This window comes from Streptomyces sp. BRA346, from assembly GCF_052851135.1.
On sequence record NZ_JAIWIH010000029.1, the window covers coordinates 1 to 57,671 of the forward strand.

General features: G+C 74.4%; 42 protein-coding genes and 4 pseudogenes (1 of these 46 running past the window's edge). 19 read left to right on the forward strand and 27 right to left on the reverse strand.

All coding sequences use genetic code 11. The features are described 5' to 3' along the window. Nucleotides 1-268: 268 nt before the first annotated feature. From LCH29_RS30025 to LCH29_RS30035, 3 genes and pseudogenes are all read left to right on the forward strand, one after another. Complete coding sequence (locus tag LCH29_RS30025; RefSeq protein ID WP_446464927.1) at nt 269-4,102, forward strand: beta strand repeat-containing protein; 3,834 nt, start codon at nt 269-271, stop codon at nt 4,100-4,102. Continuing rightward, nucleotides 4,084-4,338, forward strand: a complete 255-nt coding sequence (locus LCH29_RS30030) for a hypothetical protein (protein WP_446464840.1) — start codon at nt 4,084-4,086, stop codon at nt 4,336-4,338. The genes LCH29_RS30025 and LCH29_RS30030 overlap by 19 nt, the downstream gene beginning before the upstream one ends. Before the next feature lie 26 nt (nt 4,339-4,364). Beyond that, a pseudogene (locus LCH29_RS30035) lies at nt 4,365-5,153 on the forward strand (Ig-like domain repeat protein); the annotation flags it as partial. 2 nt (nt 5,154-5,155) lie between these two features. Here the strand turns inward: LCH29_RS30035 and LCH29_RS30040 are convergent. Beyond that, nucleotides 5,156-5,380 (reverse strand): hypothetical protein, encoded by a 225-nt coding sequence (locus tag LCH29_RS30040; RefSeq protein ID WP_446464938.1) that lies wholly within the window; start codon nt 5,378-5,380, stop codon nt 5,156-5,158. A 44-nt stretch (nt 5,381-5,424) separates the two neighbouring features. Beyond that, a complete protein-coding gene (locus tag LCH29_RS30045; RefSeq protein WP_446464939.1) occupies nt 5,425-5,559 on the reverse strand; it encodes a hypothetical protein in 135 nt (44 codons plus the stop codon). Between the two features lie 193 nt (nt 5,560-5,752). On the opposite strand from LCH29_RS30045, the gene LCH29_RS30050 reads away from it, so the two are divergent. Beyond that, nucleotides 5,753-6,913, forward strand: coding sequence for an Ig-like domain repeat protein (locus LCH29_RS30050; protein WP_446464928.1), 1,161 nt, complete (start codon nt 5,753-5,755; stop codon nt 6,911-6,913). Between the two features lie 5 nt (nt 6,914-6,918). Here the strand turns inward: LCH29_RS30050 and LCH29_RS30055 are convergent, their stop codons facing one another. From LCH29_RS30055 to LCH29_RS30070, 4 genes are all read right to left on the reverse strand, one after another. Next, nucleotides 6,919-12,159 (reverse strand): hypothetical protein, encoded by a 5,241-nt coding sequence (locus tag LCH29_RS30055; protein WP_446464841.1) that lies wholly within the window; start codon nt 12,157-12,159, stop codon nt 6,919-6,921. A 72-nt stretch (nt 12,160-12,231) separates the two neighbouring features. Further along, nucleotides 12,232-13,125, reverse strand: coding sequence for a hypothetical protein (locus LCH29_RS30060; protein ID WP_446464842.1), 894 nt, complete (start codon nt 13,123-13,125; stop codon nt 12,232-12,234). Between the two features lie 98 nt (nt 13,126-13,223). After that, nucleotides 13,224-14,759: a hypothetical protein gene (locus LCH29_RS30065; RefSeq protein ID WP_446464843.1), complete on the reverse strand. Its 1,536-nt coding sequence runs from the start codon at nt 14,757-14,759 to the stop codon at nt 13,224-13,226. A gap of 142 nt (nt 14,760-14,901) precedes the next feature. Further along, nucleotides 14,902-15,606: a GntR family transcriptional regulator gene (locus tag LCH29_RS30070; RefSeq protein ID WP_446464844.1), complete on the reverse strand. Its 705-nt coding sequence runs from the start codon at nt 15,604-15,606 to the stop codon at nt 14,902-14,904. A gap of 198 nt (nt 15,607-15,804) precedes the next feature. Here LCH29_RS30070 and LCH29_RS30075 point away from each other — a divergent pair, with 198 nt between their 5' ends. The 5 genes from LCH29_RS30075 (at nt 15,805) to LCH29_RS30095 (ending at nt 20,678) form a co-directional block, all read left to right on the forward strand. After that, a complete protein-coding gene (locus tag LCH29_RS30075) occupies nt 15,805-17,118 on the forward strand; it encodes an MFS transporter (protein ID WP_446464845.1) in 1,314 nt (437 codons plus the stop codon). 22 nt (nt 17,119-17,140) lie between these two features. Beyond that, complete coding sequence (locus tag LCH29_RS30080) at nt 17,141-17,929, forward strand: putative hydro-lyase (RefSeq protein ID WP_446464846.1); 789 nt, start codon at nt 17,141-17,143, stop codon at nt 17,927-17,929. A gap of 34 nt (nt 17,930-17,963) precedes the next feature. Then, the gene (locus tag LCH29_RS30085; protein WP_446464847.1) at nt 17,964-18,746 is read left to right on the forward strand and encodes a LamB/YcsF family protein; all 783 of its coding nucleotides are present in this window, start codon (nt 17,964-17,966) and stop codon (nt 18,744-18,746) included. A 385-nt stretch (nt 18,747-19,131) separates the two neighbouring features. Beyond that, the gene (gene pxpB / locus LCH29_RS30090) at nt 19,132-19,758 is read left to right on the forward strand and encodes a 5-oxoprolinase subunit PxpB (RefSeq protein ID WP_446464929.1); all 627 of its coding nucleotides are present in this window, start codon (nt 19,132-19,134) and stop codon (nt 19,756-19,758) included. Beyond that, entirely contained in the window at nt 19,755-20,678 is a 924-nt protein-coding gene (locus tag LCH29_RS30095) for a 5-oxoprolinase subunit C family protein (RefSeq protein ID WP_446464848.1), read from the forward strand. The genes pxpB and LCH29_RS30095 overlap by 4 nt, the downstream gene beginning before the upstream one ends. Here the strand turns inward: LCH29_RS30095 and LCH29_RS30100 are convergent. Together LCH29_RS30100 and LCH29_RS30105 are read right to left on the reverse strand one after the other, a co-directional pair. Continuing rightward, the gene (locus LCH29_RS30100) at nt 20,627-20,866 is read right to left on the reverse strand and encodes a CDGSH iron-sulfur domain-containing protein (protein ID WP_446464849.1); all 240 of its coding nucleotides are present in this window, start codon (nt 20,864-20,866) and stop codon (nt 20,627-20,629) included. The two genes, LCH29_RS30095 and LCH29_RS30100, sit on opposite strands and share 52 nt — an antisense overlap. Further along, nucleotides 20,856-21,536 carry a HemK2/MTQ2 family protein methyltransferase gene (locus LCH29_RS30105; RefSeq protein WP_446464850.1) on the reverse strand — a complete coding sequence of 227 codons (681 nt, stop codon included), beginning with the start codon at nt 21,534-21,536 and terminating at the stop codon, nt 20,856-20,858. Before LCH29_RS30105 ends, LCH29_RS30100 begins: the two co-directional genes overlap by 11 nt. 131 nt (nt 21,537-21,667) lie before the next feature. Here LCH29_RS30105 and LCH29_RS30110 point away from each other — a divergent pair, with 131 nt between their 5' ends. Together LCH29_RS30110 and LCH29_RS30115 are read left to right on the forward strand one after the other, a co-directional pair. Then, nucleotides 21,668-23,251 carry an FAD-dependent oxidoreductase gene (locus LCH29_RS30110; RefSeq protein WP_446464851.1) on the forward strand — a complete coding sequence of 528 codons (1,584 nt, stop codon included), beginning with the start codon at nt 21,668-21,670 and terminating at the stop codon, nt 23,249-23,251. After that, entirely contained in the window at nt 23,248-24,273 is a 1,026-nt protein-coding gene (locus LCH29_RS30115) for an iron-containing redox enzyme family protein (protein WP_446464852.1), read from the forward strand. The genes LCH29_RS30110 and LCH29_RS30115 overlap by 4 nt, the downstream gene beginning before the upstream one ends. A 53-nt stretch (nt 24,274-24,326) precedes the next feature. Here the strand turns inward: LCH29_RS30115 and LCH29_RS30120 are convergent. The 6 genes and pseudogenes from LCH29_RS30120 to LCH29_RS30145 all read right to left on the reverse strand — a co-directional run. Next, a pseudogene (locus LCH29_RS30120) lies at nt 24,327-24,569 on the reverse strand (WhiB family transcriptional regulator); the annotation flags it as partial. 202 nt (nt 24,570-24,771) lie between these two features. Then, entirely contained in the window at nt 24,772-28,374 is a 3,603-nt protein-coding gene (locus tag LCH29_RS30125; protein ID WP_446464853.1) for a hydantoinase B/oxoprolinase family protein, read from the reverse strand. Beyond that, the gene (locus LCH29_RS30130) at nt 28,371-29,945 is read right to left on the reverse strand and encodes an SGNH/GDSL hydrolase family protein (protein ID WP_446464854.1); all 1,575 of its coding nucleotides are present in this window, start codon (nt 29,943-29,945) and stop codon (nt 28,371-28,373) included. Before LCH29_RS30130 ends, LCH29_RS30125 begins: the two co-directional genes overlap by 4 nt. Continuing rightward, nucleotides 29,942-31,126: a glycosyltransferase gene (locus LCH29_RS30135; RefSeq protein ID WP_446464855.1), complete on the reverse strand. Its 1,185-nt coding sequence runs from the start codon at nt 31,124-31,126 to the stop codon at nt 29,942-29,944. Before LCH29_RS30135 ends, LCH29_RS30130 begins: the two co-directional genes overlap by 4 nt. Further along, nucleotides 31,123-32,265: a glycosyltransferase family 4 protein gene (locus LCH29_RS30140; RefSeq protein WP_446464856.1), complete on the reverse strand. Its 1,143-nt coding sequence runs from the start codon at nt 32,263-32,265 to the stop codon at nt 31,123-31,125. The genes LCH29_RS30135 and LCH29_RS30140 overlap by 4 nt, the downstream gene beginning before the upstream one ends. 198 nt (nt 32,266-32,463) lie before the next feature. Continuing rightward, nucleotides 32,464-33,888, reverse strand: a complete 1,425-nt coding sequence (locus tag LCH29_RS30145) for a HEAT repeat domain-containing protein (protein WP_446464857.1) — start codon at nt 33,886-33,888, stop codon at nt 32,464-32,466. Between the two features lie 321 nt (nt 33,889-34,209). Between LCH29_RS30145 and LCH29_RS30150 the strand changes: the two genes are divergently transcribed. Continuing rightward, nucleotides 34,210-35,706, forward strand: a complete 1,497-nt coding sequence (locus tag LCH29_RS30150) for a PP2C family protein-serine/threonine phosphatase (protein WP_446464858.1) — start codon at nt 34,210-34,212, stop codon at nt 35,704-35,706. Nucleotides 35,707-35,771: 65 nt separating this feature from the next. On the opposite strand, the gene LCH29_RS30155 is transcribed toward LCH29_RS30150, so the two are convergent. Then, nucleotides 35,772-37,286, reverse strand: coding sequence for a DNA-binding protein NsdB (locus LCH29_RS30155; protein ID WP_446464859.1), 1,515 nt, complete (start codon nt 37,284-37,286; stop codon nt 35,772-35,774). 313 nt (nt 37,287-37,599) lie between these two features. Between LCH29_RS30155 and LCH29_RS30160 the strand changes: the two genes are divergently transcribed. After that, nucleotides 37,600-38,703, forward strand: coding sequence for an aminoglycoside phosphotransferase family protein (locus LCH29_RS30160; protein ID WP_446464860.1), 1,104 nt, complete (start codon nt 37,600-37,602; stop codon nt 38,701-38,703). Between the two features lie 321 nt (nt 38,704-39,024). Continuing rightward, on the forward strand, nt 39,025-41,091 hold the full coding sequence (locus tag LCH29_RS30165) for an N-acetylmuramoyl-L-alanine amidase (RefSeq protein WP_446464861.1): 2,067 nt from the start codon (nt 39,025-39,027) through the stop codon (nt 41,089-41,091). A gap of 15 nt (nt 41,092-41,106) precedes the next feature. Here LCH29_RS30165 and LCH29_RS30170 read toward each other — a convergent pair whose 3' ends face one another. The 4 genes and pseudogenes from LCH29_RS30170 to LCH29_RS30185 all read right to left on the reverse strand — a co-directional run bounded on the left by LCH29_RS30170 (nt 41,107) and on the right by LCH29_RS30185 (nt 46,106). Beyond that, nucleotides 41,107-41,985 (reverse strand): glycoside hydrolase family 95-like protein, encoded by an 879-nt coding sequence (locus LCH29_RS30170; protein ID WP_446464930.1) that lies wholly within the window; start codon nt 41,983-41,985, stop codon nt 41,107-41,109. Further along, nucleotides 41,880-42,554: pseudogene (locus LCH29_RS30175) on the reverse strand (glycoside hydrolase family 95 protein); the annotation flags it as partial. The pseudogene LCH29_RS30175 and the gene LCH29_RS30170, both read right to left, overlap by 106 nt. Before the next feature lie 13 nt (nt 42,555-42,567). Next, a complete protein-coding gene (locus tag LCH29_RS30180; protein ID WP_446464862.1) occupies nt 42,568-43,068 on the reverse strand; it encodes a hypothetical protein in 501 nt (166 codons plus the stop codon). A 107-nt stretch (nt 43,069-43,175) separates the two neighbouring features. Further along, a complete protein-coding gene (locus LCH29_RS30185; RefSeq protein ID WP_446464931.1) occupies nt 43,176-46,106 on the reverse strand; it encodes an ATP-binding protein in 2,931 nt (976 codons plus the stop codon). A 247-nt stretch (nt 46,107-46,353) separates the two neighbouring features. On the opposite strand from LCH29_RS30185, the gene LCH29_RS30190 reads away from it, so the two are divergent. Then, entirely contained in the window at nt 46,354-47,439 is a 1,086-nt protein-coding gene (locus tag LCH29_RS30190) for an isoafricanol synthase (RefSeq protein WP_446464863.1), read from the forward strand. Between the two features lie 67 nt (nt 47,440-47,506). Further along, the gene (locus LCH29_RS30195; RefSeq protein ID WP_446464864.1) at nt 47,507-48,235 is read left to right on the forward strand and encodes a leucine-rich repeat domain-containing protein; all 729 of its coding nucleotides are present in this window, start codon (nt 47,507-47,509) and stop codon (nt 48,233-48,235) included. Nucleotides 48,236-48,304: 69 nt separating this feature from the next. Here LCH29_RS30195 and LCH29_RS30200 read toward each other — a convergent pair whose 3' ends face one another. From LCH29_RS30200 to LCH29_RS30220, 5 genes are all read right to left on the reverse strand, one after another. Continuing rightward, entirely contained in the window at nt 48,305-48,550 is a 246-nt protein-coding gene (locus LCH29_RS30200) for a DUF397 domain-containing protein (RefSeq protein ID WP_055556519.1), read from the reverse strand. 115 nt (nt 48,551-48,665) lie between these two features. Further along, the gene (locus LCH29_RS30205) at nt 48,666-49,832 is read right to left on the reverse strand and encodes a thiolase domain-containing protein (RefSeq protein ID WP_446464932.1); all 1,167 of its coding nucleotides are present in this window, start codon (nt 49,830-49,832) and stop codon (nt 48,666-48,668) included. A gap of 8 nt (nt 49,833-49,840) precedes the next feature. Beyond that, nucleotides 49,841-50,902: a thiolase domain-containing protein gene (locus tag LCH29_RS30210; RefSeq protein WP_446464865.1), complete on the reverse strand. Its 1,062-nt coding sequence runs from the start codon at nt 50,900-50,902 to the stop codon at nt 49,841-49,843. Further along, entirely contained in the window at nt 50,903-51,862 is a 960-nt protein-coding gene (locus LCH29_RS30215; RefSeq protein WP_446464866.1) for a Zn-ribbon domain-containing OB-fold protein, read from the reverse strand. A gap of 33 nt (nt 51,863-51,895) precedes the next feature. Next, the gene (locus tag LCH29_RS30220) at nt 51,896-52,702 is read right to left on the reverse strand and encodes a crotonase/enoyl-CoA hydratase family protein (RefSeq protein ID WP_446464867.1); all 807 of its coding nucleotides are present in this window, start codon (nt 52,700-52,702) and stop codon (nt 51,896-51,898) included. 165 nt (nt 52,703-52,867) lie between these two features. Between LCH29_RS30220 and LCH29_RS30225 the strand changes: the two genes are divergently transcribed. Continuing rightward, entirely contained in the window at nt 52,868-54,484 is a 1,617-nt protein-coding gene (locus LCH29_RS30225; RefSeq protein ID WP_446464868.1) for an acyl-CoA synthetase, read from the forward strand. Nucleotides 54,485-54,499: 15 nt separating this feature from the next. Here the strand turns inward: LCH29_RS30225 and LCH29_RS30230 are convergent, their stop codons facing one another. Continuing rightward, nucleotides 54,500-54,694, reverse strand: coding sequence for a hypothetical protein (locus LCH29_RS30230; protein ID WP_446464869.1), 195 nt, complete (start codon nt 54,692-54,694; stop codon nt 54,500-54,502). Continuing rightward, nucleotides 54,691-54,888: a hypothetical protein gene (locus LCH29_RS30235; RefSeq protein WP_446464870.1), complete on the reverse strand. Its 198-nt coding sequence runs from the start codon at nt 54,886-54,888 to the stop codon at nt 54,691-54,693. The genes LCH29_RS30230 and LCH29_RS30235 overlap by 4 nt, the downstream gene beginning before the upstream one ends. Nucleotides 54,889-55,190: 302 nt before the next feature. Between LCH29_RS30235 and LCH29_RS30240 the strand changes: the two genes are divergently transcribed. Then, nucleotides 55,191-56,696 (forward strand): tripartite tricarboxylate transporter permease, encoded by a 1,506-nt coding sequence (locus LCH29_RS30240; RefSeq protein WP_446464871.1) that lies wholly within the window; start codon nt 55,191-55,193, stop codon nt 56,694-56,696. On the opposite strand, the pseudogene LCH29_RS30245 reads toward LCH29_RS30240, so the two are convergent. Further along, nucleotides 56,693-57,288: pseudogene (locus LCH29_RS30245) on the reverse strand (chorismate mutase). The gene LCH29_RS30240 and the pseudogene LCH29_RS30245 overlap by 4 nt on opposite strands. 167 nt (nt 57,289-57,455) lie before the next feature. On the opposite strand from LCH29_RS30245, the gene LCH29_RS30250 reads away from it, so the two are divergent. Then, a protein-coding gene (locus tag LCH29_RS30250) for a hypothetical protein (protein ID WP_446464872.1) crosses the window boundary here: on the forward strand, nt 57,456-57,671 show its beginning. The gene runs 1,485 nt beyond the window's last position; 216 of the gene's 1,701 nt are visible here — the first part of the coding sequence; the start codon lies at nt 57,456-57,458; the stop codon falls past the right edge of the window.

Here is a 57,671-nt window from a genome sequence, read left to right on the forward strand (position 1 = left end):
ACCCGGTGCGGGCACCCCCACCGGAACCGTCACCTTCGACTTCGGCGACACCACCCCGCCCGTCACCGCGCCGCTGACCGGCTCCACCGCGACCGCCACCCACACCTACACCGACGCCGCCGCCTACCCCGTCACCGCCACCTACAACGGCGACACCGACTTCACCACNTCCACCGGCACCGACACCCACACCGTCCAGCCCGCCGACACCACCACCGAGGTGGCCGCCGCGCCCGACCCGTCCAGCGTGGGGCAGTCGACGACGTTCGTGGCGCAGGTCGTTCCCGAGGCACCGGCGGCCGGCGCGCCGACGGGAACCGTGACGTTCGCGTTCAGCGACGGCTCCCCGGACGTCACGGCGCCGGTGGTGGGCGGTACGGCGATGGTCGACCACACCAGTCCCGAGGTGGCGGAGAGCCCGCTCACCGTCACCGCCACGTACAGCGGCGACGAGAACTACAACCCCTCGACCGGCACGGGCGGCCACGACATCGTCCAGGGCGTGTCGACGACGGAGGTGACGGCCTCACCGTCGCCCTCGGTGACCGGTCAGACGGTCACGTTCACGGCGGCCGTCGCCGCCGTGCCACCCGCCTCGGGCACCCCGACCGGGACGGCCACCTTCGACTTCGGCGACGGCACCACGCCCGTCACCGTTCCGCTCACCGGTGGCACCGCGGTCACCACCCACGCCTACGACCACGCGTCACTCGCCCCGTACCCGGTCACCGTCACCTACAGCGGTGACGCCAACTTCCTGGCGTCCACCGGCACCGGCTTCCAGAGCGTCGAGCAGGCCACGACCACCACCACCGTCTCCGCCTCCTCCGAACCGTCGGTGACGGGCGAGGTGGTGACGGTCACGGTGACGCCCAACTCGCCCGCGTCCGGCGTCCCGACCGGTTCGGCCACCATCGACTTCGGCGACGGCACCCCGATGGTCACGGTCCAGCTGGTGGCGGGCACCGCGACGGTCACCCACGCGTACGCCGGCGCCTCCGGCAGCCCGTACACCATCACCGCCACGTACAGCGGCGACGCCGACTACGCCCCGTCCGAGGACACCATCGTCCACACCGTCGACCCGGCGTCGACCGTCACCCGGGTGACGTCGTCGGCGAATCCGTCGGCGGTGGGCCAGAGCGTGACGATGTTCGCGCGGGTGTCGCCGGTCCCGCCGGGCGCCGGTGATCCGACCGGCACGGTCACCTTCGACTTCGGCGACGGGTCCGCGCCCGTCGCCGCCCCGGTCTCCGGCGGCCGGGCCGTGGCGACGCACGCCTACTCCAGTACGGCGGGCAGCCCGTACACGGTCACCGCCTCGTACAGCGGTGACGGCGACTTCGCCGCCTCCACCGGGACCACCGCGCAGCAAGTGGAAGCGAGCGTTTCGACGACGTCGACGACGGTGACCTCGGCCCCGGACCCGTCGGTCGTGGGCGAGGAGGTCACGATCTCCGCGACCGTCGCGGCCGTCCCGCCCGCCTCGGGCACCCCGACCGGGACGGTGACGTTCAGGTTCGGTGACGGCACCGCGACCGCCACCGTCCCGCTCACCGGCGGCTCGGCGTCGGTCACCCACACCTACACCGCCGCCAACGCCGGGTACCCGATCACCGTGGTCTACGGCGGCGACAGCAACTTCGCGGGGTCGGCCGGGATCGACACCCAGACGGTCACCCTGGCCCCGTCGACGACGACGGTGGTGGCCGGCCCGGATCCGTCCATGACCGGCCAGCCGGTCACCGTCACCGCGACCGTCGCGCCCGTGGGCGCGGGCGCCGGGACCCCGACCGGCACGGTCACCCTCGACTTCGGCGACGGCACCGACCCGATCCTGGCGCCCCTCGACGGCGGGGTCGCGACCGCCGTCCACGCGTACGCCCACACCACCGGCAGCCCGTACACGATCACCGGCACCTACAACGGGGACGCGAGCTACAGCGGTTCCACCGGCACCGACAGCCAGACCGTGAATCCGGCGGACACCGTCACGAGCCTCTTCTCGTGGCCGGACCCCTCCACGGTCGGCGAGTCCGTGACCAGCATGACGGTGACCGTCACGACCGTCACCCCGGCGACGGGCACTCCCGTCCGCCCGGTCACCTTCGATTTCGGCGACGGCACTTCGACCGTCACCGTCGATACCGTGGGCGGTCTCGCGACGGTCACGCACGCCTACACCGCCACGGGCGGCAGCCCGTACACCATCACCGCCACGTACGACGGTGACGCCGACTTCAGCGCCTCCGAGGCCACCGACACCCACACCGTGCTCCAGGGCTCGACCACCATGGAGGTGACCGGTGCGCCGGACCCCGCCGTGGTGGGCGAGCCGGTGACCGTCACCGCCACCGTCACGGCGGTCCCGCCGGGAGCCGGTGTGCCGACCGGCACGGTCACCCTCGACTTCGGCGACGGCACGGCTCCCTCGACGGTGCCCCTGCTCGGCGGAGCCGTCGTCCTGACCCACACCTACACCAGCAGCGTCGGCAGCCCCTTCGCCATCGTCGCCACCTACAACGGCAGCGCCGACTTCACCGCCTCGGTGGACACCGAACACCAGACCGTGCTGCCCGCCGGGACGACCACCACCGTGGTCGCCGCGCCGGACCCGTCCGTCTCCGGCCAGCCGGTCACCTTCACGGCGACCGTGGCCCCGGTGGCGCCGGGCGGCGGCACCCCGACCGGCACCGTCACCTTCGACTTCGGCGACGGCTCCGCTCCGGCCGCGGTGCCCGTCGTCGACGGGACGGCGACCGCGCAGTACGCGTACCCCGGCACGTCCGGCAGCCCCTATACGGTCACCGCCACGTACGGCGGCGACGTCGACTTCACCGGTTCCGGCGCCACCACCACGCAGACCGTCGCCCAGGCCGCGACCACCGTCACCGTGGTCACCTCACCCGACCCCTCCCTGGTGGGCCAGCCCGCCACCGTCACCGCCACGGTGGCGGCGCAGGCCCCGGGCGGCGGCACCCCGACCGGCACGGTCACCTTCGACTTCGACGACGGGACCGCGCCCGTCACGGCGCCGGTCGCGGCGGGCGTGGCGACGACCACCCACATCTGGGCCGACACCTCGGGAACTCCGTACGCCGTCACCGCCGACTACAGCGGCGACGCCGACTTCACCGCGACCACCGGCACCGACACCCATATCGTCGGCCCGGCCGCGACCACCGTCACCGTGGTGTCCTCGCCGGACCCGTCGGTGGTGGGCCAGCCGGTCACCGTCACCGCCACGGTCGCTGCGGTCGCGCCCGGCGCCGGGAGTCCGCCCGGCACGGTCACCATCGACTTCGGCGACGGAACGCCCGCCGTCACCGCGTCCCTGACGGGCGGCAGCGCCACCGTCACCCACGTCTGGGAGCACACGTCGGGCAGCCCGTACACCGTCACGGCCACCTACGACGGGCACCCGGACTACACCGGCTCCACCGGGACGGACGCCCAGACCGTCGGCCCGGCCGTGACCACCACCGCCCTCAGCGGTCTGCCCGATCCCTCCGTGACGGGCCAGCCGGTGACGTTCATCGCGCAGGTCGTGCCGGACGCCCCGGGCGAGGGCTCGCCGACGGGGGCGGTGACGTTCAACTTCGGCGACGGCACCCCGACGGTCCTCGTACCGGTGAACGACGGCGTGGCGACGACCACGCACGCCTACGCGGACGCGGCGGGCAGCCCCTACACGGTCAGCGCCACCTACGGCGGCGACGGCGACTTCACCGGCTCCGTGGGGACGGAAACCCACACCGTGCAGTCGGCGCCGACGACGACGGTGGTCGGCTCGTCGCCGGATCCCTCGGTGTCGGGCCAGCCGGTGACCGTCACCGCCACGGTGGCGGTGCAGGCCCCGGGCGCGGGCACCCCGACCGGCAGCGTCACCTTCACCTTCGGCGACGGCAGCCCCTCCGTCACCGCCCCGCTGGCCGCGGGCACCGCCACCGTCACCCACATCTGGGCCCCATCACCGCCGACTACGGCGGGGACGCCGGGTTCACCGCCTCCACCGGCACCGACACCCAGACCGTGGCCCCGGCCGCGACCACGACCACCGTGGAGTCGTCGCCGGATCCCTCGGTGTCGGGCCAGCCGGTGACCGTCACCGCCACCGTCGCGCCCGCCGCCCCGGGCGCCGGGACCCCGACCGGCAGCGTCACCTTCACCTTCGGCGACGGCAGCCCCTCCGTCACCGCCCCGCTGGCCGCGGGCACCGCCACCGTCACCCACATCTGGGCCCGTACACCGTCACGGCCGACTACGGCGGGGACGCGGACTTCACCGCCTCCAGCGGCACCGACACCCAGACCGTCGGCCCGGCCGCCACCGAACTGACCCTGGTCTCCTCCCCGGACCCGTCCGTGACCGGGGAGGCGGTCACCTTCACGGCCCGGGTCTCGGCCGCCGCCCCGGGCGCGGGCCGGCCCACCGGGACCGTCACCTTCGACTTCGGCGACGGAAGTCCGACCGTCACGGCTCCGGTGGCCGGCGGGGTGGCGACCATCACCCACGCCTTCGCGGACGCCACCGGCAGCCCCTACACGGTCACCGCCACCTACAGCGGGGACGCCGACTTCGCCCCCGCCGCCGTCACCGACACCCACACGGTGTCGCCCGGCGCGACCACCACGTCCACCACGGTTGCCTCCTCCCCCGATCCCTCGGTGACGGGCCAGCCGGTGACGTTCACCGCGACCGTGACCCCGGCCCCGCCCGGTGCCGGGGTGCCCACGGGCACGGTCACCTTCCGGTTCGGCGACGGTACGGCGGCCATCACGGCGCCCCTCTCCGGCGGGGTGGCCACCGCCACCCACGCCTACGCGAGCGCCGCGGGCAGCCCCTACACCGTCACGGCCGAGTACAGCGGGGACGCCAACTTCAGCTCCTCCACGGGCACGGACACCCAGACGGTCGGGCAGGCGTCGACCACCACGACGGTGGTCTCCGCACCCGATCCGTCGCTGACCGGTCAGCCGGTGGCCTTCACCGCGACCGTGGCGCCCGTCGCGCCCGGCGCCGGGGTGCCGACCGGCACCGTCACCTTCGACTTCGGCGACGGCACCCCGACGACGTCGGTGCCGGTCATCGGCGGCGTGGCCCGGATCACCCATACGTACGGCAGCGCGGGCGGCCCGTACCCGGTGACCGCGACCTACGACGGGGACGCGAGCTTCACCGCGTCGAGCGGCACCGACACCCAGACCGTCAACAAGGCCGCCACCACCACCGCCGTCACCTCCTCACCCGACCCCACCGTGGTCGGCCAGTCCACCACCATCACCGCCACCGTGGCCTCCATCGCCCCGGGAGCCGGAAGCCCGACCGGCACCGTCACCTTCACCTTCGGCGACGGCACCCCCTGGCGACGGTCACGCACACCTACACCGGGGCCTCGGGCAGCCCGTACACCGTCACGGGCACCTACAACGGTGACACCAACTTCACCGCCTCCAGCGGCACCGACACCCAGACCGTCAACAAAGCCGCCACCACCACCGCCGTCACCTCCTCACCCGACCCCACCGTCGTGGGCCAGTCCACCACCATCACCGCCACCGTGGCCTCCATCGCCCCGGGAGCCGGAAGCCCGACCGGCACCGTCACCTTCACCTTCGGCGACGGCACCCCCTACGCCGCCACGTCCGGCACGCCGTACCCGATCACGGCCACCTACAACGGCGACGACAACTTCACCGCCTCCAGCGGCACCGACACCCAGACCATCGGCAAGGCCGCCACCGCCACCGCCGTGACCTCCTCGCCCGACCCGTCCGTGGCGGGCCAGCCGGTCACCGTCACCGCCACGGTCGCGCCCGTGGCACCGGGGGCCGGGACCCCGACGGGCACGGTCACGTTCACCTTCGGGGACGGCACGGGTCCGACGTCCGCGCCCCTGTCCGGCGGCATCGCGACCGTCGCCCATGTCTTCAGCGGGACGTCCGGCAGCCCGTTCGCCATCACGGCCACCTACAACGGCGACACCAACTTCACCGCCTCCAGCGGCACCGACACCCAGACCGTCAACAAAGCCGCCACCACCACGGCAGTGGTCTCCTCACCCGACCCCTCGACCGTNGGCCAGTCCGTGACCCTCACCGCGACGGTCGCGGCGGTCGCCCCCGGGGCCGGGACCCCGACGGGCACGGTCACCTTCACCTTCGGCGACGGCACGAGTTCCGCCACCGCCATCCTGGCGGGCGGTATCGCGACCGTCACCCACCCCTACACCACCAGGACCGGCAGCCCGTACACCGTCACCGCCACCTACAACGGCGACACCAACTTCACCGCCTCCAGCGGCACCGACACCCAGACCCTCACCAAGATCACGACCACCACCACGGTGACCTCGACCCCCGACCCCTCGGTGGTCGGGCAGTCGGTCACCATCAGTGCGACGGTCTCCTCCGCGTCCGGTACGCCGACCGGAATGGTCACCTTCGCCTTCGGCGACGGGACGAGCACGGCCGCGGCTCCGCTGTCCGGCGGCATCGCGACCGTCACCCACACCTACACCACGACCACGGGAAGCCCGTTCACCGTCACCGCCACCTACGGCGGGAACGACAACTACGCGAGCTCCAGCGGCACCGACACCCAGACCGTCAGCAGGGCGGCCACCACCACGACCGCGGTCGCCACCCCGAACCCGGCGATGGTGAGCGACCCGGTGACCGTCACCGCGACCGTGGCCCCCGTCGCGCCCGGCACGGGTACGCCCACCGGAACCGTCACCCTCGCCATCCCGGGGCGCACCCCGCAGACCGTGACGCTCGCGGGCGGCACGGCGTCCGCCGTGTTCAACCCGCTGCCGAAGGGCACGTACACCGTCACCGCCAACTACAACGGCTCCGTCAACCACGCGCCCTCCGCCGGGACCACGACCCTCGTCGTGACGACGCCGGGCTGAGGCCCCTAGGGGGCGTCCGGCCCGGTGGGCCGGTCCGCACCGTCCCCCTCCGGCCGCTTGTACATCCTCGTCGCCGTGATCTGGCCGTGCACCTGCTCCCCCTCGGGGTCCTGTACCGGCAGGCCCGGCCGCAGATGCTCCTCGACGCTGATGTACTTGAGCCCGGCCCGCAGGTCCGCGTCGTTCCGCAGCCGGATCACCAGCGGGAACTCGGCCAGCGCCGTCGTGTCGAACAGCCCCGTCGTATAGAGCAGCTGGACGCCGAGCGCGTCCGCGACCGCGCGCTGGAGCTCCAGCAGATACGTCGCGTTGGCCCGGCCGATCGGGTTGTCGAGGAACAGCGTGCCCGCGTGGCGGTGCTTGTCGCGGCCCCGGTCGTTGCTGCGCAGCGCGGCCATCGTGCAGTACAGGGCGATGGCGGCGGTCAGCAGCTGGCCGCCGGAGAAGACGTCGCCCATCTGCCCCACCGGCACCCGCTCCGCCCGCAGCACCGCGTCCGGCTTCAGGATCTCCACGGCCACCCCGCGCGGCTGGAGCGCCGCCGAGACGCCGCGCAGCAGCAGGGACATGCCGTCCCGGCGCAGATCGGAGTTCTTCTTCACCGCCGAACGCGTCGCCTCGTCGATGACCTCGCCCAGCCGCTCCGTCAGCGTCGCCTGGTCCGGGTCGTCGAACCGGATCCGCAGGAACTCCTGCCCCGACCACTCGCCAAGACCCTCCGGGAGCCGGGAGAGCCGCTGCGCCGAACGGAGCGTGGCCAGGCAGGATTCGACCAGGCCGCGCAGCCGGTCGACGATGGAGTCGCGGTTGCGCTCCAGCTGCTCCAGCTCGTCGGTCAGCACCCGCAGCCGGGGCGCGAACGCGTCGGCCCAGGCGGCGGCGTGCTCGGGCAGCGCGGCCGCGGGCAGTTCGCGGATCTGCTGGCGGGCGGGGGTACGGACCTGCTCGTAGCGGGTGGAGTTGGCGTGCCGCACGAGGACGTCGCTCGCCTCCCGGACCGCCGACTCGGCGCCCGACAGATCGGCCGCGCAGCCGCGCAGCGAGCGGCGGGCCTCGGTGGCCGCCTGCCGGGCCTCGGCGAGGCCGCCCGCGTACGGGTCGGGGCGCTCGCCGTCGTCCTCGGCGCCGGGGCCGTCGCGCAGCAGGTCCCGCAGCAGGGCGGCCGTCTCGTCGAAGCCGCCCGCCGCGTCCTCCGCGGAGCGGTGGGCCCGGAGCAGGTCGGCGTGGGCGGTGCGGGCGGTGTCCAGCGCGTCCGTCCGGGCGGCCAGTTCGCCGTTGGCCGTGCGCAGCAGCTCCTTCGCCTGCTCCGCATCGGCCGGAACCATCTCCTCCGGCAGGGCGGTGTGTGCGTCGCCGTCGGCCGGTGCCAGCCGCTCGGCCTCGCCGCGCAGGCGGCCGAGCTGCTCGCTCGCCGCCGACGCGCGGGTCTCCAGCATCTGGACGAGCGACTCGGCGCGGGCGGCCGCGGCCTGCCGGGACGGCCCGTCCGCGCCGTCGGTGCCCTCCAGCAGCTGGGCGGCGCGGGTGCGGACCTTGTTGGTGAGCCGGTCGAGGGTGGCGAGCGCCGCGCTCTCGTCGCTCTCCGCGCGCGCCTGTTCGGCCCGCAGATCGGCGCCGACGCCGACCTTCTCGTACACCTGGGAGGCCGTGCGGTACGCCTCGCGCAGCGCGGGCAGCGACGCGGACGGCGGCTCGGTGTCGTCGCCCAGGTCGTCGGGCGCCCCCGCGATCTCCGCCCGCTCGGCGCGCAGGGCGCGCGCGGTGCGGTGCGCGTCGTCGGCCGCGCGCTGGGCCGCGCGCCGGTCCTCGTCGGCGGCGCGCGCCCGGTCCACGCAGGCGGCCGCCTGCTCCTCGGCCTCGGCCGCCTCGTCGGCGAGTTCGCGCAGCCGGGTCTGCCAGGTGGCCCGCTCGCGCAGCCGGTACGCGAGCCCCGCCAGCGCGTCCGCCACCCGGCGGGCCCGCTGCGCGGCCTCCTGCCGCTCGTCCCGCACCCGGGCCGCCTCGGTGGCCGCCTCGTCCGCCTCGGCCCGGGCCGTACGGGCCTCCACCAGCTCGTGCTGCGCCACCTCGGCCGCCTCCGCGGCACCCTCGGCGGCGGCCGCCAGCTCGGCGAGCCGCCCGGCAGGGCACCCGTTGCGCCACGACGCCAGCCGGGCCGCCAGCGCCCGGTCCCCGGACAGGCGGGCAGCCAGCGCCCGGATCTCCTCGTCCCGCGCGGCGGCCCGGTCCCGCAGCCCGCGCCGCTCGTCGTCGGCGGCGCGCTCGTCGTGCATCGCCGGGTTCGGCGGGACGAGGAACACCCCGCTCTCCTCGCCCGCCCCGGGCGCGGGCGTCGGCGCGAGCAGCGCGGCGGCCGTCCCGACCGCGACGGCCGAACGCGGCAGCAGCGACGCCTGCCCCAGCACGGCGCGGGCGCGGGCGTGGGTGTCGGGGTCCGTGATGACGACGCCGTCCACGAGCTCGGGCCGGGCCGCGAGCACGGCCGCGTGGTCGGCGGGGTCGACGGCCTGCGCCAGATAGCGCCAGCCGGGCAGGGCGGGGATGCCGTGCTCGCCCAGGTACTCGACGGCGGCCAGCACGTCGGTGCTCGGCGGCAGCAGCCCGCCGTCGCCGAGCGCCGCGAGGATGCGCGAGTCGTCGGCGGCGGCGGTCCGCAGGTCGAACAGCTGCCGCTCGGCGGAGGCCACGCTCTCCTCCAGCAGCTCCCGCAACGCGTCGGCGTTCCGGTCCAGCTCCTCGGCGGTCAGCGGCCCGTCGCCCGCGGGCCGCCGCGGTGGTGCGGGCGCGGCGGCGCCGGACCTCGCGGGCGCGTCACCGTCGCCGACCTCGGGGGCCCAGCAGTCCTGCTCGTCGTCGGACGGGCTTTCCGCCGTGTCCACTGGGTGCGGTGGACCGGATTCCGGCGCCTGCTCGGGCACGGACGCGTCGTTGTCGTCCGCATCGGCTGAGCCCCGGTCGGCACCACCGTCCTCGTCATCCTCGCCGTCGTCGCCGACCCGGGCCGTGACCCGCCCCGGCGGCGGCGAATCGGCCGCGTACACGCGTGCGGCGGCAGGTGTGCCGTCCCCGTCCTCGTCCTCGACGTCCTCGACGTCCTCGACGCGGACCGTCACCTGGCCCCGGGGGCGGGAGTCGGCCGCGTGGGTGTGGCCGGTTGGGGGCGGGTCCTCGTCGGGGGCGTAGGCGTGGTCGGGGTGCGGCGGGCGGTCGGGGTCCACGGCGCACTCGTCGGGGGTGCGGGTGGCGGGGTCCGCGCGGAAGGCGGCGGGGAGTTGGGACAGGCCCAGCATGTCGTCCGCGTCCGGGTCGTCGTCCACCCGGACCGTGACCCAGCCCGTGCGGGACGCCTCGGCCGCCGAGGGGCGGGCGGGGCGGCGGGCGGCGGGGATGGCGGCGGTCGGCTGGGGAAGGCCCAGCAGCTCCAGGAGGCGGGGCTCGGCGCCCAGGGCTTCGGCGGCGCGCCGCTCCGCGTCGTACGCCGACTCCGCCGCCCGCGCCGCGTCGGCCGCGCGGGCGGCGGCCAGCTCGGTGCGGGACTGCTCGGCGGCGGTCGCCCTCGCGTGGTCGGCGGTGCGGCCCGCCGTCTCGCGGGCGGCCTCCCAGGCCGCGGCGGTCGTCTTCTCGGCGTCGCTGGCGGCGAGCGCGGCGCGGGCCGGGTCGGCGTCGGGGGCGGAGTCGTCGAGCCATCCGGCGCGCACGGCCTCGGCGGTCTCCTGCTCGACCTCGGTGAGCCGCTGCCGCAGGTGCTCGGCCTCGCTGCGGGCGCGCTGGGCGGAGGTGGCGGCGGAGGTCGCGTCGCGGTGGGCGGCCTCTCCGGCCTGCTGGAGGGCGGCGGAGCGCTCCTCCTCCTCGTTGGCGTGCCGTTCGCCGTCCTCCGCGGCCGCGTGCAGGGCGCGTACGAGGCCGGCGGCGGCCTTGGCGCGGGCGGCGAGCGCGGGGGCCGCGTCCCGCTCGGCCTCGCGGATGGCGGCGGCCACGCGCGCGGAGCGGTCGGCGGCGGCGCGGTGGCGGAGCACCGTCTCGGCGGCCTGCCAGGCGGAGTGCAGGGTGCGGGCGTCGTTGAGCTCGCGGCGCTGGGCGGCGGCGCCCTTCTCGGCGGCGGCGAGGGCCAGCGAGGCGTGGCGGTAGGCGAGTTCGGCGGCCACCAGGTCGCTGCGTCCGCGCGCGGTCTCCGCCTCGGTGACGGCGTGCGCGGCGGCGGCGACCGCTTGCGCGAGTTCGGCGGCGCGGCCCCGCTCCTCGGCGCCGCGCGCGGAGAGCCGCCGGGCGAGCGTACGGGTGCGGCGCTCGGCCCCCGCGTGCACGCCGCGGGCCTGCTCGCGGCGCTCGGCGGCGTCGGCGATGCGCTGGAGCAGGTCCAGCGAACCGGCCGTGAAGTCGCGCTCTGCGGTCAGCTCGGCGCGGCGGCCGAGCTTGTGCGCGAAGCCGTGGACGAGGTCGGCGAGCCCGTCCGTGTCGCGGGTGTCGGTGACGGCGCGCAGCAGCAGATCGGTGAAGTCGGAGTCGTTCTTGACGGCGAAGAGCCCGGCCGCCTCGCCCTCGTCGGCGTTCATCTCGCGCTGGTAGCGGAAGAGTTCGGGGTCGAGGCCGAGTTCGCCGAGGTGTTCGTTCCAGCGCTCGTGGATCTCCACCCAGGAGACGTCCAGGTGCGGATACGCCTTGTCCGCCTCGGTGAGGGCGTCCCGGAACCCCTTCATGGTGCGGCGGCGGCCGCGGGCGGTGGAGGCGCCCTCCGCGGAGGGGCGGACGGAGGCGGCCTCGGCGACCGGCAGCGAGTCGAGGCTGAGCCCGGGACCGGGGCGGAACGAATACCACGCCTCGGCGAACTTCCGCGGGTCGTTGGAGACCTGGCGGCCGCGCCACTCGCTGACCTTGCCGACCACGATCGACTCGCCGGTGACCGTGTGCTGCCACTCCAGGGCCACATGCCCGCAGTCGTCGGCGAGCAGGAACTTGCGCAGCACACCGGAGCTGGCGCCGCCGAGCGTGTTCCGGTGGCCGGGCAGCATGACCGAGAAGATCAGCTTGAGGAGGACGGACTTGCCGCCGCCGTTCTCCAGGAAGAGCACCCCGGCGGGGGCGGGGCGGCGCGGCGGGCCGACCGGCTCGTCCTCGAAGAACTCCGCCTGGGTCGGCGCGGGGCTGGGCACCGGATCGCCGACTCCGCGCAGGTCCAGCACGGTGTCGGCATAGCGCGCACCGGCCGGCCCGATGGAGTAGAGGCGGATCCGGGACAGCTCGTACATGGCGGCGGACTCTCGTTGTCGGAGGTGGGTCGGAAGTGGGTGGGAGACTGGTCGGAGGGTGACGGCGCGGGGTCAGGAGTGGAACGGCAGACCGGCGTCGGCGACGAGGTCGAGGGCGTCGCCCTCCTCCGGGGGCAGCAGCGTCGCGCTGCCGTCGCCGACCGGCACGACGCCGAGCGCCAGCAGCTCGGACATGGCGGCACCGGCCGCCATGTCGCGCACCTGGAGCTGGTAGCGGGCGGTGGTGCGGTACGTGCCGCCGGACTCGTCCCCGGTGCGCTGGAGGAACCCGGAGTCGACGAGGAAGGCGACGGCCTTGCCGATGATGCCGGTCGTCGAACCGGCCAGCCGGCGCGCGTCCTTGGTCGCCCCGGTGGCGCTGCGCCGGGCGTACACCCGCCAGGCGGCCTCCAGTCCGGGCGCGTCGGTGGCCGGGTCGGTGTTCTCGCCCTGCTCCTCGGCCCGCTCCTCCAGGCGGGCGCAGGCCTGCCGTACGAAGGCGTCGACACCGTTGACGGTGACCCGGCCGATGTACCCGTCGTCGGCCAGGTCCTCGGGGCGCGGGAACGCCATGGCGGCGACGGCGAGATGGGCGAGCCCGTGCAGGAAGCGGTCGGCGGAGTCGCTGGCGGCGCGGCGGGCGTAGTCGCCCATGCGGACGGCGAAGACGGAGTCCTCGGCGGCGGTCACGGCCATCCCGGCGCGGGTGGACACCTCCAGCACGATCAGGCCGAGCCCGGCGGCGACAGCGTCGGCGAGCCGGGCGAAGGCCGGTTCGTCGCGGTAGCGGCGCAGCAGCTCGCCGTATTCGACGTCCCGGGCGGGCAGCAGCTTGGGCTGGAGCCCGAAGGACACCAGCCGCGCCGCGTCGGCCGCGTCGGCGGGCGTGACCCCGCCCGCCGGGGCGCTCGGCGCCTCGGTCGGCTCGTGCTGGGCCGCGTCGTCGGCGGCGTCGTACTCGGTCACGGGTGAAGCTCCTTGCGCGGGGCGTACTCACGGGGTGTGGCGAGGGCGGCGGCAGATCCGGCACGGCCGGGACGGCCGGGGGCCTTTCGGGGGTGCATCTACGCCACCTCCGTCCGGTCCGCCGCCATGCCCGCGGCGTCCAGGAGGGCGGTGCCCACTATGAGGTCGGCGCCGCCGAATTCGTGGTCCTCCAGCTCGGTGCCGTCGTCCACGGCGAACAGCAGCCGCTGCTCGCCCTGGCGGTAGGCGGTGCCGACCGGGGGGCTGGCGGCGTGGACGGCCAGGAGGGCGATCAGGTAGGGCAGGTCGGGGTCGCGGCGGCGGGCCTCGGCGAGGAGGCCGGAGAGGCGCCGCGGGGCGTCGGCGGGGAGGTCGAGCAGTTCCATGGCGACCGCGAGCTGTTCCTCGCTGAAGCGGCTGTCGTCGGGGGTCGCGATGAGGTCCGGCTCGGGCATCTCCGCGCCGAGGTGTTCGCGCTCGACGGGCGGGGTGAGGAGCAGGTCGACCAGGTCGCCGACGCGCACGGAGGTGGGCGTCCGCATTCCGGTGCCGCGGGCGAAGAAGGCGTCGGTGACCCGCCCGGACTGCTCCACGGGGAGCGGCAGGATCGGGGCGAGGAGCTGCCCGTACAGGTCGAGTCCGGCGCGCGCGGCGGGCGGGGCGAACGCCTGGCGGTCCTGCTCGGCGCGGAACAGCGGCCCGGCCTCCAGCAGCCGGGACTGGAGTTGGGTGTGGCGGCGGATGCAGTCCTTGACGATGTCGACCAGTTCGGCGGCACGCCGCTTGTGCTCGGCGCCCTCGGCCTCGTCGCGCGCCTTGCGGATGTTGGTGAGGATCGCGTTCTCGTGGCGGTAGCGGTCGGCGACGTGGTCCAGCGCCTCGGTGATCAACTCGGGGACGGTGCGCAGCCAGTCGACCGCGCGGACGTTGCGCCGGGTGGCGTCCAGCGTGCGGCGCAGCGTCTCCGAGTACTGCACGGTGCGGTAGCGGGCCTGCTCCGCGGCGAGTTGGGCGTCGGCGAGGCGGCCGCGGCTGATGAGGACCTCGAGCTTGACCTCGGCGGCGATCTGGGCGCTGGTGACGTCCGTGTCGAGGGCGCCGACCAGGACGTTGACCGCTTCGTCGGTGGTGCGCAGATAGACACCGCCGCCGGGCCCCGGCACCTCCTCGATCAGCTTGAAGTCGTAGTCGCGGCGGACATACGCGCCGTCGGCGCCGAACGTCCCGTACACGGCGCGGAAGCCGCGGTCCACGCTGCCGACGTTGATCAGGTTCTCCAGCACCCAGCGGGCGACGCGCTCGTGCTCGGCGGCGGGCCGCTCCGGGGCCTGGGCGGCGACGCGGGGCAGCAGCCTGGCCACTATCTGTTCGTGGTCGGCGCCGGTGTCGAAGTCCATGTTGAGCGTGACCAGGTCGATGGCGGCGAGGGCGACCTCGGCCATCGCGTACACCCCGTACTCCCCCGCGAGGTTGGCCTTGCGGGTGTCCAGGTCATGGAGCGGCGCGGTGCACGCGAGCGCGCGCAGCCGCCGGGCCAAGCCCTCGTCGGCGGCCGGTCCCGGCGCCGGGCGGGCCGGCCCGTCATGGCCGTTGAGCTGGGGCGCAGTCGCGGCCCCGGGGGGTGGAGATGTCACGTCGCACAGATTAGGCGGTCGCACCGACAACGCACGAAACGGCGCGGAGATCCCGCTATGTCGGGGCGCGATGTCAGGACGCGTCGTGCCCGTACACCGGCGCGTCGCCCGCAGCTCACCGACCGGTCAGTCTACGGCTACGTCAGCCGATCCGCTGGGTGTACGCCTCGGAGAGCTGAGCCAGCGAATCCTCCAGATAGGCGGCGAGCAGCCGCTCGGCGCCCGGCGCGTCGCCGTCCTCCAGTGCCCGCAGCATCTGCCGGTTGCGGTCGAGGTAGGGCTCGTGGAAGCGCCGGGGGTCGTCCATCATGTGAAAGACGAGGCGGAGTTCGGCCAGCACGCCCCGCATCAGCTCGTCGGTGCGCGGGCTGCCCGCCAGCGCGACGATCCCCTGGTGGAAACGGATGTTGGCGGTGCCGAGATCCCGCCAGGCGGCGTCGCGGTCGGCCTGCTCGCCCGCCGCCACGGCTTGGCGCAGCGCGTCGAGCGGATAGGGCGGCTCGCCGAGTCCGCGCAGGGCCGCGCATTCGACGAGTTGCCTCACTCGGTAGATGTCCACGACGTCATCGACAGCGAGCACGCGGACGAAGACCCCGCGGTTGAGTTCGTGGACGAGCAGGCGTTCGTGCGTGAGCAGCCGGAATGCCTCGCGCAGGGTGTTGCGGGAGATGCCGAGCGCGCCGCCGATGCTGTCCTCCGACAGCCGTGACCCGGGCAGGATGAACCCGTCCGTGATGCGGGTGCGCAGGATGTCGGCGACCCGCTCGGCGGTGCTGGTGCGCCCCAGCAGGGCACGGTCGTCCGCCAGCCCGGCGAACGCCGCCTGACCGGCTCCGTTCTTCCCCACGCGCCCTCTTCTCTTCTCGCCCCTTGCTCTCTGTCTGCGACCAGTCAACCGCAGAAACAGGAACGAAACAACATAGGTATTGCCGGATCGTTCAACGATCCTCTACGTTGACCGGCAAGCCGGACCGCCCCCGATCCCCTTCACCCTCGGGGGCGGCATTTCACGCCTCTGCCACACATCCCTCTCTGCGAGGTGGCCATGAGCACATCCCCGACAACACCATCAAATCTCCCGAACGAGACAGATCCGACATCTCACCCCACCGTCCAAGGCGCCGAGGACAACGGCGCCTTCGCCTGGCGCCGCGACCTCGGACCGCGTGGCCGCCGCGCGTTCAACGGCGCCTTCGGCGGCTACGCCCTGGACTCGTACGACTTCTTCGCCCTGCCGCTGAGCATGGTCGCCATCGCGGCGTACTTCGGGCTCAGCAGTGACCAGACCGGGCTGCTCACCACCGTCACCCTCGTGGTCTCCGCCGTGGGCGGTGCGCTCGCCGGGATCCTGGCCGACCGGATCGGCCGGGTGAAGGCGCTGATGATCACGGTGATCACGTACGCGGTCTTCACCGTGGCCTGCGGGTTCGCGCCCAGCTACGAATGGCTGCTGGTGCTGCGCGCCTTCCAGGGGCTCGGGTTCGGCGGTGAGTGGGCGGTCGGCGCGATCCTCGTGGCCGAGTACGCCTCCGCCAAGCACCGCGGCCGCACCCTCGCCTTCATCCAGAGCTCCTGGGCGGTCGGCTGGGCCCTCGCCGTGGTCGTCTACACCCTCGTCTTCCAATTCGTCGACGAGGACATCGCCTGGCGCGTGATGTTCTGGACCGGCGCCCTCCCCGCCCTGCTCGTGTTCTACATCCGCAGGAACGTCACCGACGCGCCCCAGGCCGCCGAGCAGCGTGCCAACAGCACCAGGCGCGGTTCGTTCGCCGAGATCTTCCGCCCGGGGCTCCTCAAGACCACGATCTTCGCCTCGCTGCTCGCCACCGGGGTCCAGGGCGGCTACTACACGCTCGCCACCTGGGTCCCGACGTTCCTCAAGGAGGAGCGGGGCCTCACGGTCGTCGGCACCGGCGGCTATCTGACGTCCCTGATCTCGGGCGCCTTCACCGGCTACCTCACCGGCGGCTACCTCACCGACCGGCTGGGCCGGAAGAAGACCATCGCACTGTTCGCCTTCCTCTCCGCCGGCTGCATCCTCGTCTACACCCACATCCCGAGCGGCGCGAACACCCTGCTGCTGTTCCTCGGATTCCCGCTGGGCTTCTGTATGTCGGCCATCTTCAGCGGCTTCGGCTCGTTCCTCAGCGAGCTGTACCCCACCGCCGTCCGCGGCACCGGGCAGGGCTTCACCTACAACACCGGCCGTGCCGTGGGCGCGTTCTTCCCGACCCTCGTCGGATTCCTCGCCGGCAGCTGGGGCCTCGGCGGAGCGCTGGTGTTCGGCGCCGTGGGCTACGGCATCGCCGTCCTCGCCCTCCTCGGCCTGCCGGAGACCCGCGGCCGTGAACTGGTCTGATGACAACGAACGGGAGCACGACATGAGCGTCACCACACCGCCCGCGGACCCCGCCCGCGCGCGCGAGATGTTCCGGTCCGGCCTCTCCTCCCCGACGGCCGGATGGGCTCCGGGCTACGCGCAGGTCAACCTCATCGCAGTGCCGGCCGACTGGGCGGAGGACGTACGGCTCTTCTGCCGCCGCAACCCGGCGCCCTGTCCGGTCCTCGACGAGACCGGGCCCGGTTCCGTGGCCACCCGGCTGGCCGCCGGCGCCGACCTGCGTACCGACTTCCCCGGCTACCGCGTCTGGGAGCACGGCGAACTCGTCGCCGAACCGGCCGAGGTGACCGCCCACTGGCGGGACGACCTGGTCGCCTTCCTCATCGGGTGCAGCTTCACCTTCGAGACGGCGCTCGCCGCCGCGGGCGTGCCGCTGCGCCACATCGAGCAGGGCCGCAACGTGCCCATGTACGTGACGGACCGCCAGTGCCGTCCGGCGGGGCGGCTCTCGGGCCCGATGGTGGTCTCCATGCGGCCGATACCCTCCGGGCTGGTCCCCACCGCGCGCGAGGTGAGCGGGACGATGCCCGCCGTGCACGGCGCCCCCGTGCACGAGGGTGACCCGGCCCAACTCGGCATCCGCGACCTCTCCCGGCCCGACTTCGGCGACTCGGTAGAGTTCCGGACGGGCGACGTTCCGGTGTTCTGGGCCTGCGGGGTGACACCGCAGGCGGCCGTCATGGCCTCCCGCCCGCCCTTCGCGATCACCCACTCCCCGGGCCGGATGCTCGTGACGGATGTACGGGACGAGGAGTACCGCACGTCATGAATTCCCAGCCGTACCACCGACCTCCGGAGGAGCGATGACCGACGCACCGTTCGGCGCGCCGATCGACCTCAACGCCGACCTCGGCGAGGGCTTCGGCCACTGGCGGCTCACCGACGACGAGGCGCTGCTGTCCGTCGTCACCAGCGCCAATGTGGCCTGCGGCTTCCACGCCGGCGATCCGTCCACCATGCGGCGGGTGTGCGACCTGGCCGCCGAGCGCGGGGTCCGCGTCGGCGCCCAGGTGTCGTACCGGGACCTGGCGGGCTTCGGGCGGCGCGCCATGGACGTACCGGCGCGCGAGCTGGCCGACGAGATCGCCTACCAGATCGGCGCGTTGGAGGTCTTCGCCCGCTCGGCGGGCATCCGCGTCACCTACGTCAAACCGCACGGGGCGCTCTACAACCGCTGCGTGCACGACGCGGAGCAGGCCGCGGCCGTCGTCGAGGGCGTGCGCCTGGCGGGCGGGGAGGCGGCGCTGCCGGTCCTGGGCCTGCCCGGCTCGCGGCTGCACGAGGCGGCCGGCGCGGCCGGTCTGCCGGTCGTCGCCGAGGCCTTCGCCGACCGCGCGTACACGGCCGAAGGGACGCTCGTACCGCGTCGCGAGCCCGGCGCCGTCGTCACCGACTCCGGCACCGTCGTGAAGCGCTCCCTGATGATCGCCCGCGACAGGGCGGTGACCTCGATCGACGGGCAGCGGGTCGAGGTCACCGCACGGTCGCTGTGCCTGCACGGCGACACCCCGGGAGCCGTCGGCCTCGCCCAACGCGTACGGAACGAACTCGCGGCCTCGGGCGTACGGGTGGAGGCGTTCACTTGAACCCTCCCCCAGCCGAAGCAGAGGGATTCCTGGCTCAGGAAGCCCCACAGGTCGGCGACCTGAAAGGTCTTACTCCCTCAGCACCAGCCGGGACGGAACCTGCCCGGTTGCCCGAAAGCATTGAGTCGCACTGGCTTGGCTCTCGCTCAGCGCGTTGTGCGTGCTTGGTTCTCGCAACGCACGACACACGCCTTACCCGATCCCGTGGGCGGTATTTCGCCCTAGAGGCGAAATACCGTTCCTTGCCCTGCTCCGCAGGGGTTCGATTCCTCCCCCGCCTGAAAGCGGGGGCATCCTCGAAGGAGGCCACGTGACCGGTGCCGCGACAGTACGGGCGGCGGGAGCGGACGGCGGGGACGGGGCCCCGCCGCCCGGCCCGCGCGTCCTGCCCGTCGGCGAGCACGGGCTGCTCATCGAACTCGACAGCGGCGAGGCGGCCCAGGCGCTGCACGCCGAGATCCTTCGCCGCGCGGCGGCCCGCGAACTGCCCGCCGTGACCGAGATCGTGCCCGCCGCGCGGACCGTGCTCCTCGACGGTCTCGACGACCCCGCCCGGCTCGCCGCCGAGCTGCCCGGCTGGCGGATCCCGCCGCTCGCCCGGGACCGGGCCGGGACCGTCGAGATCCCGGTCCGCTACGACGGCCCCGACCTCGCCGAGGTCGCGGAGGTCTGGGGCGTCACGCCCGCCGAGGCGGTGGCGATCCACTCCGGCACCGAATTCCGGGTCGCCTTCTGCGGGTTCGCCCCCGGCTTCGGCTATCTGACCGGCCTGCCCGACCGCTACCAGATGCCTCGCCGTGCCACCCCACGGACCAGGGTCCCGGTCGGATCCGTCGCCCTCGCGGGCGCGTACACCGGCGTGTACCCGCGCTCGTCCCCCGGTGGCTGGCAACTCATCGGCACCACGGACGCGGTGCTGTGGGACACCGCCCGCGATCCGGCGGCGCTGCTCACGCCCGGCACCCGCGTCCGCTTCGTCGTGGCCGTGGCGCCGGACGGGAGGGAGCAGTGAGCGACAGCGCCTTCGCGGTCGTACGGGCGGGCGCGCTGACCACCGTCCAGGACTTGGGGCGCGCGGGCCACGCCCACCTGGGCGTGCCCCGCTCCGGCGCCCTCGACGAGCCCGCGCACCGGCTGGCGAACCGCCTCGTCGGCAACCCGGAGGACGCCGCGACCCTGGAGACCACGCTGACCGGGTGCGCCGTGCGGCTCCGCCGGGCGGCGACGGTGGCGGTCACCGGCGCCCCCTGCCCGGTGACCGTCGACGGCCGCACCGCCGCGTGGGGCGCGCCGGTGCGGCTCCCGGCGGGCGCCGTGCTGGACGTCGGCCCCGCCACCCACGGGGTGCGCGCGTACGTGGCGTTCGGGGGCGGGGTCGACGCCGAGCCGGTGCTCGGCAGCCGCGCCACCGACGTGCTCTCCGGCCTCGGACCGGCTCCGCTGGCCGACGGTGCGGTGCTGCGGCTCGGCGCCCCGCACGGGCCGGCCCCGGCGGTGGACTGGGTCCCGTACGCGGGCATCGTGCCCAAGCTGGTGCTTCCGGTGGTGTTCGGTCCGCGCGACGGCTGGTTCACCGCCGCCGGGCTGCGCACCCTCACCACCGGCCGGTTCCGGGTCGCGGCCGCGAGCAACCGGATCGGGCTGCGCACCGAGGGCCCGGCGCTGGAGCGCGCCGGGGAGGGCGAGCTGCCCAGCGAGGGCATGGTGCTCGGGGCCCTCCAGGTGCCGCCCGACGGCCGTCCGGTGCTCTTCCTCGCCGACCATCCGACGACCGGCGGCTATCCCGTGGTGGGCGTCGTCCCGGAGCCGTACCTGGCCGCCGCGGCGCAGGCCGCGCCCGGGACCCCGGTGCGGTTCGCCCCGCTGCGCCGCCCGGGCCCTCAGCCGTCCCGGGTGCGGGCCCCGTCCCGGGTGCGCACCGGGCGGCGGTGACTGGTGTCGCACCAGGGGTAGCGGGCGCTGCGCCCGCAGGCGCAGACCGCCACCATCACCCGGTCGGAGCGGACCGTGCTGCCGTCCTCCAGGACGACCTCCACCGGGCCCTCGACCAGCAGCGGGCCCTCGGGGTCGACGAGGACGCGCCGGGCCCCGGCACCGGGGGCTCCAGGCTCATCGGGCACAGCTGCTGCACTCGGTCGTACGGATGGCACGGATCACCACCAGCTCCTCCTTGTCGTCCCCCGGGCCGATCAGCCCCCGGGAGGCCAGCCAGGGGCCGCGCCGCCGCAGCACGGGCCCGAACGGGACGACGCGGCGCGCGGTCACATCCGTGTGCAGCCCCTGTTCGGCCAGCCGCTCCAGCGTCGTACCGACGCCGCTCAACGCGGACTGGACGAGCAGCAGCACTCCCCGTGGGCGCAGCAGCTCCGGCATCCGGGCGCACAGCCGGTCCAGCACCGCCCGGCCGTCCGGCCCCGCGTTCCAGGCGCGGCCGTCTCCGGCGCGCTCGAAGGGGCGGAGGCGGCCCGAGGGTACGTAGGGCGGATTGGCCAGGACGACGTCGAAGCGCCGCCCCGGGGCCACGGACGCCAGACCGCCGAGGCGGACCCGGACCGGCTCGCCGCTGAGCCGGGCGTTCAGCCAGGCCGCCAGCACCGCGCGCGCCGAGACGTCCACGGCCTCGACCCCCGCGGCTCCGCAGCGCGCGGCGAGGACCGCCAGCGCGCCGGTGCCCGTACCGATGTCCAGCACCTGGGCGCCCGGCAGGGCGGGCTCGCCGCGCACCGCCTCGGCCAGCAGGGCGGTGTCGTCCTGCGGCGTGTACACCCCGGGAGGCGCAATCAGTCGCATCCGCCCTAGGTACCTCATCGGCAACGATCGAAACCGCGCCGGTCCGTCCGGCCCGGATGCGTCGGCCGGGCGTTCGGGGGCACTCGGCGGGCCGGAGAACCAGCGGCAGAGCGGCGGAAGAGGAGCGGTCGATGACGAGTCTTCCCACCGGGTTCGCGCCCGCGTCGTACTGGATGGAGTCGGCCCCCGGCCCGGCGTATCCGGCCCTGGAGCCCGGTCCCGAGCGGAGCGTCCCCGAGGTCGAGGTCGCCGTCGTGGGCGGCGGTATCGCGGGAATCTGCACGGCCTGGGAGCTGGCGCGGGCGGGGCGCCAGGTGGCGCTGATCGAGGCGGACCGGCTGGCCGCGGGGGCGACGGGCCACACCACGGCCAAGCTCTCCGCCCTCCAGGGCCTCGCCTACCAGGACATCCGCGCCTCGCGCGGCGAGGAGGCGGCGCGGCTGTACGCGGCGTCCCAGGCCGACGCGGTGGACCGGGTCGGCCGGGTCGCCGCCGAGCTGGGCGTCGACTGCGATCTGGAGCGGGCCCCGGCGTACACCTACGCCGAGAGCGAGGAGTCGCTGGACGCGGTGCGGGCCGAGGCGGAGGCCGCCGCGGCGGCCGGTCTCGACGCCTCGTTCACGACGGAGACGGATCTGCCGTTCCCGGTCGCGGGCGCGGTCCGGGTCGCGGACCAGGCCCAGTTCCACCCCCGGAAGTTCCTGCTGGCCCTCGCCGGGGATCTGGTCGCGCGCGGCGGCCGGATCTACGAGAACTCGCGGGTCATGGGCCTGGGCGAGGGCCATCCCTGCCGCCTCACCACCGACCGCGGCGCGCGGATCCGGGCCCGCGAGGTCGTGGTCACCACCGCCTACCCGATCTTCGACCGGGCGCTGCTCTTCCCCCGGCTGAAGGTGCGGCGCGAACTGGTCGTCGCCGCGGTGCTGCCCGGGGACGGCCCCCCGCGCGGCATGTACCTCACGCCCGAGGACGACACCCGGTCGGTCCGTACCGCGCCCTTCGGGGCCGGCCGGCGGCTGCTCATCGTCACCGGGGAGAAGTTCACGCCCGGGGTGGGCAGCGTCGAAGGGCGCTACGAGCGGCTGATCTCGTGGACGCGGCGGCGCTTCCCGGGCGCCGAGCCCGCGTTCCGCTGGGCCGCGCAGGACAACTGGACCACCGACCACGTGCCGTACGTGGGCCCGCTCCACCCCGGCGCCCGGCACGCGTACGTGGCGACCGGCTTCGCCGGATGGGGCATGACCGGCGGCGTGCTCACCGGGCGGCTGCTGGCCGGACGCCTGACGGGACAGCCGCTGCCGTGGACGGACCTCTACGATCCGCGGCGGCTGAACCCGCTGCGGGAGACCCCGGCGCTGCTCCGGCTGCAAGGCGAGGTGGCGCGCCACTTCTTCGGCGACCGGATCTCCGGGGACGGCGTGGACGCGGTCCGTGACATCCCGCCGGGCGGCGGTGCGGTCGTCCGCGTCGGGGCGGGGCAGCGCGCCGTCCACCGCGACGAGGACGGGGCGCTGCACGCCGTGTCCGCGCGCTGCACCCATCTGGGGTGTCTGGTGCGGTTCGACGACGCCGAACGGACCTGGGAGTGCCCGTGCCACGGGTCCCGCTTCGCCGTCGACGGCAGCGTGCTCCAGGGCCCGGCGGTCCACCCGCTGGAGCGGTACGACGACCCCGGCGACGGGCACGACGGCCCGGACGGGGAGGGTCGGCGGTGACCACCGGTTCCCTGAACGCGGCCCCGCACGCGGCGCACGGCGCGCCCCCGCTGCCGGAGGCCCGCGGTCCGCTGTCCGCTGCGGTCCGTACCGCCCTGCTCCACGCGCCGCCGCCGGAAGACCTTCCGTCGGCCGGGGCCGCCGACCCGTTCGGTGAGGACCTTCAGCTCGCGCTGTACCTCGCCTACGAACTCCACTACCGGGGCTTCGCGGGCGTCGACGAGGCGTGGGAGTGGCAGCCGGATCTGCTGCGGCTGCGGGCCGCGCTGGAAGACCGGTTCCTCGGCGCGCTGCGCGAGGCCGTGCCCGGTGGCGCGGATGTGGCCGCGGAGCTGGACGCGCTGCTGGTCGAACCCCTGGACGCGCCCGGCGTCAGCCACCACCTCAGGAGCCGGGGCACCTGGGGGCAGCTGCGCGAATATCTGGCGCACCGCTCGCTGTACCAGCTGAAGGAGGCCGATCCGCAGGCGTGGCTGATTCCGCGGCTGACGGGACAGGCCAAGGCGTCGCTGGTGGCGGTGGAATTCGACGAGTTCGGGGCGGGCCACGGCGACCGGGTACACGCCCGGCTGTTCGCCGAGGCGATGGCGGGAGCGGGTCTCGACCCGGGGTACGGCCGCTACGTGGACCGGGCGCCCGCCGAGACGCTCGCCACCGTCAACCTGATGTCACTGCTCGGTCTGCACCGCTCCCTGCGCGGCGCGATGGCCGGGCACTTCGCCGCCCTGGAGATCACCTCGTCGCCCGGGGCCCGGCGGCTGGCGCAGGCCCTGGAGCGGCTGGACGCCGAGCCCCGGTGCGTACGGTTCTTCACCGAGCACATCGAGGCCGACGCGGTGCACGAACAGCTGATGCGCCGGGACGTCATCGGCGGTTTCCTCGCCGAGGAGCCGGAGCAGGCCCCGGCCGTCGTCTTCGGGATCCAGGCCACCGGCTACCTGGACGTGCGCTGGTCGGACCGCCTGCTCGGGGCGTGGGCGGCCGACCGCCCGTCCCTGCGCCTGCCGCTGTGCGGCGGCTGACCGCCGCGCGACGGGGCGCTCCGGGGCTGGCCGCCGCCCGGCGAGGGTGCGCCCCGCGCCTGTCGCCGTGCCCGCTGGCGCAGCACCCGGCGTTCCTCCTCGTCGGTGCCGCCCCACACGCCGTGGGTCACCCCGCTCTCCAGCGCGTAGGTGAGGCACTCGTGGATCACCGGGCAGCGGTGGCAGACCCCCTTGGCCAGGGCCTGCTGCGCCTGGGCCGCGGGTCCGGCCACCCCCACCGGGAAGAACAGCTCGGGGTCCTCGTCCACGCATGCCGCGCTCTGCCACCATTCCATGGCTGCCTGCCCCTTCTGTGATGCGTCGTGGTGGGATCCCGCCGCCGCCCGCGCGGGTCCGACGCGTCCAGCGGGTGGAGATGGAGAGGAAGCCGACCCCGCGCACGGTGCTTGGCGGGCTTGATAAGGAGCGGGTTTCCGGTGGGGGCGACCGCAAACGGGATTGATCGCGCCAATACGGCGGCGCGTACGGGGCCTCGGCTCAGTCCGGCGCCGGGCCGTATCCGCCGCCGCCCGGGGTGTGGACGACGAGGACGTCGCCGGTGCCGACATCGGCCGCGTCGCAGCCCGCCAGCCGGTCCACCGAGCCGTCGGCGCGCTCGATCAGGTTGGCGCCGAGCGCGCCCGGCGCGCCGCCCGCCATGCCGTACGGGGCGACCCGGCGGTGGCCGGTGAGCAGGGCCACCGTCATGGGCTCCAGGAAGCGGATGCGGCGGGTGACGCCGTGGCCGCCGCGCCAGTGGCCGCGGCCGCCGCTGTCCCTGCGCACCTCGAAGCTCTCGACCCGGACCGGGTAGCGCCACTCGAGCACTTCGGGGTCGGTGAGCCGGGAGTTGGTCATATGGGTCTGTACGGCGTCGGCGCCGTCGAAGCCGTCGCCCGCGCCCGAGCCGCTGGCCACCGTCTCGTAGTACTGGACGCGGTCGTTGCCGAAGGTGACGTTGTTCATCGTGCCGGAGCCCTCGGCCTGGACGCCGAGCGCCGCGTAGAGGGCGCCGGTGACGGCCTGGGACGTCTCGACGTTTCCGGCGACCGTGGCGGCCGGGTAGACCGGGGCCAGCATGGAGCCCTCGGGGATGCGGACCTCCAGGGGCTTCAGACAGCCGCTGTTGAGCGGGATGTCCTCGGCGACCAGGGTGCGGAAGACGTACAGCACGGCCGCCATCACCACCGAGCTGGGCGCGTTGGCGTTGCCCGGCGTCTGGGGCGACGTACCGGCGAAGTCCAGGACGGCTCCGCGGCCCGCGCGGTCCACGGTCACGGTGACGTGGATGACGGCCCCGCCGTCGGTCTCGTAAGCGTACGAGCCGTCGCGGAGGGCGCCGACGATGCGGCGTACGGACTCCTCGGCGTTGTCCTGGACGTGGCGCATATAGGCGTGCACGACGTCCAGGCCGAACTGCCCGATCATCCGGCGCAGTTCCTGGATGCCCTTCTCGTTGGCGGCGATCTGGGCGCGCAGATCGGCGAGGTTGGCGTCCGGGGCGCGGGAGGGGTACGGCCCGGCGGTCAGCAGTTCGCGGGTCTCGCGCTCGCGCAGCGCGCCCTCCCGGACCAGCAGCCAGTTGTCGAAGAGCACGCCCTCCTCCTCGATGGTGCGGCTGAAGGCGGGCATGGAACCGGGGGTGATGCCGCCGATCTCGGCGTGGTGACCGCGGGACGCGACCAGGAACAGCAGCCGTGTGCCCTCGTCTTCGAAGACCGGGGTGACGACGGTGACGTCCGGGAGGTGGGTGCCGCCGTGGTACGGGTCGTTGATGGCGTAGACGTCCCCGGGACGCATCGCGTCCCCGTTGCGCCGCAGCACCTCCTTGATGGACTCGCCCATCGAGCCGAGGTGCACCGGGATGTGGGGGGCGTTGGCGATGAGGTTGCCGTCGGCGTCGAACAGGGCGCACGAGAAGTCCAGCCGCTCCTTGATGTTGACGGAGTGGGCGGTGTTCTCCAGGCGCAGGCCCATCTGTTCGGCGATGGCCATGAAGAGGCTGTTGAAGACCTCCAGCATCACCGGGTCCACCTCGGTGCCGACGGCGGCGGTGCGCGGCCGGGGCCGGACCCGGGTGAGCAGCAGATGGCCGCGGTCGCCCAGGGCCGCCTGCCAGCCGGGGTCGACGACGGTGGTGGCGTCGTCCTCGGCGATGACCGCCGGGCCGGTGAGGGTGTCCCCGGGGCGCATCCCGGCCCGTTCGTACAGGCCGGTGCGCTGCCACCGCCGCTCCGTGAACATCTCCACGGTCGCCACCGGCGCCGACGCACCCTCCCTGGACGGCCGTTCCACGGCGTGGCCGCCCGTCGGGCCCGCCGCGCCGACCGCCTCCACCGACACCGCCTCCATGACGATCGGCTTGTCCATGGTGAACGCGTAGCGCGTGCGGTGCGCGCGTACGAAGTCGTTGGTCATCCCGGAGACCGAGTCCAGCGGTACGGGGAGGGCCGCGTCGGTGCCCGCGTACCGCAGATGGACCCGGGCCGTGGTGCGCACGCTCTCCCCGGGGACGCCGTCGGCGAGCAGCTCGTCGCGCGTCTGGCCGGACAGCCGCGCGCACAGGTCGCGCACGTCCGGCAGCGACTCCTCGCTCAGCTCCGTCTCCACGGCCTGCTCGCGCATCGCGGTGGCGTCGGCGACCCCGATGCCGTACGCCGAGAGCACCCCGGCCAACGGCGGCACGATCACCGTGCCGATGCCGAGGGCGTCGGCGACCGCGCACGCGTGCTGGCCGCCCGCGCCGCCGAAGCTGGTGAGCGCGTAGCGGGTGACGTCGTGGCCGCGCTGCACGGAGATCTTCTTGACCGCGTTGGCCATGTTCAGCACCGCGATGTCCAGGAAGCCCGCCGCGACCTCCTCCGGGCCGCGCCGGTCGCCGGTCGCCTCCGCGATCTCCCCGGCGAGGCGGGCGAAGCGCTCCCGTACGGTGTCCGCGTCCAGCCGCTGGTCGGCGTGCGGGCCGAACACCGCCGGGAAGTGGGCGGGCTGGACCCGGCCCAGCATCACGTTGGCGTCGGTGACGGTCAGCGGGCCGCCGCGCCGGTAGCAGGCGGGGCCGGGGACGGCACCGGCCGAGTCCGGGCCCACCCGGTAGCGGCGCCCGTCGAAGTGGAGCACCGAGCCGCCGCCCGCCGCGACGGTGTGGATGTTCATCATGGGCGCGCGCATCCGCACCCCCGCGACCTCGGTGCCGAAGACCCGCTCGAACTCGCCCGCGTAGTGCGACACATCGGTCGAGGTGCCGCCCATGTCGAAGCCGATGACCTCGGCGTGGCCCGCCTCGGCCGAGGAGCGCACCATGCCCACCACGCCGCCCGCGGGCCCGGACAGCACCGCGTCCTTGCCGCGGAAGTGGGCGGCCTCCCGCAGCCCGCCGTTGGACTGCATGAACATCAGCCGGATGCCGCGCAGCTCGGCGGCCACGTCCTCGACGTAAGCGCGCAGGATCGGCGAGAGATACGCGTCGACCACGGTGGTGTCGCCGCGCGACACCAGCTTCATCAGCGGGCTCACCTCATGCGAACAGCTCACCTGCGTGAAGCCGAGGTCACGGGCCGCCTCGCCCACCGCGCGCTCGTGCGCGGCATGCCGGTAGCCGTGGGTCAGGACGACCGCGGCGCTGCGGAAGCCGTCGCGGTGGGCGGCGCGCAGCGCCTCCGTGGCGGCGTCGAGGTCCAGGGGGCGTACGACGGCGCCGTGTGCGTCCACCCGCTCGGGCACCTCGATCACCCGGTCGTACAGCGCCTCCGGCAGCACGATCCGGCGGTCGAACAGCCGCGGCCGGTTCTGGTACGCGATCCGCAGCGCGTCCCGGAAACCGGCCGTGACGACGAGCACCGTGGGCTCGCCCTTGCGCTCCAGCAGGGCGTTGGTCGCGACGGTGGTGCCCATCTTGACGACGGCGATCCGGTCGGCCGGAACCGGCTCGTCCGGCCCGAGCCCCAGCGTCTGCCGGATCCCGGCGACGGCGGCGTCCATGGTGCGCTCGGGATGGTGGGACAGGAGCTTGCGGGTGACGAGGCGGCCGTCCGGGCGCTTCCCGACGACGTCCGTGAAGGTACCGCCACGGTCGATCCAGAATTCCCAGCGACCCTTCATCCCGCCATTGTCGCAGCGTGCGGGGGTGCTGGGGCTTCCGACCGCGGCAACGAGGCGAGTGCGGCGAGCGCCGCCCGCCGTTCGTGCCCGTCGAGCAGATGTCCGGTCCCGCGCACCCGGTGGCGTACCTCCCGCGCCGCCAGCGCCAGGAGTCCGGGCAGCAGATCGGTGCAGCGGTCCACGACCCAGCGCGTGCCCCGGGTCGCCATCCACCAGGCGCTCGCGGCGCGCGAGGGCGTCGGCCCGTCGAGCGCCGTGGACGGCGGCTCGCCCATGGCGGTGCCGCGGGCCGTGAGCGCGCCGTGGAACTCCCGCGCCAGCAGCCGGTGCCCCAGCTCGCTCGGGTGCAGCCGGTCCACGCTCCACACCGCGCGGTCCGTGACCCAGGTGTGTTCGGTCAGCTCCACGTGCACCGCGCCGTACCGCCCGGACAGCGCGTGCACCACCGTGTTGACGGCCCGCATACGGCGCCCCAGCGGCCGCGCGAGCGCCTCCGGCAGCCCCAGCATCCGGCCCGGGTCGGGCAGGCACGCGGTGAGCACCACCGTCCCGTCGGCGCGCAGCGCGCCGATCGTCGTATCCAGGGCCTCGGCGACCCGGCGGATGTCGAAGGTGTCGCGCAGGGTGTCGTTCATGCCGACCACGACGGACGCGAGATGCGGCCGGGCCCGGCGGGCGGCGGTCAGCTGCTCACCGGCCACGTCGGCGGCGAGCGCGCCGCTGCGGGAGACGTTGACGAAGTCCACGGGCTCCCCGTGCGGCCCCGCGGCCCCCGCCAGCAACGCCGCCCACCCCCGCCACCCGCCCCCGGCGACGGGATCCCCGAGCCCCTCGGTCAGCGAGTCGCCGAGCGCGACGAACCGGGTGGTGGGCACGGCGGCGGGATCATGACCTTCACCCACGCCGGGCACCGCCGGGGCCTCCGGGGCGGCCACCGGCGCCCGTGGGACCCGGACCGCAGGGTCCGCGTACGTATCGCCCGCACCACCACCTGCGGCCCCGGCGCGGTGGGCGTCCGGGTCAGCCGGTGCTGCCGCCGAGCCGCCGAGCGCGACGGGAACGGCCCCGCGGGCAGCCGTCGCGCCCCGGGCCGGGGAGCAGGGCGGGACGGTCACGGCCTCGCGGTCGGCCACCGGCACGGCGGGCACCACGCACCGGACCGATACCGCTGACTCCGGCGTCACGGCACTCCCGTCGACCACCGTGCGGACGCCGCCCCGGGTCCCCGGGACGGACTCGGCGTGCCGGGCCTGCTGTGCGGTCGCGTCCGACCCGGAGGACGGACCGGCGACGACGCCGCCGTGAGCCCGCGCGGCGCCAGCCGGAACCGCCCGACCGGCCGGGATCACCACGGCCGGGGCACCGGCCTCCGCGGGCGCGGGCGGAAGGGGCCGCGCATCGGTGCGGCCCGGGGCCGACCGGCCGGTCGCCGCGGGCCGGGCGGCCGGGGGCGCCGTGCCGGGGGCCGGGGGCGCCGTGCCGGGGGCCGGGGGCGCCGTGCCGGGGGCCGGGGGCGCCGACGCGTCGGCAGGGTGGGGCCGGTGGTCCGGGCAAGCGCGGGGTGCGCTCACCGGGCACCGCCGGTCGCCGTGCGGGCCGGGATCCGGCCGTCGGGCTGGACGCGGGGCGCGTCGTGGGCGGCCAGGAAGGCGTCGACCGCCGCGGGCCAGCCGTAGCGCTCGGCGCGGACCCGAGCCGTGGCGCGGCGTACGGGCTCGGGCCGGGCCAGGACCTCGGCGACGGCGTCCGCGAACGCCACTCCGTCGTCGGCCGCCGTCGCGCCCGCCGGGCCGACGATGTCGGGGAGCGCGGACAGGGCGCTGACGACGACGGGCGACCCGCACGCCAGCGCCTCCAGCGCGGCCAGCCCGAAGGTCTCCGCCGGGCCCGGGGCGAGGACGACGTCCGCGCTCGCCTGGAGCGCGGCCAGGCGGGCCCGGTCGCCGACGTGGCCGAGGAAGGCCGCCGGAAGGCCCTCCGTGCGGGCGCGGGCCTCCAGGCGGGCGCGCAGCGGGCCGTCGCCCGCGACGACGAGCGCCGCCGGGACGCCGCGCCGCCGCAGTTCGGCGAGGGCGTCGAGCGCGCGGCCCGGCCGCTTCTCGGGCGACAGGCGGGAGCACATGGCGAGCAGGACCGAGGCCCCGCCGCGGTGGTGCTCGCGCAGGGCGCCGTCGTAGTGGGACGGGTGGAAGTGGCCGAGGTCGACGCCCAGGGGGGCGCGTACGACATTGCGCGCGCCGATGCGTACGAACTCGCGCTCCGCCCACTCCGTGGTGCAGACGATCCGCGCGTACGCCCGCGCGGTGCGGCGGTTCAGCCGGTCGGCCGCGCCCCGGGCGGCCGCCTCCGGCACGCCCCAAGTGCGCAGCACGGCGTCGGCGCTCTCGTGGGAGACCATCACGGCGGGCACGCGGGCGCGCCGCGCCCACTCCCCCGTCCAGCGCAGGGTGGTGCGGTCGGAGACCTCCAGCCGGTCGGGCGCGAGCCCGTCGAGCAGCCGGGCCAGCCGCCGCCGGTCGGTCAGGACCCGGTAGCCGCCGGTGCCGGGCACGGCGGGACCGGGGAGGGTGATCACCCGGCCCTGGCGGGTGTGCTCGTCCGCGTCGCGTTCCCCCGGCACGATCAGGACGGACTCGTGCCCGGCCGCCTGGTAGCCCGCGCCCAGCTCGCGCAGCGCGGTGCGCAGGCCGCCGGAGGAGGGGGTGACGAAGTTGGCGAGCCGGACGATCCGGAGGGACGGTGCGTCGCTCATGCCGCCACCGCCGTACGGGCCACCAGCACCTCGGCGTAGTGGTCGATCAACTGGTCGACGATCGCCTCCCAGGTGCGGCCCTCGACCGCTTCCCGGCCCGCCTGCCCGAGCGCGGCGCGCTTCCGGGGGTGGGCGGCGAGGAGCGAGACGGCGTCGCGCACCTCGTCCGCGTCGCCGGGCGGCACCAGCAGCCCCGTACGGCCGTGGTCGACCAGGTCGAGCGGGCCGCCCGCGGCGGGCGCGACCACCGGCACGCCACTGGCCTGCGCCTCCTGCACGGTCTGGCAGAAGGTCTCCTGCGGCCCGGTGTGCGCGAAGACGTCCAGCGAGGCGAAGATGCGGGCCAGCTCGGTGCCGGTCCGGCGGCCGAGGAAGCGGGCGCCGGGCATGGCGGCGCGCAGCGCGGGCTCGCTCGGCCCGTCCCCGACGACGACCACCCGGACGCCGGGCAGCGTGCACAGCGGGGCCAGCAGCTCGACGTTCTTCTCGGGCGCCAGGCGGCCGACGTAGCCGACGATCAGCTCGCCGCCGGGGGCCAGGGAGCGGCGCAGTTCCGGGTCGCGGCGCGAGGGGTGGAAACGCTCGGTGTCGACGCCGCGCGGCCACAGGGCGATCCGCGGCACCCCGTGCTCGTCGAGGTCGCGGGCGGCGGCGGTGGACGGGGCGAGGGTGCGGTCGGCGGCGGTGTGGACGGCCCGTATCCGGCGCCAGGCCGCGTTCTCGCCCGCGCCGAGGTACGTACGGGCGTAGCCGCCCAGGTCGGTCTGGTAGACGGCGACGGCGGGGATCCGCAGCCGCAGCGCGGCCGTCATCCCGCGCGCGCCGAGCACGAAGGGGCTGGCCAGGTGGACGAGGTCGCTGCGGTGCGAGGTGATCGCGGCGGCGAGCCGGCGGCTGGGCAGCGCGACGCGCACCTGCGGATAGCCGGGCAGGGGCAGGGAGGGGATCCGGACGACGGGAAACGGATGCGCCCCGTCGGTGTCACCGCCCCCGTCGGGCGGCCCGTCGTGCGGGCCCGCGGGGGCGATGACGAGGGGTTGGTGACCGCGCCGGTGGAGATGCCGGGCGGTCTGGAGCGTGCAATGAGCGACGCCGTTGATGTCGGGCGGGAAGGATTCGGTCACGATGGCGACTCGCATACCGGTGTTGTCGGCGTACGAAGGGTGGCCCCGGCATCGTGCACCTTGCGAGCCGTGAAACGTCCCGTGAGCGTTGGCCTCCGCACCCGCCGAAGCCGGATGAACCCCCCGAAACCCGGCACGAATCCCCGGGTTTACGGACGACCACCTGGCGTAAACCCAACGCTTCCCGCTCCTCCTCCGGCGGGGCGGACCGGGTCAGACGCCGGCGGCGTCGGGGCCGATGCGGCTGCGGACCGCGGTTTGGACCTCGGCTTCCTCGGCCGGGTCGGCGGCCAGCCTGCGGAGCTGTTCCACGACGCGGGCGTCACCGGTGGCGGCGTGGTGGGCGGCGAGTTCGCGGGTGGTCTCCTCGCAGTCCCAGAGGCATTCGACCGCGAAGCCCGCGGCGAACGTGGGATCGGTGGCGGCCAGGGCGCGGGCGGCGCGGCCGCGGAGGTGGGAGGAGGCGGTTTCGCGGTAGATGTGGCGCAGGACGGGGGCGGCGCAGGTGATCGCGAGGCGACCGGCGCCGTCGACGAGCGTCCACAGCGCCTGGCCGTGCGGGCCCTCGGCCCGCACCGTGCGGCGGAGGGCGGCGAGGACGAGCCCCGCGTCGTACTGCCCGCCGCGGGCGGCGAGCATCGCGGCGGCCGCGGCGCCGAGCACGTCGGGGCGGTGCGCCCAGATCCGGGCGCGATCGAGGGCGGCGATGCTGCGCATGCGTTCGAAGGCGCCGAGGGCCGCGCGGGAGACCGCCTCCGAGGCGTCCGGCTCGGTCACCGCGGCCTCGATCAGGTCCAGCACCTCGGGGTCGCCGGTGTCGGCGAGGTACCGCAGGGCGGTCGCGCGGGCCGCGTCCGGCGCGCTCGCGGCGGCGGCCAGCAGCTCGGGACGGTCCTCCGGACCGGCGACGGCGGCCAGGCAGCGGGCGGCGGCGTCGGGGCGGCGGCTGCCGGGCCGCAGGTCGTGTTCCTGCTGGGCCCAGGCCAGGACGTCGTGGACGCTCCAGCCGGGCCGCGGCCCGGAGGGGCGCAGCTGGCGCTGCCAGCGGTCGAAGGCGCCCTGTTCCTGCACGGCGCGCACGCGCGGCCCGTGCGCCGGGTCGTCGGCCCACAGCCGCCAGGGGCGGGGCTCGAAGGCGCCGCGGGCGGCGTCGGCCAGTTCGGCGTCGCCGTCGGGGGTCTCGGGGAAGCGGCCGAGGACGGCGGGGGCGAGGGCGCGCAGCCCGGCGTCGTCGTCGCGCAGGGCCAGCTCGTCCAGGGCCCATTCCCAGTTGCTGCCGGCGGCGGCGTACCGGCGCAGCAGGCGCAGCGCGTCGAGCCGGTCGTAGGCGGCGAGGTGGCCGAGGACGGCGAGGGCGAGCCCGGTGCGCTCCTCGTCGGTGTTCACCAGGTCGTCGGGGTGGAAGAGGTGCTGTTCGATCTCGTCGAGGTCCGCGTCGAGGTCCAGGCAGAGCCGGGCGTAATAGAGGGAGCGGTTCTCGACCTGCCAGTCACGGCGTGGGTCGTGCAGCACGCAGTGGTGCAGTGCCGCGAGCGCCTCGGCCCGCGGCGCGGCGAGGGCGTGCAGGGTCCCGTCGCCGCGGCCTCGCTGGAGGAGGCCGAGCAGGGTACCGCTGGGCGCTATGTCTGGATCGAACATGAGGTCAGCATCCGGTGCGGGGGGTTCGCTGGCAACGGGATTTCCGTCGTCCGGCATTCTTGCCGGTGTCCTGGCGCCGTATGCCGGATGAACACCTGAACTGAGGGATTCCCGAGCGCCGCAGCCTACCCGGAACCGCATGCTCCACCGAGTCGTGTCCGACTTGCCCCAGGAAAGCCATTGACATATGCCAGAAGCACCACCGGATCGGGTATTGCCAAACGACTTACGCGACGTCGCAGCCTGTGCAAGAGTCGTTACCGGTCCTTACCCCGTCAGACCCGGCAGCGCCGCCCCGTACCGGCCCGTATCGGAGAACACATGCCGTCCCCCCGCTCCGCGGACCATCCCGCCGCCCCGTCGCCCCAGCGCGGCACGGTCGACGCGCTCATCACGCAGACCCGGCGGCTCCGCGGCGGCATCGCCGCCGTGCGGCGCGACACCACGGCGGACCTGAGCGGTACGGCGGACGAGACCCAGCTGCGCTGGCAGCGCGCGCTGTGCGATCTCGCCGTCCACCATCTGGACGACCTCGGCCAGCATCTGGACCAGCTGCGGGAGGGGATGCCGTCCGAGCAGCCCGGGGAATCGGAGGAGCCCGGCAGAGCGGCGGGGGCGGATGGGGCGGCCGAGGACCGGAAGCCGCTGGAACAGGACGCGGCGCGGCAGGGCCCCGGCCACGGTCCCGGCTCACTGCTCAACCGGGTCGGCAGCGCCGAGTGGAACCTCCTCACCGACGAGGTGACCTGGTCCGACGAGCTGTGCCAGATCTTCGGCCGCAGCCCCGACGAGGGCGGCCTGCCCCTGGACGAGCTGCCCTCCTGGGTCGTCGCCGACGATCAGCCGGTACTGACCGCGATGGTCACGGACTGCCTGGTGGACGGCAAGCCGATCGACGGCGAGTTCCGGGTGGTCCGTCCGGACGACGCCGTCCGTACGGTGCACATGGCGGGCGAGCCCGTCCTCGACACCGACGGCAGCACCGCCTCCATGTGGGCGGTGCTCCGCGATGTGAGCGCGCTGCGCCGCAGCGAGCGGGCGGTGCGCGAATCCCGCGACTCGCTCCAGCGCCAGCGGCACATGGCCCGCGCCGAGCGCCGACTGGCGGTCGAGCTGCACGAGGCCGTCCTGCCGCCGTGGCGCGGCTCCGCGCCCCTCGCGCACGGCCGGCGGCCCGCGGGCACCGCCCTCGACGTCGCCTCCCACTACTTCCCCTCCGCGGACAGCGCGCTGATCGGCGGCGACTGGTACGACGCGCTCGAACTGCCGGACGGCGGCACCCTGCTGAGCGTCGGCGACCTCACCGGCCATGGCGTCGCCGCGACGTCGGGCATGGCGATGGTGCTGGGCGCGGTGCGCGGCATGGCGGTGGCCGGGATCGAGCCGGGCCCGCTGATGGGGCGGCTCAACCAGCTGCTCGACGTCTCCGCGCAGCCCGCCCTGGGCAGCGCCGTCTGCGGGCGGTACGACCCGGCGACCCGCACCCTGGTGTGGTCGCAGGCCGGGCACCCCGCCCCGCTGCTGTTCCGCGACGGGGCGGGGCGCGCCCTGCGGCCCCCGGCCGGTGTGCTGCTCGGCGGCACGACGGGCGCCACGTACGCCCAGGCCGAGGAGCGGCTGGAGCCGGGCGACCTGCTCCTGCTGCACGCCGGTGGGCTCGCCGAGGACCCCACGGTGGCGGCCGAGCGGCTGCTCCGGCTCGCGCCACGGTTCGCCGCCGCCCGCGGCACGCAGGAGTGCGTACGGGTGGTGGCCGAGGAGTTCGACGACGAGCGGCGCGAGGGCGACGCCTGCGTACTGCTCGCGATGGTCGGTTGATGCGGTGATGGGCCGCCGCTGGACGTGCCGGACGGCCGTGCTCTGTGCTCTTCCGCCGGCCGCCGCTAGACGGCCGTGGTCCTCGCCGCCCCGCCCGCCCCCTTCGCCCCGCCTCCGGCTCCCTTCTGGTGGCCCAGCCCCTTCGGCATGGCCTGCTGGATCTCCGCCCGCAGCTCCCGCACCGCGGCCGACGAGGTGTACGGCGCGGTGAGCCGGTACATCTCCCGCAGCCGGTCCCAGGTGCGGTGCGAGGAGTTCTGCTCGATCGTGGCCAGCGCCTCGCGGGCGGAAGCGGCCCCCTGCTCCGGGTCGCCGCCGATGAAGGAGGCCGAGGCGATGGAGATGTGGTCGAAGATCTGCGACCGCTGACGGCCGCCCTCCCTCATCCGCAGCGCCTCCTTGGCGTGCCGCTGCGAGATGGCCGCGACGCCCGGTTCGTGCTCGGCCAGGGTGCGGTAGACCAGCCCCTGCATCCCGTGCAGGTCGGCCTCGTTGAACAGCTGCATCCAGCTCGGTGCGGGCCCCCGGTCCCGGTCGGAGACGAACAGCTCCTCCGCCTCCCCCAGGGTGCGGCGCACCGCCTGGCCGTGCCCCTTCGAGGCGTGCGCCCAGGCCTCGATGGTGCGGAACATGGAGCGGGTGCGGGGCAGCGCCGCGTCCCCCGCGCCGGACGATGCCAGCTTCATCAGATCGAGGGCGTCGTCCGGGCGGCCGATGTGCACCATCTGCCGGGCGGCGCGGGACAGCGCCTCGCTCGCCCGCGGCCGGTCGCCGCCCTCCCGGGCCGCGTGCGCGGCGATGACGAAGTACTTCTGGGCGGTGGGCTCCAGGCCCACGTCATGGGACATCCAGCCCGCCAGCACGGCCAGGTTGGCCGCGACGCCCCACAGTCTGCGCTGGAGCGCCTCGGGGTGACGGTAGGCCAGCATCCCGCCCACCTCGTTGAGCTGGCCCACCACCGCCTTGCGCTGGAGCCCGCCGCCGCGGGCCGCGTCCCAGGCGCGGAAGACCTCGACCGACGTCTCCAGCGCGTCGATCTCCTGGGAGCCCACGGGGGCGGCCTCATAGCGGTCGAAGCCCGCGGGCTCGGCGGAGAGGGGGTTGTCGGAACGGGGCGCGTCGGTGGCGAGGGTGGGGTCGGAGAGCAGCCATTCGCTCATGGCACCGGTGATGGCGGATCCTGCGGCGAGCGCGGCGCCCGCACCCACCAAGCCGCGTCGGTTGAACATAAGGTCCATTCCCGTGAATTCGGTGAGGACCGCGGCCGTGGACTCGGGCGGCCAGAGCAGCCCGTCGGCGGACTGCCCCTTTCCCGCGCGCCCACCTCGTCCGAACCCGAGGTCCTCGATGGTCACGACTCGACCGAGGCGCTCGGTGAAGAGGACGGCCAGCACCTTGGGCACGGGATCGCGCGGCGTCTCGCCGGTGTCGATCCAACGCCGCACCCGCGAGGTGTCGGTCGCCAGCTGCGGGTGGCCCATGGCCGCCGCGCGCCGGTTCACGAGCCTCGCGAGCTCGCCCTTGGACCAGCCGGCCAGGCCGAAAAGGTCCGCAAGACGGGTGTTGGGTTCCCTCGTCACGTCAAGCCCCCAGGATCCTCGGCTGGCTTGACAGTAACGGGCCCGTCACGAGCCGTGCGACTATTCGCCAGGGTTCGCCAGGGTCCGCCAGATGGTGTGCCACCCGCGCGCGGGTGTGATGTAGGAGTGCGCTACCCGGCCCGGTGCGGGTTGGAAAATCCAACGGGAACATCCGGTTGGAACATCCAGTTGGAAAATGCCAGCGGGAAACCGTCCGTTGGAAAATGCCAGCCGCATTCCCCAGGGTGCGGCCCCGCCCCGGGGCCGGGAGCGTACGCACATACGTCGGCACACGAAGGGATCTGTCTCGCCCATGTACGCAGCGTCGTCCTCCGTGTCCGCCCCGCCTCGGCCGTACCGGCGGCAGCTGCCCGGCAATGGGCCGTACCTCGATCCCGCTCCCGGCGGCCGCGCGCGGCGCACCGCCGCCCTCGGCTCCGTGCCGCCCAGCGGAAGACTCGACGTGTCCGGTCCCCAGGGTGCGCAGTTGCGCACCGCCATCGCCGCGGTCCATCGCATCTGTCCGGAGTTCAACCCCGTCCAGGTGCTCCGGCGCAGCGGGCGGTCCGTTCTCCTGGTCGGTTCGACGGGCCGCACCACGGCGGTCGCCAAGTGCCTGCTGGACCACTCCCCGGCGTGGGCCGAGCGGTTCCGCCGCGAGATAGCGATGTACCGGACGTTCGTACGACAGCGTCCTCCCGTCCGGGTGCCGCGGCTGATCGCCGCCGACCCCGACAACTGCGCGCTGATCATCGAGCGGATGCCCGGGCGGGTCGCGGCCGCGCAGCGCCATCCCGCCGAGGCGCCGCCGCGCGCCGATGTGCGCGCCGCGCTCGGCGCGATCTGCCGGATCAACCAGTGGCGGCCACCGGGGGACCTGTTCGACGCCCCGGTGGACTATGCCGCCCGGCTGTCCCGCTACCACGAGTTGGGGCTGCTGACCGACCGGGACATGGGCGATGTGCGCAAGCTGCTGCGCGGCGTCTCGCAGGCGGCGGGGCGGCAGCTGCCGGCCCAGTTCTGCCACGGCGACGCCCTGTTGAACAACGTGCTGCTGGCCCCCTCGGGCGCGGCGCTCATCGACTGGGACCACGCGGGCTGGTATCTGCCGGGCTACGACCTGGCGACGCTGTGGGCGGTGCTCGGCGACGCCCCGGTGGCCCGGCGTCAGATCAGCCAGCTCGCGCAGGCGGCGGGTCCGGCGGCGCGGGACGCGTTCCTGGTCAACCTGATGCTCGTCCTCACCCGGGAGATCCGCCGGTACGAGACCGCCGTGCAGCGCAGCATGCACGATCCGGCGCCCGTGGTGCCGGGGGTGATGGCCGCCGGTGAGGAGCAGCGGCTGCTGCTGCGGCGGCTGCATGACGACTGCGGTCTGGCCCGGCGCGCCGTGCGCGCCGCGGTGGGCACGCGCTGAGTCGCCTCGTCACACCGTCTGCGGCGTGTCACCGGTCTGGACCGGTGACGCGCCGCAGGCGGTGTGACGTGCGAAGCCTTTGTCGCGCGACGGTGATTGACGGATCGCCCGGCAGCGGATACCTCTAGGGCGTGTCCGCACAGTCCCGCCGGGCCCGCGACGCCTGGCACGCTCCCCCAGCTACCGCTGGGAGGTGCCCCCTCTCGCTGCGTTGTCGGGATCACCCGAGTAGACCCGCCCGCGACTGCGCGGACACGCCCCAGGCCGTGCCCCTTGGGAGGCACCCTACGGTTCGGCTCAGCCCACCTCGAGGAGGCTGCAATGCCAGGATCCGCACAGGACGGCGCCCACGAGGCAGACGCCCACGACACCAGCAGAGACGCGGACAGGGACGGCGAAAGACCCGTCCCCGGCCCCAGCCGGAGGACGGCACTGCGGACCGCGGGCGCCGCCGCGTCCGCCGCCTTTCTGCTCCCGGCCGTCTCCGCCGCCCCGGCCGCCCGGGCCGATCAGCCACCGGGCGGCACACCGCCGCCGGAGGGGGCCGGGCCGCTGCAACGGGCCTTCGCGGCGGCGGCGCAGGAGCACGGGGTGCCGCTGAGCGTGCTGCTGGGCGTGTCGTATCTCCAGTCCCGCTGGGACGGCCATCGTGGCGCGCCCAGCGTCACCGGCGGATACGGCCCGATGCACCTCACCGACGCCTTCACCGCCCTCTCCTCGGCCCCGCACCACAGCCAGGGCACCGAGGACGCCCGCGGCGATCTGGCCCGGCCCCTGCGGGTGCCGGAAGCCTCGGTGCCCGAGCCGCGGCAGCTGCCCGCGCGGCTGCGCACGCTGGGCCGGGCCGCGGAGCTGACGGGGCTGTCCGCCGCCGAGCTGCGCGGCGACGCGGCGGCCAATGTGCGGGGCGGCGCCGCGCTGCTGGCCGCCGCGCAGAAGCGGCTGGGGCTGCCGTCGAGCGACGATCCGGCGGACTGGTACGCGGCGGTGGCGGCCTACCCGGGCGCCGACAGCGCCGCGGCGGCCGCCGTGTTCGCCGACGACGTCTACGACGTGATCCGCGGCGGCGCCGTGCGCACCACGGGCGACGGTGAGCGGGTCACGCTCGACGCCGTCCCCGGGGTCGCCCCGGACCGGCGGCAGCTGCGGTCGCTCGGCCTGCCGGACCCCAAGCGGGATCCGCACGTCGAGGCCCCCGGCAATGTGTCCTGCGAGTGGATCCCGGCCCCCTACGAGCAGTTCGGGGACAACGACTACGGCAACCACGACCTGGGCAACCGCCCCCTCTCCCAGTCGATCGACTACATCGTCATCCATGACACCGAGGGCTCCTGGGACACCACCATCAAGCTGGTCCAGGACCCGACGTATGTCTCCTGGCAGTACACGCTGCGCTCCTCCGACGGCCATATCGCCCAGCACGTACCGCTCAAGGACGTCGCCTGGCACGCGGGCAACTGGTACGTCAACGCCAAGTCCATCGGCCTGGAGCACGAGGGCTTCCTGACCGCGCCCGACGCCTGGTACACGGAGGCGATGTACCGCTCGTCGGCCCGGCTGGTGAAGTGGCTGGCGCGACGGTACGGCATTCCGCTGGACCGGCAGCACATCCTGGGCCACGACAATGTGCCCGGCACGACCGCCGCCACCATCAGGGGCATGCACACCGACCCGGGCCCGTACTGGGACTGGGCGCACTACTTCAGCCTCCTCGGCGCGCCCTTCCACCGCACCGCGGGCGCCTCCGGGGGGCTGGTCACCATCCGCCCGGACTACGAGACGAACGAGCCGGTGTACACCGGCTGCGAGACGGCCGGTCAGGAGTGCGTCCCGCACGGCTCGTCCGCGGTGCGGCTGCACACCGCGCCGAGTGACGACGCCCCGCTGGTCAAGGACATCGGGCTGCGTCCGGACGGCGCCGACTCGACCACCGGCGTCAATGACACCGGCGCCCGCGCCACCACCGGCCAGCAATACGCGGTCGCGGGGCGGCAGGGCGACTGGACGGCGATCTGGTACCTCGGCCGGCAGGCGTGGTTCCGGAACCCGCGGCGGCGGCCCACGGCCGTGTACGGCAAGGGCCTCGTCGTCACGCCGAAGGCGGGCCTGGCGGAGGTCCCGGTGTACGGGCGCGCCTACCCGGAGAAGGAGGCGTACCCGGAGAGCGTACCGGTGCAGGCGGTCTCGCCGCTGCCGTACAAGCTGCTCGCCGGGCAGCGGTACGCACTGGGGCTGCGGACCCGGGGTGAGTATCTGTGGGCGACCACCTTCGATGCCAACGGCCACATCGTGGTGCGCGGTCAGGACGTCTACTACCAGATCCAGTTCGGGCACCGGGTGGCGTTCGTCCGGGCCGCGGATGTGCGGGTGCGGCGCTCGGGCCGGTGAGCCGGTGCCGGCGGGTCAGGCCCGCTCCGTGAACCGGTAGGTGTGGCCGCCGCGGGCCGCGAGCGTGACCGTACGGGCGTCCCCGTAGCCGGGGTCGTCGCGTACGGCCGTCTCGCGGCCCGTGGTGTCGTCATAGGCGGTGTACGGCCGCGCGAACAGATCGCTGCGTATCCGGACCGGTCCGTCGTGTCCCGCCGCGACGGTGAGGGTACGGGCGCGCCCCGCGCGCCAGGTGATGTCGACCGTGAGGTCGCCGTGGGCGCGCAGCCCGCGCACTGAGCCGTCCGGCCAGCGGCCCGGCAAGGCGGGGAGAACGTCCAGCACGGCGCGGTGGCTCTGGGGCAGCATCTGGGCGATCCCGGCGGCGGCGCCGGAGTTGCCGTCGATCTGGAACGGCGGGTGGGTGTCCCACAGGTTGGGGAGGGTGGAATCCGCCAGCTGTCCGGCGAGCAGCCGGTGGGCGCGGTCGCCGTCGCGCAGCCGGGCCAGAAGTTGACCTTCCGGGCGCGGTCGGCCGGGCTCTCCCCGCCCGGGTACGCGGCGCGCTGCCGGTCGGTGGGCGTCAGGGGCGGGGTCCGGCCGCCGAGGTCCAGCGCCGTACGGTCGAACAGGGCGCGGTGGTCGCGGACATGGCGGCTCAGCGGGGTGAGATGGCCACGGTCCGCGGCGGCGTCCACGGTCTCGGTCACCGCCCGGTGGGGGTCCTCGCCGCGGTAGTGGGGGTGGGTATCGGCGTAGTCGGTCCCGGCCGCGAGGACGAACCAGGCGCTGCGGGCGCCGGTGACGGTGAGCGTGCCGTCCTCCCCGGCCGTCACGGTGCCGCCGTCGCACACCACCCGCACCTGGGCCTCGAAGCGCAGCCCGTTGTCCGCCAGCGCGCCGCGGATCGTCCACCGCCCGTCATGCGCGGTGACCTGGTGGTCGCCGGGGCGGGGTGAGATGTGGCGCAGGGTGAAGCCGACGTCCCACGGGGCGGCGCTCAGCCGTCCGACGATCACCCGATCGGGGTACGAGGCGAAGAACTCGCGCTGGTGCCGCCCGCCGTGGGCGGTGTACTCCACGAGGGCCACGCCCTGGCTGATCTCCAGGCGGCGCCGATAGCTGTCCAGGGTCTCGGGCACGTCGGGGATGTCCAGCCACAGATCGCCGAAGGGCTGGTAGACGCCGTAGCGGGAGCGGGGCTGCCCGAGCCGGACCGCCACGTCCCCGGGGGCGGCCGCGCCGTGCTCGTCGATCAGCCGCTGGACGGCGGCTAGGGCGCCGGGGCGCAGCTCACGCCAGTTGCCGTGGTCGTACCCGCCGGGACCCGGACCCCCGGTCCATAACGACTTCTCGTTGAACTGGATCCGCTCCCGGGCCACACCCCCGAAGACCATGGCGCCGAGCGTGCCGTTGCCGATGGGCAGCGCCTCGCGCTCCCAGTCCGCCACGGGGGTGTCGTACCAGAGCGTCCAGCGGGCCACCGGGGGTGTCCCCTCAGCCCTGCTGGAACATCTCCGCGGGCAGCGGCTTGAGCAGCCGGTACAGGTCGTCGGTGATCGGCCGGTCCCAGCTGGCGATGGTGACGAGGACGCCGTCGCTGCGGTCGAACTGGGCGCAGGAGATCCGGCCTTCGGACAGCTTGATCCGGCGCACGATGAGGAGGTTGTCGTCGTGCATGACCGGGGTGTCCTCGGTGTCCACGACCTGGACCTGCTCCTCGTTGCCGAGGGCGGCCAGCAGCTGGGTCACCTCGAACGGAGCCTGGTCCTCGGCCACCTCGCGGGCCGGGGAACCCTCGGGCAGATTCCCGATGATCATCGCCGGGCCGCGGCCGCCGAACAGGTCGTAGCGCAGGAAGACGCCCTGGCAGGTGCCGTCCGGCGCGGGCAGCAGCCCCGCGCCCAGATCGCCGGGCCAGTCCCCCGGATCCATGGCCAGGACATCGAAGTCCGGCCCGGTGGGCGTGGCGGCGCTGCGGCGGCGGAGGAAGGACATGCGGACATGGTACGTGGCCCGCCACCCTTCCCAAGCTCGGGAGCACCCCTCTTCCGGCCCGCCGTCACAGCCTCTTCACCGGTCGCCGCCCGGCCCCGGCCCCCGGCTCAGTCCCCGGGGAGCGGGTGCGGCGGGCGGTCGGGGCGGGAGGTGCCCAGGAGGGTGGCGAGGCCGCCGCGGTCGGTGCCCACCTTGCGGTAGACGCCGGACAGCAACCGGGCCACCTCGCGCTCCGCGAGGCCCATCTCCTCGCCGATGCGGTCGTCCGGCCAGCCCTCGGCGGCCCGCTCGGCGACGGCCTGCTCCTGCGAGGTGAGCGGGCTGGTGTGGTCGACCCGCAGCTGCATCGGGCGCAGCCCGGCGGCGGACAGCTCGTCGCGGGCCCGGGAGGCCAGGGTGTCCGCGCCGCACTGGACCGCGCCCTCCAGCCCGCGGTAGAGCCGGTCCCCGGCCTCCTGGGGCAGGCCGACGCGGCGCAGGGCGGCGCCGTGGTCGACCAGCGCCACGGCCAGGTCGTACGCGGACGGCGAGCGCTCCAGGTGGCTGACGGCCTCGGCCAGCAGCTTGATCCTCTCCGATCCCTGGGCCACGGCGGCGGCGCTGTGCAGCGCCCGGCCGATCGCGGAGTGGGTGCCGAACTGGCGGGCGCGGCGCACCGCGTCGTCGGCGACCTCGGCGGCCTGGCGGGGGTCGGTCAACGCGAGGGCCTGGGCCATGTGGAGCTGCCAGGGGCACCAGACGGGGTTGCGCATGCCGCGGCCGTCCATCCGGCGGCCGACGTCGGCGAGCTGCTGGCGGGCCTCGCCGTGCAGGTTGGAGGCGAGCAGCAGTTCGCCGCGGACGGTGGGCACGTCGGGGCAGAGCACGGCCTGCGGGAGGATCTCGCCGCCGTGACCGGCCGCGAACTCCTGCGCCTCCCGGATCCGGCCGCGGCTGATCAGGGTCTCGATGAGGGTGCCGACGGCGGTCCAGTGCGCGGGGGTGGAGGAGCCCACGAGGTCGGCGATGCGCATGCCCTCGCGGGCCAGCTCCTCCGCCTCGACGAGCGCCCCGCGGCGCAGCCGGGCGTATCCGAGGAGAGTGATCCCGAACGCCAGGTGGGAGCCGCGCCAGCCCTTGCGCTCGCATTCCGCTATGCCGGTGTTGAACAGCGCCTCGGCGCGTCCGGGCTGGTCGCAGTGGAGGAAGATCAGGGCGACCAGGATCGGCACCTCGAAGCCCCAGTCGTCATCGGTCCAGCTCAGTCCGGAGCCCAGGGCCTCTTCCGCNTAGTACAGGGCGGTGGCCGCCGGTTCTCCGCGCGTCATCGCGTCCCAGGCGCGCAGGCCCAGCAGATAGCGCTCGGCCATGCCGCGGCCGGTGAGGTGGTCGGCGAGCCGGGCGAGGCGCCGGGAGCGGGCGGGGGACTCCTTCTCGTCGGCGCGGAACATGCTCCACATGAACTGTTCGGCCTGCATGCGCAGCCGGGTGCGGGCGCTGGTGGCGCGGGGCACCTCGGCCGCGACGACCTGCGCGGCCTCCTCCATGCGGCCGCTGTGGCCGTACGCCTGGGCGAGCCGGTAGGTGATCGCCTCGCGCAGATCGGAGCCGAGGTCCGGCTCCTCCAGGGCGGCCCGCAGGTGGTTGACGGTGACGGAGGGCTCGGTGAGCTGGGCGGAACAGCCCAGCTCGTACAGGACCGCGGCGCGCTCCTCCGGGGCGGGCGGTTCGCGCAGGGCGCGGGCGAGGCAGCGGCGCCCGGCGTCGGGCGCGCCGGCCCGCAGATACTCCCGGGCGGCCTCCCTGAGGTGGCGCACCACCCAGGAGTCGCCCTCGGGGTGCATCTCCAGCAGATGGCGCCCGGCGGCCGCGGAGCCCAGGCCCGCGGCGAGCACCACGGTGGCGGCCTGGCCGTGCATGGCCACGCGCAGCGCGCCGGGGATGGCCTGGTAGACGGCGGTGGCGATGAGCGGGTGGAGGAATTCCAGCGGCTGGGCGCCGCGGTCGCCCTGCCGCGGCGGGGCGAGGATGCGGGCGTCCGCGAGCCGCGCCACCTGCTCGGCGGTCTCGGTCTCGCTGAGCCCGGCGACGTTGGCCGTCAGCGACGGGGTGGCCTCGATGCCGAGGACGGCGACGGCCCAGGCGAGGCGGACGGCGGCGGTGCCGAGCCGGGTCAGCCGGTCGCCGAGACCGCTGTCCTTGGCGGCGGCGACCAGCTCGCGCAGGGCGCCGAGGTTGACCGTCTGCGGTTTCAGGTCGCGGTCGCGGACCTTGGCGGTCAGCTCGACCACCTCGAAGGGATTGCCGCCGGTCACCGCCCAGCACTCGCGGCAGAACGCCTCGTCGGCCTCCTCACCGAGGACGTCCCGCACGATCCTGCCGACCCCGGCCGGGGTGAGCGGGGCGAGTACGTGCGGGCGCGAGCCCTGCCGTTCGGTGAGGCCGCGGACCGCGGCGGCGTCGGCGGTCAGGTCCTCCGGGCGGTAGCCGACGGCGAGCAGCAGGGGCAGGTCCACGGCGCGGGCGGCGAACCGGAGGAGCCAGTCCAGGGATTCGGGGTCGGCCCAGTGGACGTCGTCCAGGATCATGACGACCGGGGCGTGCTCCACCGCGAACCGGGTGACCAGCCAGTCCAGGCCGTCGCGCACGCCCTGCGGATCGGGTGCGCCGCCGCTGCCGGAGACCACCAGGCCCACCGCGGGCGCGACGATGTCGTACCAGCTGCCCAGGATTCTGCGGTGCTCCTCCTCGCCGGTCGTCGCGAGCACGGGCTGGAAGAGCTGCCGTACGACGTGGAACGCGGCGCCCTGCTCGTGCTCGCCGCCGCGCGCCGACATCACGGTGCAGCCGCGGTGGGCGGCTCTGCGGCGCATCTCGCCGAGCAGCGCGGTCTTGCCGAGGCCACCCGGCCCGGCGAAGGCGATCACTCCGCCGGTGCGGGTGCCGGACGGATCGCCGGGATCGGATCCGCACAGATCGGTCAACGCGTGGTCGACCGCCGCGAGTTCGGCCTCCCGCTCCAGCAGTGCCCGACGTGTCCGGTCCTGCCGGTCCCTCATGTCCGCCACGTTCGATCCCCTTCGGCACGTAACGCCGAGCGTAGCCTGTCTGGCACGCTCCGTAGCCCGGTATGCGGGTATTTCCTTCTGGCATTGCCAATGGCACACGCCAATTCAACTCGCGCTCTATCGATGGCACGTTCACCACGCGAGGATGACCGGATTCATCGGGTCGGCCCGTCGCCGCGGGGGGTTGTGGTATGGGCGGCGCGGCCTTCCCCGGAACCCGAAGGGGGGCGATACCGCCATGAACGCGACGTACACGACTACTTCGCGCCCGCACGCCCGGCATGCGGCACTGCTGAGCCGGGCGGCCCTGCTCGACATTCCGGCCTCGGCCGACCCCAGCCCCGGAACCGGGGCCGCCAGAGTGCACACCGTCCAGTGGCTCTCGCGGTACGGCGTGTTCCGGGCGGGTGGCGCGGTCGCCGAGTACGACGCGCTCCGATTCGACCTGCTGAACGGCCTGTTCTACCCCCGGACGACCGGTGCGGAGCTGGATGTCGGCAATGACCTCATCGGCTGGTACTTCGTCTTCGATGATCAGTTCGACGGCGAACTCGGCCGCCGTCCGGAGGAGGTGGCCCGGATGGTGCGGGACGTCATACGGGTCACCGAGGAGCCGGACGACGCACCCGGGCAGGGCGGCGGGCCCCTGCTGGAGAGCTTCCGCGATCTGTGGCGGCGCATCCACGCGGGCCGCCCACCGGTATGGCGGGAACGTTTCCGCCACCACTGGCTGGAGTATCTGCACTCCTATCACCGCGAGGCGCTCGACCGCTCCGGCACACAAGGCCCCCCGCTCTCGGTGGACGCCGTGCTGGCGCTGCGCCGCCACTCGATCGGCGTGCAGCCGTGCCTGGACCTGAACGAGCGCTTCGGCGGCTACGCCCTGCCCGCCGCGCTGCACGGCGGCCATCCGCTGGCCCGGATGCGGGAGGCCACGGACGACGTCGTCGTCTTCACCAACGACATCGCCTCCCTGGACAAGGAGCTGGCCGCCGGGGACCTCCACAACACCGTCATCGTCCGCCACCGGTGCCACGGCGGCACCCTGGAGGACGCGGTCGAGCACATCGCGGGCCTCGCCAACGCGCGCTACCGCTGGTTCGAGGAGACCGCGGAGCGGCTGCCGCGGCTGCTCGCCGAGGCGGGTGCGGGGACGGATCTGCGCCGGGACGTGGACCACTACGTGGACGGGATGCGTGACGTGATGTGCGGCAACCTGGGCTGGTCCCTGCGGACGGCCCGCTACGACGAGCGGGGCATAGCGGCGGTCAGCGACGGCCGCCAACGACCGTGGGCCGGACTCAGCGCCCCCGGTTCCGGCTGACCGGATCCGCTACGTACGAACGGCCCGCCGCGGCGGGCCGTTCGGGTATCTCGGGTATCAAGGTCGCGTGAACGACACCCTCAACCTGTGGAAGGCGGGGCTCGCCGAGGCCCCCGACGAGATCTGGCAGCGCACCGGTCTGCGCGTCCTGATCCTGGCCGACAACGCGCTCACCCGCCTCCCGCCCGCGCTCGGACGGCTGCGGCGGCTGCACACCCTGGACCTCGGCCACAACCGGCTCGCCGCGATCCCGGAGGAGATCGGCGAGCTGTCGGGGCTGACCCGCTGCCTCTATCTGCACGACAACCGGCTCCCCCGGCTGCCGCGTTCCCTCGGCAGGCTCGGCCAACTGGGCTATCTCAACGTCGGCGAGAACCCGCTCGGCAGTCTGCCGGAGGAACTCGGCGGCATGGCGGGGCTGATGGAGCTGCGCGCGCAGCACGCCGGACTGACCGGGCTGCCCGGCTCGATCGGGCAGCTCGGCGCGCTGCGGGAGCTGTGGCTGCGCGGCAACCGGATCAACGCCCTGCCCGCCGGGGTGTCCGCGCTCCGCGCGCTGCGTCAGCTGGAGCTGCGGGAGAACGCGCTGAGCGAGGTGCCCGGGCCGCTGCGCGGACTCCCGCGCCTGCGCCACCTCGACCTGCGCGGCAACCGGATCCGAACGCTTCCCCAGTGGGTCGCGGAGCTGCCCGCCCTGGAGAAGCTCGACCTGCGCTGGAACCCGCTCGACGAGGGCGTCGACGACGGCCCGGTCGTCCGGGCGCTCGGCGAGCGGGGCTGCGTCGTGCTCGGATGAGCCGGGGCCGCGTCACACCGAAGCCCGGACGAGGCGTCAGTTCAGGACACCCGAAGCCCGGACGGGGCGTCAGGTCAGGTCGAACTCGCCCTCGCGCGCGCCCAGGACGAAGGCGCGCCACTCGGCCGGAGTGAAGATCAGGGCCGGGCCTTCGGGACGGCGGCCGTGGCGCATCGCGATGAAGCCCTCGACGAAGGCGATCTCGACATCGCCCACCCCCTGGCTGCTCGACTGCCACTGGGCGCCCGTGAGGTCGAGGTCGGGCTTCTCGCCATTGCCCCTGAGCGGCTGTGCGGTCGTGGTGGTGTCTGCCACGTGCGGCTCCTCCCGGATCGTCGTCCCGGCCCCACCCTAGCGAGCGCGGCCGGTGCCGGACAGGCCACGAAAGGAGGACGTGATCTGTCCGGCGGGTGTCGTCCGGGTGCCCGCCTCATGTGGAGGGAGGGGCCGCCCCGACCACCCACATGGCGAAGAACTGCGAACCGCCGCCGTAGGCGTGGCCGACCGCCGTGCGCGCCCCCTCGACCTGGTGTTCGCCCGCCCGGCCTCGGACCTGGAGGGCGGCTTCGGCGAAGCGGAGCATGCCGGAGGCGCCGATGGGGTTGGTGGACAGCACCCCGCCCGACGGGTTGACGGGGAGGTCGCCGCCGATCTCGGTCACCCCGGACTCGGTGAGCTTCCAGCCCTCGCCCTCCGCCGCGAAGCCCAGGTTCTCCAGCCACATCGGCTCGTACCAGCTGAACGGCACGTACATCTCGATCGCGTCGATCTCCCGGCGCGGATCGGTGATCCCGGCCTGCCGGTAGACGTCGGCGGCGCAGTCGCGCCCGGCGCGCGGCGAGACGCAGTCCTTGCCCGCGAAGAGCGTCGGCTCGCTGCGCATCGCGCCGCCGTGCATCCAGGCGGGCGGCCGGGGGGCGCGGGAGGCACCGGCGCGGTCGGTGAGCACCATGGCGCACGCGCCGTCGGAGGAGGGGCAGGTCTCGGAGTAGCGGATGGGGTCCCACAGCATCGGCGAGGACTGCACCTTCTCCAGCGTCAGATCCTGTTCGTGGAGGTGGGCGTAGGGGTTGAGCAGGGCGTTGCGGCGGTCCTTGTACGCGACGAGCGCGCCGATCGCCGGGGGCGCGCCGGTGCGCCGCATGTACGCGCGGACGTGGGGTGCGAAGAATCCGCCCGCCCCGGCCAGCAGCGGCTGCTGGAAGGGGACGGGCAGCGAGAGCCCCCACATGGCGTTGGACTCGGACTGCTTCTCGAACGCCAGGGTGAGCACGGTGCGGTGGACGCGGGCGGCGACCAGGTTGGCGGCGACGAGCGCGGTGGAGCCGCCGACCGATCCGGCGGTGTGCACGCGCAGCATGGGCTTGCCGACCGCGCCGAGCGCGTCGGCGAGGTACAGCTCGGGCATCATGACGCCCTCGAAGAAGTCGGGCGCCTTGCCGATGACCACGGCGTCGACGTCCGCCCAGGTCAGTTCGGCGTCCTCCAGGGCCCGTACGGCGGCCTCCCGGACCAGCCCGGCGATGGAGACATCGCGCCGGGCGGCGGTGTGCTTGGTCTGGCCGATTCCTACGACGGCCACCGGTTCCTTGCTCACTGAACGGCTCACCGGACGTCCCCTTCCAGGACGGCGACCAGGTTCTGCTGGAGGCAGGGGCCGGAGGTGGCGTGGGCCAGCGCCCGGTCGCCGTCGCCGCGGTGGAGGGCGGCGGCGGCCTCACCGAGCCGGATCAGCCCGGCGGCCATCATGGGGTTCGCGGCCGGGGCTCCGCCGGACGGATTGATGCGTACGGCGTCGTCCAGCTCCAGTTCGCGGCGCAGGATGATCTCCTGCGAGGTGAACGGGGCGTGCAGTTCGGCGAGGTCGACGGGCGCCTCGAAGGCCCCGGCGCGTGTCGCGGCGAGCCGGGTCGACGGGGAGCGGGTGAGGTCCCGTACGCCCAGGCCGTGCGGTTCGATGCGGTGGTCCATGCCGCGGATCCACGCGGGGCGGGCGCACAGCCGCCGCGCGGTGTCCCCGGCGGCGAGCACCACGGCGGCCGCGCCGTCGCCGATGGGCGGGCAGTCGTGGCGGCGCAGCGGGCGCACCAGGTACGGGGCGTCGAGGAGGGCGCCGGGCGGGGCGGAGCGGGTCACCTGGGCGTGCGGGTTGTCGGCGGCGGCGTTGCGGCCGCGCGCGGCGACCTCGGCGAGGGCGCGTTCGTCGGTGTCGCCCGCGTCGAGGAGTGCCTGGGCCTGGAGGGCGGCCAGGGAGACCGAGTCGGGCCACAGGGGGGCGACGTAGTACGGGTCGAGCTGGCGGGTGAGGACCTCGGGCAGATCGCCGGGCGAGGACTTGCCGTAGGAGTAGACGAGCGCGGTGTCCGCCTCGCCGGTCAGCAGCTTGACCCAGGCCTCGTAGAGCGCCCAGGCGCCGTCCATCTCGACGTGGGACTCGGAGATCGGCGGCCAGGCGCCGACGCCGTCCAGCGCCATGGTGAAGGAGAAGGCGCGGCCCGCGAGGTAGTCGGAGGAGCCGGAGCAGGTGAAGTCGATCTCGCCCGCCCGCAGGCCCACCGCGCCGAGCACCTGGTGGAGGACGGGCATCAGCATCTCGACCTCGGAGACCTCCGCACTGGTGCGCCGGGTTCCGCTCTGCCCGAAGGCGACGATGGCGACGTCTCGCATCTACAACAGCTCCTTGTAGGTGTCGTAGTCGGCGTCGGGTTCGCCGGTGGGCCGGTAGTGGTCGGGGTAGCGGCCGCCCTCGGTCCACACGGGCGTCACCCGCAGCCCCATGCGCACCTGGTCGTACGGGATGCCGCCGATGCGGCCGTGGAGGGCGAGATCGGCACCGTCGAGGGCGATGTGCGCGTAGACGTACGGCACGTCGATGTCCAGGTTGCGGGCCTTGATGTTCACGATGCAGAAGGTGGTGACGGTGCCGCCCGGTCCCACCTCGACCTGTTCGTCGGTGGCGACGCCGCAGGTGGGGCAGGCGCCGCGGGGCGGTACGTACACCTTGCGGCAGGACGGGCAGCGCTCGCCGACGGTCTTCTGCCCGGCGAGGGCGGCGAGGTAGCGGGACTGGGCGCGGCCGGGCGCGTAGGTGTAGTCGAGGCGGGCGGGGGCGACGATGCCGGTGACGGGGTCGGCGAACTCCTGCTCGTGGGGGCTTGGTTCCTGGGTGGCCGGGCCGTCGTACGGTTCGAAGCAGGCGATGTCGGTGATGGAGCCCTCGCGCTCCTCGGCCCAGCGGACCCGTACCCGCATGCCGGTGCGCACGGCGTCCGGCCCCGGCGCGTCGAGGGCGTGCAGGAGGGCGGTGTCGGCGCCGTCGAGCCGTACCAGCGCCCAGGCGAAGGGGGTGGGCAGGGGCTGGCCGCGGCGCGGGGCCGGGTTCCAGGCCCAGGTGGTGACGGTGCCGGTGGGGGCGACCTCGACCAGGTCGCGCAGTTCGGCGGCGGTGTCCGGGTCGTATTCGACGGGCGGGACGAGCACCCGGCCACCGGCGGTCCGTACGCCGAGCACGGTGCGCTCGCGCAGGCCCGTGAGGAAGGCGCTCTGGACGGGACCGAGGGAGCGGGTGAAGGGGAACTCGACCACGAGAGGGGCCTTCAGCACCTCGGGGGCGGGAGCCGGTGTCATGGGGCGTCTCCTTCTGCTGGCAGCGGCGGGGCCCTAGGCCCGGCGGTAGACCGGGGGGCGTTTTTCCGCGAAGGCCTTCGATCCCTCTTTGGCGTCGGCGGTGTCGAAGATGGGCCAGCCGCGTTCGAGTTCGGACGCGAGGCCATCGGTTTCGGTCATCTCGGCGGTCTCGTAGACGGATGCCTTGACCGCCTCGACGGCGAGCGGGCCGTTGGCATTGATGAGTTCGGCGATCTCCAGGGCCTTCTTCAGCGCGGTGCCGTCGTCCACCACGTGGCCGATCAGCCCGATCCGCTCGGCTTCCTCGGCGCCGTACGGGCGGCCGGTGAGCAGCATCTCCAGGGCGTGGGTGCGCGGCACCTGGCGGGCCAGCCGGGCCGTGGAGCCGCCGATGGGGAAGAGCCCGCGCCGGACCTCGTACAGCCCGAAGGTGGCGCCGCGGCCCGCCACCCGGATGTCGGTGCCCTGGAGGATCTCGGTGCCGCCCGCCACGCAGTGGCCCTCGACGGCGGCGATCACCGGTTTACGCGGCCGGTGGTGGCGGAGCATGGCCTTCCAGTGGAGGTCGGGGTCGGCCTTCAGCCGGTCCCGGTAGTGCTGCCCGTCCATCCGGCCGCCGCCCGCGAGCGCCTTGAGGTCCATCCCGGCGCAGAAGACGCCGCCGGCGCCGGTGAGCACGACGGACCGGACAGTGTCGTCCTCGTCGGCCTCGATCCAGCCGTCGTACAGCCCGACCAGCATGGGCAACGAGAGCGCGTTCTTGGCCTCAGGCCGGTTGAGCGTCAGCACCAGCGTGGCGCCCATGCGCTCGACGATGAGGTGTTCGGTCCCGTGCGGCACGGCAGTCCTCCCGTCTCAGACCTAGAACAGGTTGCAGGAGCGACGGAGCGACTTCAATAGGAATCTGATGGGCAGTCAGATTTTTTGGGCCGCGGCCCTTCCCACCTCTCCCCCGCGGTGCTGTCATGAGCGCCGAGCCCGCCCGATGTCAGGTCAGGAGGAGCCGTGGAGTACAACCTTGCCGACCTGTTCGAGTCGATCGTGGACACGGTGCCCGACAGAGAAGCGCTGGTGTACGCCGACCATCCGGGCACCGGCGCCGAGCGGCGGATGAGCTATTCCCAGCTGGACGCCGCCGCCAACCGGCTCGCCCACCATCTGAAGGACAGCGGGATCGCACCGGGCGAGCATGTGGGGCTCCACCTGTTCAACGGTGTCGAGTACCTCCAGACCGTGCTCGCCTGCCTGAAGATCCGGGCCGTCCCGGTGAACGTCAACTACCGCTATGTGGAAGACGAGTTGGTCTACCTCTACCGCGATGCCGATCTGACCGCCTTGGTCTACGACGCCGAGTTCGGCGACCGGGTGGCCGCGGCGCTGCCGCGTACGGACACCCTGCGCCACCTCGTCCAGGTCGGCAGCGGGGAGGGGGCGCCCGGCGCCGTCCCGTTCGCCGAGGCCGAGGCGTCGGGCCCGGCCGGGCGCGGCTTCGCGCCCCGCTCCGCGGACGACCGCTTCATCATCTACACCGGCGGCACCACGGGCATGCCCAAGGGCGTGGTGTGGCGGCAGGAGGACCTCTTCTTCTCCGGGCTGGGCGGCGGCGCGCCGACCGGCATCCCGGTCGGCCGCCCCGAGGAGCTGGCCGAGCGGGTGGCGGCCTCCGGCGACGGCCTGGTCTTCTTCCCCACCGCGCCGCTGATGCACGGCACCTCGACCCTCACGACGTTCGTCGGCTTCAACTTCGGCCAGAAGGTGGTCCTCCACCGGAAGTTCGTGCCCGAGGAGGTGCTGAGGACGATCGAAAAGGAAAAGGTCAGTACGGTGTCCCTGGTCGGCGACGCGATGCTGCGGCCCCTGGTGGACGCCCTCACCGGGCCGCTGAAGGACATCGACCTCTCCCCGCTGCTCAGCGTCAGCAGCTCCGGGGCGATCCTCTCGGACACCGTGCGCGCCCAGTTCGCCGCGCTCGCGCCGCACACCCTGATGCTCAACAACTTCGGTTCCTCGGAGTCCGGGTTCAACGGCACCGCCACCGACGACTCCGGCCCCGAGCGCGGCTTCCGGGTGCGCGTCAACGACCGTACGGCCGTCGTCGACCCGGCGACCCACCGCCCCGTCGCACCCGGCGAACCGGGCCGGGTCGCCCAGCGCGGCCATGTGCCGCTCGGGTACTACAACGACCCGAAGAAGACGGCGGAGACCTTCTTCGAGGCGGACGGCGAACGCTGGGTGCTCCTCGGCGACATGGCGACGGTCGACGAGGACGGCGTGATCACGGTCCTCGGCCGGGGCTCGCAGTGCATCAACACCGGCGGCGAGAAGGTGTACCCGGAAGAGGTCGAACAGGCCCTGAAGGCCCATCCGGACGTGTACGACGCACTGGTGGCGGGCGTCCCCGACGAGCGCTGGGGCCATCGCGTGGCGGCCGTCGTCCAGCCCCGGGAGGGGGCCGGTGCCCTGACGGCCGACGCCGTACGGGACCACTGCCGCACCCGGCTCGCCGGGTACAAGATCCCCCGTACGGTCGTCTTCACCGACCGCATCCAGCGCTCCCCCAGCGGCAAGGCCGACTACCGCTGGGCCCGCACGGTCGCGGCCGGGCCCGCCCCCGGGGCATAGCCCGGCGGCGGGCCGTCAGGATGCGGTACGGGGCAGCACCCGGGCGGCGAAGTCGCGGACCGCGTCCAGGACGCCCGTACCGCGGTGTCCGACCCCCGGCACGATGTCGAGGGTGACGTCGATCCCGAGCGCGACGTAGTTGTCGCGCAGTGCGGTGATCCGCTCGACCCGGGTCCGGGCGGGATACGGCCGGGTGGCGGGAGCGTTCACTTGCTGGCCTCCAGTTGGCGGGGCACGGCGGCGGGCATCAGGTCGAGCCGCTTGTCCATGTCCAGGCGGAAGGTGCCGGGTTGATGTTCGACCAGAACAGCGCGGTCAGGACGCGCACAGCGCTCGCCTCCGGCCGGACCATCCGCCGCGGCCAGGGTCACTCCCTCCGGATCACCGCACCGCTCGAACTCCACCGCACCGCGTCTGCGGCAGGCCGTCGCCCTCGCCACCGAATCCGCCAGCTCCGCCGAGCGCAAGGCTCACCGGTCTACGCCACCCGCATCACGGCCGCGACCTGATCATCAGGGGCTTACCGCTAACCACGCCCTGATTGATCCCCGAAGCCGTACGAGGTCGAGGTCTGGCCCCCGGTTCGGCGGGCAGAGACGAACCCGAGCCCGCTCCAGTACCGTTCTGGGCGCGCCACCCGCGAGTTCGGCTACGAGCCCCCTTCGGAAAACTCGAACCCACGGCCTTTTCCGATTGGCGTTCTGACATGGATGTGCTCTCCCACCTCACGGACGGCTTCGCGAGCGCGTTCAGCCCGATGCACCTGCTGCTGGCCTTCGCGGGCTGCACCCTCGGCTCCCTCGTCGGCGTGCTGCCCGGGCTCGGTCCCGCCACCACCGTCGCCCTGCTGCTCCCGCTCACCTACGTCTTCGACCCCGTCGGCGCGCTGGTGCTGTTCGCCGGGATCTACTACGGAGGGATGTACGGCGGCTCGACCACCGCCATCCTGCTCAACGTCCCCGGTGAGACGGCCTCGGTGCCGACCACGCTCGAAGGCCATCCCATGGCCCGCTCCGGCCGGGCGGGCGCCGCGCTGGCCACCGCCGCCATCGGCTCGTTCGTGGCCGGGACGATCTCCACCGTCGCGATCACCTTCATCGGCCCGGCCATGTCCCGGGTCGCCGAGAGCATCCAGCCCGCCGAGTACTTCGCGGTGATGATCCTCGCGTTCGCCACCGTCACCGCGGTCGTCGCCGACGCCCCGGTCCGCGGGCTGTGCAGCCTCTTCCTGGGGCTGGCGATCGGGCTCGTCGGCATCGACAGCCTCACCGGCCAGGTCCGCTACGCCTTCGGCGTGCCGGAGCTGTACGACGGCGTCCAGGTGGTGGCCGTCGCCGTCGGGCTCTTCGCGATCGGCGAAGGGCTGTACACCGCGGCCCGCATGCGGCGCGCCCCCGAGGAGCAGATGCTTGCCGTGGGCGGCCGGATCGGGATGAGCCGCGAGGACTGGGGGCGTTCCTGGGAGCCCTGGCTGCGCGGCACGGCGATCGGCCTGCCGATCGGCGCCCTCCCGGCGGGCGGCGCGGAGATCCCCACGTTCCTCAGCTACAACCTCGAACGCAGGCTCTCCCGGCACAAGAAGCAGTTCGGCAGGGGCGCCATCGAGGGCGTGGCCGGTCCCGAGGCCGCCAACAACGCCGCCTTCTCCGGTGTCCTGATGCCGCTGCTCACGCTCGGCATCCCCACGTCGGCGACGGCGAGTGTGCTGCTGATCGCCTTTCAGATGTACGACGTGCAGCCCGGGCCACAGCTGTTCCAGACCCAGTCCGCGCTGGTGTGGACGCTGATCGCGAGCCTCTACATCGGCAATGTGATGCTGCTCGTGCTCAACCTCCCCCTGATCCCGCTGTGGGTGAAGCTGCTGAAGCTTCCCCGGCCGCTGCTGACCGCGGGCATCATCGTCTTCGCCACGCTCGGCGTGTACACGCTGTCGCAGAACGCCGTCGACCTCGCCATCGCGGTGGCCTTCGGCGTCCTCGGCTTCCTGATGCGCCGCACGGGCTATCCGGTGGCCCCGTTGATCCTCGGCGCGGTCCTCGGGCCCATGACCGAGACCCAGTTCCGCCGTGCGCTGGCCTTCAGCGAGGGCGACTGGACGGTCTTCCTCACCCGCCCGGTGTCCGCGGGCATCCTGTGCCTGGCGCTGGCGTCCCTGGCGGGCCCGATGGCCGTACGGCTGCTGCGCCGCCGGTCGTCCGTACCGTCGGCCTAGTCCTGCGCCGTCTCGCACACCGACGGCAGCGCGCGGGTCAGCGCCACCGCGTGCAGCCCGTCCAGCCGCTTCTCGTGGCCCGTGGCCAGGGCTCCGGCCAGCAGGAGGCCCGGGCACGAGGGGGCGGTGCGGGCGTCCGTCGAGTCCGCGATGGCGTGCACCAGTTCGCCGTTGATCCGGTTGATCTCCAGCCGGACCTTTCCGAGGTCGGGGCGCTCGGTGGGCGCCGAGGACGGGTCGGCCTGCCACTTCCGGTACAGGGGCCGCGCTGGACGACCTTGCTCGCCTCGATCTGGTCGCGGAAGATCCGTACCGTCGCCCCGGGGTCGGCGCCCACCTCCCGGGCCTGTTCCGCGACCGCGTCCAGAACCTGCTGCTCCCGGGCCGGGTCGTCGATCGGGCTGTCGGTTCCCCACTTGGCGGCGGCGACCTGGTCCGCGACCAGCAGCCGGTCGGCGGACAGCCCGGCCAGCGGCCGCAGTTGGCCGTGGGCGGCCGTCGGTGCGGACGGTGGCGCGGGGGCTGCCATGGCTCCCCCGGCTCCCGCGGCCAGCACGGCGGCGGCCGTGGCGGCGATCAGGACGGGGCGCAGGGAATCGGTCGGTCGCACGGCGGGACCCCTCTCTCGAACGGCGCGGGCGTCGATCGCCCACCGGGAGCGTACGGCCCGGAGGGCTCTGGCACGATGTGGGCTCGTTCACGGGTCATCGACTCGTGCACGGGTCATCGACCGCATCGCGCAACGGGGAGCGCCGCCACATGCCGCAGTCACCGCATCCACCCTCGCTGCTGGAGAGCGCCCCGCGGCGCCGGGTCTTCGCGCCCGGGTGGCTGCCGCCGCTCATCGCCCCGGCCGCCGCCGGGGTCGCGTACGCCCTCGCCGACGACCCGCTGTCGCGGGTGCTGGTGCCCTTCGCGGTGGCGCTCGGCGCGTACGTCCTGGGCGCGGCCCTGGCGCGGCTGTGGCCGCGCACC

Bases quoted from the DNA above. Each gene is read 5' to 3' on its own strand.
- LCH29_RS30215 (WP_446464866.1), bottom strand. From the start codon at position 51,862: ATGACACCGGCTCCCGCCCCCGAGGTGCTGAAGGCCCCTCTCGTGGTC.
- LCH29_RS30150 (WP_446464858.1), top strand. From the start codon at position 34,210: ATGCCGTCCCCCCGCTCCGCGGACCATCCCGCCGCCCCGTCGCCCCAG.
- LCH29_RS30145 (WP_446464857.1), bottom strand. From the start codon at position 33,888: ATGTTCGATCCAGACATAGCGCCCAGCGGTACCCTGCTCGGCCTCCTC.
- LCH29_RS30105 (WP_446464850.1), bottom strand. From the start codon at position 21,536: ATGCGACTGATTGCGCCTCCCGGGGTGTACACGCCGCAGGACGACACC.
- LCH29_RS30180 (WP_446464862.1), bottom strand. From the start codon at position 43,068: ATGTCCTTCCTCCGCCGCCGCAGCGCCGCCACGCCCACCGGGCCGGAC.
- LCH29_RS30210 (WP_446464865.1), bottom strand. From the start codon at position 50,902: ATGCGAGACGTCGCCATCGTCGCCTTCGGGCAGAGCGGAACCCGGCGC.
- LCH29_RS30085 (WP_446464847.1), top strand. From the start codon at position 17,964: ATGACCGACGCACCGTTCGGCGCGCCGATCGACCTCAACGCCGACCTC.
- LCH29_RS30080 (WP_446464846.1), top strand. From the start codon at position 17,141: ATGAGCGTCACCACACCGCCCGCGGACCCCGCCCGCGCGCGCGAGATG.
- LCH29_RS30160 (WP_446464860.1), top strand. From the start codon at position 37,600: ATGTACGCAGCGTCGTCCTCCGTGTCCGCCCCGCCTCGGCCGTACCGG.
- LCH29_RS30190 (WP_446464863.1), top strand. From the start codon at position 46,354: ATGAACGCGACGTACACGACTACTTCGCGCCCGCACGCCCGGCATGCG.
- LCH29_RS30075 (WP_446464845.1), top strand. From the start codon at position 15,805: ATGAGCACATCCCCGACAACACCATCAAATCTCCCGAACGAGACAGAT.
- LCH29_RS30240 (WP_446464871.1), top strand. From the start codon at position 55,191: ATGGATGTGCTCTCCCACCTCACGGACGGCTTCGCGAGCGCGTTCAGC.
- LCH29_RS30125 (WP_446464853.1), bottom strand. From the start codon at position 28,374: ATGAAGGGTCGCTGGGAATTCTGGATCGACCGTGGCGGTACCTTCACG.
- LCH29_RS30055 (WP_446464841.1), bottom strand. From the start codon at position 12,159: ATGTACGAGCTGTCCCGGATCCGCCTCTACTCCATCGGGCCGGCCGGT.
- LCH29_RS30165 (WP_446464861.1), top strand. From the start codon at position 39,025: ATGCCAGGATCCGCACAGGACGGCGCCCACGAGGCAGACGCCCACGAC.
- LCH29_RS30110 (WP_446464851.1), top strand. From the start codon at position 21,668: ATGACGAGTCTTCCCACCGGGTTCGCGCCCGCGTCGTACTGGATGGAG.
- LCH29_RS30135 (WP_446464855.1), bottom strand. From the start codon at position 31,126: ATGAGCGACGCACCGTCCCTCCGGATCGTCCGGCTCGCCAACTTCGTC.
- LCH29_RS30140 (WP_446464856.1), bottom strand. From the start codon at position 32,265: ATGCGAGTCGCCATCGTGACCGAATCCTTCCCGCCCGACATCAACGGC.